At 39.3% G+C, this 55,563-nt stretch carries 59 protein-coding genes (1 of these 59 running past the window's edge); 18 read left to right on the top strand and 41 right to left on the bottom strand.

Translation table 11 applies throughout. From position 1 onward, the window contains the following. The 7 genes from AB1467_04760 to AB1467_04730 all read right to left on the bottom strand — a co-directional run. Positions 1 to 72, bottom strand: the 5' portion of a protein-coding gene (locus AB1467_04760) for a Fic family protein (protein MEW6295577.1). 768 nt of this gene lie to the left of the window's left edge; only the first 72 of its 840 coding nucleotides appear in the window; its start codon is at positions 70 to 72; its stop codon lies beyond the left edge, outside the window. 157 nt (positions 73 to 229) lie between these two features. Beyond that, positions 230 to 1,276, bottom strand: a complete 1,047-nt coding sequence (gene fni / locus AB1467_04755) for a type 2 isopentenyl-diphosphate Delta-isomerase (protein MEW6295576.1) — start codon at positions 1,274 to 1,276, stop codon at positions 230 to 232. Positions 1,277 to 1,287: 11 nt separating this feature from the next. Continuing rightward, a complete protein-coding gene (locus AB1467_04750; GenBank protein ID MEW6295575.1) occupies positions 1,288 to 2,082 on the bottom strand; it encodes an isopentenyl phosphate kinase in 795 nt (264 codons plus the stop codon). Beyond that, on the bottom strand, positions 2,079 to 2,471 hold the full coding sequence (locus AB1467_04745) for a DUF126 domain-containing protein (protein ID MEW6295574.1): 393 nt from the start codon (positions 2,469 to 2,471) through the stop codon (positions 2,079 to 2,081). Before AB1467_04745 ends, AB1467_04750 begins: the two co-directional genes overlap by 4 nt. 4 nt (positions 2,472 to 2,475) lie before the next feature. Next, positions 2,476 to 3,648: an aconitase X catalytic domain-containing protein gene (locus AB1467_04740; protein MEW6295573.1), complete on the bottom strand. Its 1,173-nt coding sequence runs from the start codon at positions 3,646 to 3,648 to the stop codon at positions 2,476 to 2,478. 4 nt (positions 3,649 to 3,652) lie between these two features. Continuing rightward, entirely contained in the window at positions 3,653 to 4,954 is a 1,302-nt protein-coding gene (locus AB1467_04735) for a UbiD family decarboxylase (GenBank protein ID MEW6295572.1), read from the bottom strand. Then, on the bottom strand, positions 4,954 to 5,505 hold the full coding sequence (locus tag AB1467_04730) for a UbiX family flavin prenyltransferase (protein MEW6295571.1): 552 nt from the start codon (positions 5,503 to 5,505) through the stop codon (positions 4,954 to 4,956). Before AB1467_04730 ends, AB1467_04735 begins: the two co-directional genes overlap by 1 nt. A 95-nt stretch (positions 5,506 to 5,600) precedes the next feature. Between AB1467_04730 and AB1467_04725 the strand changes: the two genes are divergently transcribed. Further along, positions 5,601 to 6,899, top strand: coding sequence for a hypothetical protein (locus AB1467_04725; GenBank protein MEW6295570.1), 1,299 nt, complete (start codon positions 5,601 to 5,603; stop codon positions 6,897 to 6,899). Position 6,900: 1 nt separating this feature from the next. On the opposite strand, the gene AB1467_04720 is transcribed toward AB1467_04725, so the two are convergent. From AB1467_04720 to AB1467_04675, 10 genes are all read right to left on the bottom strand, one after another. Then, positions 6,901 to 8,013 (bottom strand): hypothetical protein, encoded by a 1,113-nt coding sequence (locus tag AB1467_04720; GenBank protein ID MEW6295569.1) that lies wholly within the window; start codon positions 8,011 to 8,013, stop codon positions 6,901 to 6,903. Positions 8,014 to 8,038: 25 nt separating this feature from the next. Beyond that, entirely contained in the window at positions 8,039 to 8,443 is a 405-nt protein-coding gene (locus AB1467_04715; protein ID MEW6295568.1) for a Zn-ribbon domain-containing OB-fold protein, read from the bottom strand. Further along, positions 8,440 to 9,609 (bottom strand): thiolase domain-containing protein, encoded by a 1,170-nt coding sequence (locus AB1467_04710; protein MEW6295567.1) that lies wholly within the window; start codon positions 9,607 to 9,609, stop codon positions 8,440 to 8,442. Before AB1467_04710 ends, AB1467_04715 begins: the two co-directional genes overlap by 4 nt. Positions 9,610 to 9,619: 10 nt before the next feature. Further along, positions 9,620 to 10,681, bottom strand: a complete 1,062-nt coding sequence (locus AB1467_04705) for a hydroxymethylglutaryl-CoA synthase (protein ID MEW6295566.1) — start codon at positions 10,679 to 10,681, stop codon at positions 9,620 to 9,622. Positions 10,682 to 10,704: 23 nt separating this feature from the next. After that, complete coding sequence (locus AB1467_04700; GenBank protein ID MEW6295565.1) at positions 10,705 to 12,027, bottom strand: hydroxymethylglutaryl-CoA reductase, degradative; 1,323 nt, start codon at positions 12,025 to 12,027, stop codon at positions 10,705 to 10,707. Between the two features lie 70 nt (positions 12,028 to 12,097). After that, positions 12,098 to 12,670 carry a hypothetical protein gene (locus tag AB1467_04695; protein ID MEW6295564.1) on the bottom strand — a complete coding sequence of 191 codons (573 nt, stop codon included), beginning with the start codon at positions 12,668 to 12,670 and terminating at the stop codon, positions 12,098 to 12,100. Then, the gene (locus tag AB1467_04690; protein MEW6295563.1) at positions 12,625 to 12,903 is read right to left on the bottom strand and encodes a hypothetical protein; all 279 of its coding nucleotides are present in this window, start codon (positions 12,901 to 12,903) and stop codon (positions 12,625 to 12,627) included. The genes AB1467_04695 and AB1467_04690 overlap by 46 nt, the downstream gene beginning before the upstream one ends. Positions 12,904 to 12,915: 12 nt before the next feature. Further along, positions 12,916 to 13,284: a PIN domain-containing protein gene (locus AB1467_04685; protein MEW6295562.1), complete on the bottom strand. Its 369-nt coding sequence runs from the start codon at positions 13,282 to 13,284 to the stop codon at positions 12,916 to 12,918. Next, positions 13,284 to 13,523: a hypothetical protein gene (locus AB1467_04680; protein MEW6295561.1), complete on the bottom strand. Its 240-nt coding sequence runs from the start codon at positions 13,521 to 13,523 to the stop codon at positions 13,284 to 13,286. The genes AB1467_04685 and AB1467_04680 overlap by 1 nt, the downstream gene beginning before the upstream one ends. A gap of 26 nt (positions 13,524 to 13,549) precedes the next feature. Beyond that, complete coding sequence (locus tag AB1467_04675) at positions 13,550 to 13,948, bottom strand: hypothetical protein (protein ID MEW6295560.1); 399 nt, start codon at positions 13,946 to 13,948, stop codon at positions 13,550 to 13,552. Positions 13,949 to 14,040: 92 nt separating this feature from the next. Between AB1467_04675 and AB1467_04670 the strand changes: the two genes are divergently transcribed. Next, positions 14,041 to 14,601, top strand: a complete 561-nt coding sequence (locus AB1467_04670) for a hypothetical protein (protein MEW6295559.1) — start codon at positions 14,041 to 14,043, stop codon at positions 14,599 to 14,601. Here the strand turns inward: AB1467_04670 and AB1467_04665 are convergent. Together AB1467_04665 and AB1467_04660 are read right to left on the bottom strand one after the other, a co-directional pair. Next, positions 14,596 to 15,564, bottom strand: a complete 969-nt coding sequence (locus AB1467_04665) for a carbohydrate kinase family protein (protein ID MEW6295558.1) — start codon at positions 15,562 to 15,564, stop codon at positions 14,596 to 14,598. The genes AB1467_04670 and AB1467_04665 overlap by 6 nt on opposite strands. Before the next feature lie 129 nt (positions 15,565 to 15,693). After that, entirely contained in the window at positions 15,694 to 16,851 is a 1,158-nt protein-coding gene (locus AB1467_04660; GenBank protein ID MEW6295557.1) for a site-specific DNA-methyltransferase, read from the bottom strand. Between the two features lie 180 nt (positions 16,852 to 17,031). On the opposite strand from AB1467_04660, the gene AB1467_04655 reads away from it, so the two are divergent. Next, positions 17,032 to 18,243, top strand: a complete 1,212-nt coding sequence (locus AB1467_04655; GenBank protein ID MEW6295556.1) for a glycosyltransferase family 4 protein — start codon at positions 17,032 to 17,034, stop codon at positions 18,241 to 18,243. A gap of 21 nt (positions 18,244 to 18,264) precedes the next feature. After that, complete coding sequence (locus tag AB1467_04650) at positions 18,265 to 19,485, top strand: glycoside hydrolase family 57 protein (protein MEW6295555.1); 1,221 nt, start codon at positions 18,265 to 18,267, stop codon at positions 19,483 to 19,485. Positions 19,486 to 19,494: 9 nt separating this feature from the next. Here AB1467_04650 and AB1467_04645 read toward each other — a convergent pair whose 3' ends face one another. Further along, complete coding sequence (locus tag AB1467_04645) at positions 19,495 to 20,361, bottom strand: HAD hydrolase family protein (GenBank protein ID MEW6295554.1); 867 nt, start codon at positions 20,359 to 20,361, stop codon at positions 19,495 to 19,497. Between the two features lie 107 nt (positions 20,362 to 20,468). Between AB1467_04645 and AB1467_04640 the strand changes: the two genes are divergently transcribed. Then, a complete protein-coding gene (locus AB1467_04640) occupies positions 20,469 to 20,663 on the top strand; it encodes a winged helix-turn-helix domain-containing protein (GenBank protein MEW6295553.1) in 195 nt (64 codons plus the stop codon). Between the two features lie 47 nt (positions 20,664 to 20,710). Here the strand turns inward: AB1467_04640 and AB1467_04635 are convergent, their stop codons facing one another. Together AB1467_04635 and galT are read right to left on the bottom strand one after the other, a co-directional pair. Next, positions 20,711 to 22,519, bottom strand: coding sequence for a glycogen/starch synthase (locus AB1467_04635; GenBank protein MEW6295552.1), 1,809 nt, complete (start codon positions 22,517 to 22,519; stop codon positions 20,711 to 20,713). Positions 22,520 to 22,700: 181 nt separating this feature from the next. Beyond that, on the bottom strand, positions 22,701 to 23,717 hold the full coding sequence (galT, locus tag AB1467_04630) for a galactose-1-phosphate uridylyltransferase (GenBank protein MEW6295551.1): 1,017 nt from the start codon (positions 23,715 to 23,717) through the stop codon (positions 22,701 to 22,703). A 46-nt stretch (positions 23,718 to 23,763) separates the two neighbouring features. Here galT and AB1467_04625 point away from each other — a divergent pair, with 46 nt between their 5' ends. Then, the gene (locus tag AB1467_04625; protein MEW6295550.1) at positions 23,764 to 25,158 is read left to right on the top strand and encodes a phosphomannomutase/phosphoglucomutase; all 1,395 of its coding nucleotides are present in this window, start codon (positions 23,764 to 23,766) and stop codon (positions 25,156 to 25,158) included. Between the two features lie 2 nt (positions 25,159 to 25,160). Here AB1467_04625 and AB1467_04620 read toward each other — a convergent pair whose 3' ends face one another. Further along, complete coding sequence (locus AB1467_04620) at positions 25,161 to 27,086, bottom strand: amylo-alpha-1,6-glucosidase (protein ID MEW6295549.1); 1,926 nt, start codon at positions 27,084 to 27,086, stop codon at positions 25,161 to 25,163. 112 nt (positions 27,087 to 27,198) lie between these two features. Here AB1467_04620 and AB1467_04615 point away from each other — a divergent pair, with 112 nt between their 5' ends. The 3 genes from AB1467_04615 to AB1467_04605 are packed head-to-tail and all read left to right on the top strand — an operon-like array spanning position 27,199 to position 31,164. Beyond that, on the top strand, positions 27,199 to 29,184 hold the full coding sequence (locus AB1467_04615) for a hypothetical protein (GenBank protein MEW6295548.1): 1,986 nt from the start codon (positions 27,199 to 27,201) through the stop codon (positions 29,182 to 29,184). Between the two features lie 41 nt (positions 29,185 to 29,225). Then, positions 29,226 to 30,587, top strand: coding sequence for a hypothetical protein (locus AB1467_04610; GenBank protein MEW6295547.1), 1,362 nt, complete (start codon positions 29,226 to 29,228; stop codon positions 30,585 to 30,587). Next, positions 30,580 to 31,164 carry a hypothetical protein gene (locus AB1467_04605; GenBank protein ID MEW6295546.1) on the top strand — a complete coding sequence of 195 codons (585 nt, stop codon included), beginning with the start codon at positions 30,580 to 30,582 and terminating at the stop codon, positions 31,162 to 31,164. The genes AB1467_04610 and AB1467_04605 overlap by 8 nt, the downstream gene beginning before the upstream one ends. Here AB1467_04605 and AB1467_04600 read toward each other — a convergent pair. Next, positions 31,151 to 32,005 carry a hypothetical protein gene (locus AB1467_04600; protein ID MEW6295545.1) on the bottom strand — a complete coding sequence of 285 codons (855 nt, stop codon included), beginning with the start codon at positions 32,003 to 32,005 and terminating at the stop codon, positions 31,151 to 31,153. The genes AB1467_04605 and AB1467_04600 overlap by 14 nt on opposite strands. Positions 32,006 to 32,021: 16 nt before the next feature. Then, positions 32,022 to 32,723 carry an ATPase domain-containing protein gene (locus AB1467_04595; protein ID MEW6295544.1) on the bottom strand — a complete coding sequence of 234 codons (702 nt, stop codon included), beginning with the start codon at positions 32,721 to 32,723 and terminating at the stop codon, positions 32,022 to 32,024. Between the two features lie 212 nt (positions 32,724 to 32,935). Between AB1467_04595 and AB1467_04590 the strand changes: the two genes are divergently transcribed. Continuing rightward, positions 32,936 to 33,385 carry a hypothetical protein gene (locus AB1467_04590; GenBank protein MEW6295543.1) on the top strand — a complete coding sequence of 150 codons (450 nt, stop codon included), beginning with the start codon at positions 32,936 to 32,938 and terminating at the stop codon, positions 33,383 to 33,385. Between the two features lie 51 nt (positions 33,386 to 33,436). On the opposite strand, the gene AB1467_04585 is transcribed toward AB1467_04590, so the two are convergent. The 11 genes from AB1467_04585 to AB1467_04535 form a co-directional block, all read right to left on the bottom strand. Continuing rightward, on the bottom strand, positions 33,437 to 34,438 hold the full coding sequence (locus AB1467_04585; protein MEW6295542.1) for a type II secretion system F family protein: 1,002 nt from the start codon (positions 34,436 to 34,438) through the stop codon (positions 33,437 to 33,439). A 15-nt stretch (positions 34,439 to 34,453) separates the two neighbouring features. Beyond that, positions 34,454 to 35,350, bottom strand: coding sequence for a type II secretion system F family protein (locus AB1467_04580; GenBank protein MEW6295541.1), 897 nt, complete (start codon positions 35,348 to 35,350; stop codon positions 34,454 to 34,456). Then, the gene (locus tag AB1467_04575; protein MEW6295540.1) at positions 35,343 to 36,863 is read right to left on the bottom strand and encodes an ATPase, T2SS/T4P/T4SS family; all 1,521 of its coding nucleotides are present in this window, start codon (positions 36,861 to 36,863) and stop codon (positions 35,343 to 35,345) included. The genes AB1467_04580 and AB1467_04575 overlap by 8 nt, the downstream gene beginning before the upstream one ends. Before the next feature lie 13 nt (positions 36,864 to 36,876). Next, complete coding sequence (locus AB1467_04570) at positions 36,877 to 38,667, bottom strand: hypothetical protein (GenBank protein ID MEW6295539.1); 1,791 nt, start codon at positions 38,665 to 38,667, stop codon at positions 36,877 to 36,879. 164 nt (positions 38,668 to 38,831) lie between these two features. Continuing rightward, positions 38,832 to 40,025: a hypothetical protein gene (locus AB1467_04565; GenBank protein ID MEW6295538.1), complete on the bottom strand. Its 1,194-nt coding sequence runs from the start codon at positions 40,023 to 40,025 to the stop codon at positions 38,832 to 38,834. A gap of 10 nt (positions 40,026 to 40,035) precedes the next feature. Next, the gene (locus AB1467_04560; protein MEW6295537.1) at positions 40,036 to 41,067 is read right to left on the bottom strand and encodes a hypothetical protein; all 1,032 of its coding nucleotides are present in this window, start codon (positions 41,065 to 41,067) and stop codon (positions 40,036 to 40,038) included. Positions 41,068 to 41,096: 29 nt separating this feature from the next. Next, the gene (locus AB1467_04555; GenBank protein MEW6295536.1) at positions 41,097 to 43,916 is read right to left on the bottom strand and encodes a VWA domain-containing protein; all 2,820 of its coding nucleotides are present in this window, start codon (positions 43,914 to 43,916) and stop codon (positions 41,097 to 41,099) included. Then, positions 43,870 to 44,385 (bottom strand): hypothetical protein, encoded by a 516-nt coding sequence (locus tag AB1467_04550; protein MEW6295535.1) that lies wholly within the window; start codon positions 44,383 to 44,385, stop codon positions 43,870 to 43,872. The genes AB1467_04555 and AB1467_04550 overlap by 47 nt, the downstream gene beginning before the upstream one ends. Before the next feature lie 27 nt (positions 44,386 to 44,412). Next, on the bottom strand, positions 44,413 to 44,775 hold the full coding sequence (locus tag AB1467_04545; protein MEW6295534.1) for a hypothetical protein: 363 nt from the start codon (positions 44,773 to 44,775) through the stop codon (positions 44,413 to 44,415). Between the two features lie 27 nt (positions 44,776 to 44,802). Then, positions 44,803 to 45,207 (bottom strand): hypothetical protein, encoded by a 405-nt coding sequence (locus AB1467_04540; protein ID MEW6295533.1) that lies wholly within the window; start codon positions 45,205 to 45,207, stop codon positions 44,803 to 44,805. 59 nt (positions 45,208 to 45,266) lie between these two features. Then, positions 45,267 to 46,598 carry an MBL fold metallo-hydrolase gene (locus tag AB1467_04535; GenBank protein ID MEW6295532.1) on the bottom strand — a complete coding sequence of 444 codons (1,332 nt, stop codon included), beginning with the start codon at positions 46,596 to 46,598 and terminating at the stop codon, positions 45,267 to 45,269. Between the two features lie 59 nt (positions 46,599 to 46,657). Here AB1467_04535 and AB1467_04530 point away from each other — a divergent pair, with 59 nt between their 5' ends. The 6 genes from AB1467_04530 to AB1467_04505 all read left to right on the top strand — a co-directional run bounded on the left by AB1467_04530 (position 46,658) and on the right by AB1467_04505 (position 51,752). Next, a complete protein-coding gene (locus AB1467_04530; GenBank protein MEW6295531.1) occupies positions 46,658 to 47,599 on the top strand; it encodes a hypothetical protein in 942 nt (313 codons plus the stop codon). A 53-nt stretch (positions 47,600 to 47,652) separates the two neighbouring features. Continuing rightward, complete coding sequence (gene gap, locus AB1467_04525) at positions 47,653 to 48,666, top strand: type I glyceraldehyde-3-phosphate dehydrogenase (protein MEW6295530.1); 1,014 nt, start codon at positions 47,653 to 47,655, stop codon at positions 48,664 to 48,666. A gap of 20 nt (positions 48,667 to 48,686) precedes the next feature. Continuing rightward, positions 48,687 to 48,839 carry a hypothetical protein gene (locus AB1467_04520; GenBank protein ID MEW6295529.1) on the top strand — a complete coding sequence of 51 codons (153 nt, stop codon included), beginning with the start codon at positions 48,687 to 48,689 and terminating at the stop codon, positions 48,837 to 48,839. Positions 48,840 to 48,842: 3 nt separating this feature from the next. After that, a complete protein-coding gene (pgk, locus tag AB1467_04515) occupies positions 48,843 to 50,045 on the top strand; it encodes a phosphoglycerate kinase (protein MEW6295528.1) in 1,203 nt (400 codons plus the stop codon). Positions 50,046 to 50,106: 61 nt separating this feature from the next. Then, positions 50,107 to 51,030 (top strand): DMT family transporter, encoded by a 924-nt coding sequence (locus AB1467_04510; protein MEW6295527.1) that lies wholly within the window; start codon positions 50,107 to 50,109, stop codon positions 51,028 to 51,030. Beyond that, positions 51,018 to 51,752, top strand: a complete 735-nt coding sequence (locus AB1467_04505; protein ID MEW6295526.1) for a DUF6390 family protein — start codon at positions 51,018 to 51,020, stop codon at positions 51,750 to 51,752. Before AB1467_04510 ends, AB1467_04505 begins: the two co-directional genes overlap by 13 nt. 11 nt (positions 51,753 to 51,763) lie before the next feature. Here the strand turns inward: AB1467_04505 and AB1467_04500 are convergent, their stop codons facing one another. From AB1467_04500 to AB1467_04485, 4 genes are all read right to left on the bottom strand, one after another. Then, complete coding sequence (locus tag AB1467_04500) at positions 51,764 to 52,174, bottom strand: PIN domain-containing protein (GenBank protein MEW6295525.1); 411 nt, start codon at positions 52,172 to 52,174, stop codon at positions 51,764 to 51,766. Further along, the gene (locus AB1467_04495) at positions 52,158 to 52,376 is read right to left on the bottom strand and encodes a hypothetical protein (GenBank protein ID MEW6295524.1); all 219 of its coding nucleotides are present in this window, start codon (positions 52,374 to 52,376) and stop codon (positions 52,158 to 52,160) included. The genes AB1467_04500 and AB1467_04495 overlap by 17 nt, the downstream gene beginning before the upstream one ends. A 65-nt stretch (positions 52,377 to 52,441) precedes the next feature. Beyond that, a complete protein-coding gene (locus AB1467_04490; protein ID MEW6295523.1) occupies positions 52,442 to 52,672 on the bottom strand; it encodes a HypC/HybG/HupF family hydrogenase formation chaperone in 231 nt (76 codons plus the stop codon). Between the two features lie 6 nt (positions 52,673 to 52,678). Continuing rightward, a complete protein-coding gene (locus AB1467_04485) occupies positions 52,679 to 53,509 on the bottom strand; it encodes a hypothetical protein (GenBank protein MEW6295522.1) in 831 nt (276 codons plus the stop codon). 115 nt (positions 53,510 to 53,624) lie between these two features. Here AB1467_04485 and AB1467_04480 point away from each other — a divergent pair, with 115 nt between their 5' ends. Beyond that, the gene (locus AB1467_04480; GenBank protein ID MEW6295521.1) at positions 53,625 to 53,810 is read left to right on the top strand and encodes a 4Fe-4S binding protein; all 186 of its coding nucleotides are present in this window, start codon (positions 53,625 to 53,627) and stop codon (positions 53,808 to 53,810) included. A gap of 11 nt (positions 53,811 to 53,821) precedes the next feature. Further along, positions 53,822 to 55,033, top strand: a complete 1,212-nt coding sequence (locus AB1467_04475; protein ID MEW6295520.1) for an NAD(P)/FAD-dependent oxidoreductase — start codon at positions 53,822 to 53,824, stop codon at positions 55,031 to 55,033. 23 nt (positions 55,034 to 55,056) lie between these two features. On the opposite strand, the gene AB1467_04470 is transcribed toward AB1467_04475, so the two are convergent. Continuing rightward, a complete protein-coding gene (locus AB1467_04470) occupies positions 55,057 to 55,461 on the bottom strand; it encodes a hypothetical protein (protein MEW6295519.1) in 405 nt (134 codons plus the stop codon). Positions 55,462 to 55,563: the final 102 nt, after the last annotated feature.

Here is a 55,563-nt window from a genome sequence, read left to right as displayed (position 1 = left end):
CTTTTGCCTTAATTTTTTTTCTTTTTCTTCAAAATATTCCTTGAGTTTTGGGGTAACTGCTTTTGTTTTCACTCTTTTGCTAAGCTTTACTATATTGCCCCCCAACCTAACTGAATGCACTGCATAAAGGTATTTTGTGCCCTTTATCTTTTTAACAGAAAAATAAACCATAAGAATAGTTAACCCCACAAAAAATATAAATTGATCGTTCTGTGGGGTTAACTCTTAATTATAAATTTCTTTGTTCAATCCATTCCTTTGTTTTTCCAAGCAGAATGAATTTTTTTTCTTTCAATTCATCTAAGTCTTTTGCTCCAACAAGGAACATTCCTATTTTCATTTCTTCTATTATTCTTTCTATAAGCGCTTTTACTCCTTTGCTTCCTCTCTCGTTTTGTGCTTTCAGTGCAGGCAGGCCTATTCCCACCAAGTCTGCTCCTAGTATTATTGCTTTTACTGCGTCAAGGCCTGTTCTTATGCCGCCTGTTGCTATTACTTTTTTCTCTTTGCTTAAGGCTTTCCTTGTTTCTATTACTGATACTGCAGTTGGAATTCCCCAGTCCCAGTATGTTTTGCCTAATTCTTCATAGCCCCTTAGAGAGTCTATTGCAACCCAGCTTGTTCCTCCTGCTCCCCCCACATCCACTGCTTTTATTGCTGTCTGGTCGAGCAATTTCGCTGTCTCGTAGCTTATTCCATGCCCAACCTCTTTTGCGTATACAGGGAATTTTGTTTTTTCTGCAAATTCTTTTAGTGCTTTGAATGACCCTAAAAAGTTCTTGTTTCCTTCGTACTGCATTGCTTCCTGTGCTGGATTCAGGTGTATTGCTATTGCATCTGCTTTTATTTCTTTCAGTGCTTTTTCTGTTTCTTTTACTGAAAACTTCTTTAATTGTGTTACCCCTAAATTTCCCGCTAAGAATATGTCTGGTGCAACTTCTCTTACTTGGTAGGTGTAGGAAAGGCTTTTTTCTTCTATCATGGCCCTCATGCTTCCTAGGCCCATTCCTATTCCTGTCTCCTGGCATGCTATTGCTATGTCCAGATTAATTCTTTCTGCTTCTTTTATGCCTCCGGTCATTCCTGCAATCATTATTGGGGCCTTAAAATTTTTTCCCAGGAATTCTGTTTTGAGGTCTATTTCCTCTAAATTGGATTCTGGTAGCGCCCTGTAAATTAATTCTATGTCTTCAAATTCTGTTGTCTTCTTCTTGAACTGCACATTCTTTGTCAGGGCAATCTGTATGTGTTCTGCCTTCCTTTTTTCTGTCTCCATTTTTTTTTGCCTCAGAATTTTATTTCTGTCCCTATTCTTTCTCCGAGCAATGCTTTTTTTACGTTTCCTTTGATGTTTGCATTAAAAATTATTGCTCTTGTTCCTTTTAATTGTTCCCTTAATTTTGTAAGCTTTCCTTTCATTCCTTGTGTTACATCAACTGTTTTTGCTTCTTCAACCTTCTTCAGCACTTCACCAAAATTCTTTTCATCAATCCTTTCAATCAATTTTGCTTTAGGGTTTGTTTTTGGGTCTGCAGTAAAAATTCCATTAACATCTGTTCCGAGCAGCACTTTTTCTGGCTTGAATTCTTTTGATAGAAAACTTGTTATTGCATCCCCGCTTGCAACGCTGGCATTCAATTTTGTATCCGGAACCATTTGGCCGTAGAGCACTGGCACTTTTCCTTCTGAAAGGGCTTCCTCAATTTTGCTTAAATTGAATTTAATTATTTTCTTTTCTTCCTGCACTATAATCTTGTTTGGGTTTAAGCCAACTGCTCTAACCCCCTTTTCGTTTAATTTTTTCAAAAAAATGCTGCCCAAAAAATTGCAGTCCTTTATTGTTTTTTCAAGCCCTTCTTTCTGTTTTTTGCTGTACACGCCGTTATTTATGCCAAAATTTGCAACATTTGTGTGCCCGAAAGGCCCTGCCCCATGCACTAAAATCAGCTTGAATTTTCCTTTTTTCACTGCTTCTTTTATTTCCTTGGCAATCCTCTTAATTATCTCTTCTTTTGCCTCTAGCTTATTCTCTTCTTTGTAGGTGCAGACTGAACCCCCAATTTTCAGTATAATTAGCTTCATTCGCTCACTTCAATGATTCCATTGTCTGCGTCGACTTTTACTTTAATTCCGTCTCTTATTTTTTCTATTTCAATCTTGTCAATGCACGGGATTTCAGATATTATTGCCCCAACAGCAACAATTGTTTCGCATTCCTTGTTTATTATTGCTGCAGGGGCTTTCCCGTTTTTCTTCATCCTGTAAAGGGTATAGCTTCCAACAGTGCTTCCCTTTCCTTGCGGGAAAACCAATATCTTTCCTGCAATGCTTTTGCCTTCAAGCGAATGGCCTTTCTCTGTTGCAATCCCCGTGTCAGGGTCTACTCCGCCGTAAAAGGAAACCCCCTCCTTTGAAATCATTGCTATTCCTTCTGCTTTTCCGCCGCAAATCTTTCTTCCACTCAATTTCATAATCTCAGCTCGTTGCAATTTCAATCAATTTCTCCAGTGGAACAAAAACTGTCTTAAAGTTATTTTTTCCTCTTGCATAGAATACGCCTTTTGCGCTGTTTGTTGCCATGCACTTAAACCTTCCTTTTATTGGTGCTACAACAAAGCAGGTGTCTGCAGCAAATTTTGCTCCGGCTTCCTCAATTGTTTTGACATAGCCTTTCTTTTCTGCCTCTTTTTTTATTGGCCTTGCCGTTGCAATCCATGTTTCCTTCCTCACTTTCTTTCCTTTAAGCATTTTTGCAATTTTTTCTAATTCCCCTAAACTGCAGTGCGGGCACCCTATTGCAATAAAATCTACTTCACTTAAATCATTCATTTCATTTTTTGCCTTTTCAATTCCCTCTTGGCTAACTGAAATTTTTTCTTCTGGTTCTTTTACTTTTTCAGGGGTTATGCCTTGCATGTGGAACAATCCTGCCCCACCGTATGTTGCAATGCTTGCACTAAAACTTTTCAGTTGCTCTACATCTGCTTTTTTTACTCCTTTAATGTAAGCCACTTTGCTTCCAATCTTTTTTCCAATAACATATCCTAAAGCTCCAAAGTCAATAACGTCTTTTAATTCTGCTTCAACTTCAATGCTTATTTTTGGTTGCCTGTTTTCATCCAAGTGCAATCCGTACTCAGGTGTTTTTCCAGTCAATGCAGCTGCCAGAGCGCTTGGCCCGCCTTCCCTGTTTGTCCTTGCCCCGAGGACAGAGTTTGCATATGCTACTGCAGAGCTTTCACTCCATGCAATATGTTTTCCCAGCCCAGGCTTGTTTCCGACAAAGTATGGGGTGCAAGTGCATGTTGTAAGAACCCCCATTTTTGCAAATGCTTCAATTACTTTTTTCTGTTTTGCAGCAAATTCTTCGCTTATCCCTAAAGCCTTCCAGTTCTCCAAGTCCATCCCTGCAGGGTTTAGGGTGGTAAATACTTTTACTCTGCCATCTTTTGCCATTTCATCTAAGAATTCCAGTCCCGCGTCCCCTAAATTATCATAGCTTACCCCAGCAATTTGAACGCTTTTCACATCAATCAATTTTTTTGCGCCGTATATTTCCCCTAATGCAACCAATATTCCCATGCTTTTCTTTATTGCTGTGCCCTGCTTTCCTTCAAGCATTTCCTTTTCTTCTTTTGTTAACTCCATTCTCTCACTCTAAAAACTTCTTTAATTCTACCTTAGGGAATTCTGCTTTCCCAAAATTCTTTCCTTTTACCACTAAAGGCTTTGTTAAATCAAAACCGCATTTTGTTGTGAAGTGCGTTTCAGGGTCAGCGCTTGGGTCTAAGCTGCTTCCTTTTTCTCTTGGCTTCATTATGAAATCTGTGTCTGCCTGGAATCTTGTTGCCATTGCCCACTCTACCTCTAATGGATTATAAATGTCAATGTCTTTGTCTACAATGAATATGTGCTTGCAGCTCTTATGTCCTTTGAATGCTGCTTCAACTGCTTTTTTTCCGTCCTCTTCTTTCTGTTTGTCTATTTTTACTATTGCGTGCAGCCAGCTGCAGCCTCCCGGGTTCACGTTCACATCCAAGCATTTTATTTCTGCATCGTTTACTTCCTTGAATATTGTTGGCTCGCGGGGCATTCCCATCAAGATTTTGTGTTCCAGTTTTCCTGGAAGAAGCGCCTGCCAGATTGCATCCTTTCTGTGCGTTATTTTTTTTACTTCAAATACTGGCTCCTGCCTTACAATGTCATATGTTTCTGTCAGGTCTACAAAAGGGCCTTCGTTTGCTTTCTCTTCAAGCCTTACAATTCCCTCAAGCACAAACTCGCAGTCTGCTGGAATTGTTCCATTAAAAGTTTTTGCTTTCACTACTTTTAATGGCTCCAAAGTGTTTGCTATTTCCAGTTCATTCCTTCCTAATTCAACGCTTATTGCTGCAGCAATCAATACATTTGGGGCATTCCCTATGCATACGGCAACAGGCAGTTCTTTATTCTTTTTCAGCAATTGGTCGAAATGCCTATCCTTTACAACCCTAACAGAAAACTTGTTTTTTGCTATCTGCATGCACCTGTGGAAGTCAACGTTTTGGATTCCGTCTTTGTCTTTTGTTATTAGGACCCCACTGCTTATGTAGTTGCCTCCGTCTTTTTCGCAGTGGAATAGTATTGGCAATTTATCCAAGTCCACTTCAATTTCTTCTTCTTGGCATGGAGCTTTTTCCGCAACTTCTGGCAGGGAGGGGTTTTCAATTGCATTAATAATTTTTGGTATTAATTCATTGGGTTTAATTCCAAAATAGTCTGCTATTGCGTCTTTTGTTCCGAAAAGGTTTCCTGCAACCTTAAACTGTGATTCCTTTATTTTTTCAAATAGGACAGACTTTTCGTTCAATTCATTCAGTATTGCTGATGCTTCAAGTTTTTTTGAAACAGGCTTTGATATTATGGTTAGCTTTCCTTTCCCCTCAATTTTTTTTATGTATTCCCTGAATCCCATTATGCCCACCTTTTAAATTTCTTGTTTGGAATTCCTATTAAATCTAATGTTTTTCCTGTAATAAAATTCCTTATGCCCTTCAAGTTTTTTGGCTTGTGGTAGAAGGCAGGGCTCAAAGGGAAAATTATGCCTCCATACAGGGAAATCCTGTAAAGGTTTTTCAGTGTGGGAGCGCTCAATGGAGTTTCTCTCACGCACACAATCAGTTTTTTTCTTGTCCTGAGCATTGAGTCTGCTGCCCTTGAAATAAGGTTTCCGCAGTGCGCTGTTGCAATCTCTGATACAGTTTTAACGCTTGCAGGGATTACTATCATTCCGTCAACAAGAAAACTGCTGCTGCAAATGCTTGCGCTCATGTCCTTGTTTTCATAAACAAATCCTGCAAGCTTTTTTACTTCTTTGACATTATAATTTGTTTCTTCTTCAATCAGTTTTTCTGCCCACTCGCTTACCACTAAATGAATTTCAGCTTTTGCCTCTTTCAGTGCCTTCAATAAATCAACTGCATATTCTACCCCTGAAGCCCCGCTTATGGCAACAATTAATTTCAATTTTTTTCACCAAAGCTTAGCACTTTAAACAAGCTTTTGCTGTAAATAAAAGCTTCTAGAAAACCTTATAATAACTTTTCCATTAATTCTTCATTATGACTGCGCGAGGCAGAAAAAGAAAACAACTGCAGAGAAAAGTTTTTGGGGCAATGGGAATAATTGGGGGAAAGCCCCTCAAAGATTCAACCCTCCCAAAAATTCATGAAAAATTTCATTCTGGAGCAAGAGCACGACCACTGGTTTATAAGGCAACTTATGAGTATTCAAGGCTTCCAATCAAACACGTTGGAAAATTTGTTGATTTGGAAAGGGTTAAATCTGAACTTCTTTCAATAAAGAAAATAAATTCACTTATTTCAAAACACCCTTATTTAAGAGAAAATTTTGATAGATTGCTCTCAAATGCGATAAGGGAAAGGGGAATGAAAGCAACAGAGCTTGACTGGAGGGCAAGACCTCTCACCCACACAGCAGGCATTGCAAAAAGAGCAAAGGGCCTTCCGGAAAAAATGAACGATGAGGTTGGAAGAATTAGTAGCATTATTTTTGGGAACAAGATTGGTAGTAAAACAGTTGTTGATATTGGCACAGGCACTGGAGACACAATTTTTAGGGTTGTTCAAAGTTTGTTTCCTAAGCAAAGAAGATATCTTAGAGTTATATTAAATGATGTTATAAAAAGTTTGCCCCAAGTTAAAAGAAAACTTGCTGAAATGGGCGTTCCTGCCAATAATATTCAAATTTTGCCTGTAAGCTTTTATTTAGCGGCTACAGCTTTTAAGCAGGCTCCAAGACCTGAAGTTGCTAAAGGGCAAAAGCAGTATGCAAAAAATTTCAGGGAATTAATTGGCAAGGCTGATTTGGTTATTTCAGGTGCAACTTTCAATAATTTTTCTGATACTTTTCCAGTCGTAAAGGCAATTAGAAAAATTTTAAAGCAAGGAGGACATTTTATTGTCTGGGATTGGGCGGGGGTTGATGTTAAAGAACCTTCATTAGATATAGCAAGCCTTAGAAGAGTTTCATTTAAAGTTTCCAAAGGTATTGCCCCTTCAGAGCTAGATAATTTTAAATCTTTTCTGAGTTTTTGGCTTGATTCTTGGGGCGTTCCTACTGCAAGAGAAAAATTGCTGCAAGACATTGAAAAATCAAATAAATTTAATTTTGCTGAATGGGTTGAAAAAAACCTATCATGGCTTGAAAGAATTCAAGAAGAAAGATTAAGGAAAGACACTATGACAGGCTTAAAGAATAGGGGCTATAGAATGGCGCAAGACCTTACAAGTGAATTCAATCTTGTTAGAATGAATGTTGAAGAAATTTATTTTCCTTTTGCAGAAAGAGAAAAAATTACTGGGGGAAACTTAACTTATTTGATTGCAGGCAAAAAATGATTTATCTTATATGTCTAATTGTTGGCTTTTTTCTTACTATTAAATGAGTTCCCCTTTTAGTAGGATTTACTGGAAATATTGAAAAACCAGCTTTTTTAATCCTTGATTCCAACAAATTTCTTTTTTTTGTATGAGCTAAAACTATCACTGCCCCGCCAGGCCCTCCAGCTCCCGTCAATTTTGCACCATACGCGCCAGCTTTTCTTGAAATTTTTATGACTTTTTCTATATCTTTTGTTGTTACGCCACCTTTTCTTAATAAAGCTTGATTTTTGTTCAATGCAGCACCAAGTTTTTTTGCATTTCCTTTAGGGTGAAGTTCTTGGAGCACTTTATTAAAAACCCTTCTAAATGGCTCTAGGCGAACCCTATCCTGAGGGGTCATTTCTGTTAGTATTTTACTTATTTCTTTTTCTCCTTCTTTTTTTGTTAAACCATAAACTTTTGCTAACTTTAAGATCATTTCTCCTGTTTTTGATCTTTCTCCTCCCATATATGTATCTACAACAATAATGGTTGTATTTTTTGGGATGTTTAGCCCCCTCATTTTTTCAAAATTCCATTGTATTTTATTGTCTTTAACTAACCTAATTAATTTTGTTGAACCGTACAATACCGTCATTGCATCAATCCCACTTGGCCTGCCACCGTGAGCTATTTCTTCTGCAGACTGGACTGCCATCCACAAATCATCTCTTTCTGGATACGAACTTTTTCTTGGTTTTTTTTCCATTGCATGAAATAAACTGGAAGCAAGAGCCGCAGAAATTGAAGCTGAAACCCCAACTCCTTTTGGGGCTTTAGAAGAAACAATTTCAGCAATTAGATGTTTTCTCGGCAAAAAACCGTGCTTTTCAATAATATAGCGAGTCAAAGCAACAAAAGGGTCAAAATTTTTATTTATCTCTCCAATAACTTCGCCTTTTTTGTTTAAAACCACTTTACCTCTTTCACTTGTAAGTTCAAGTGAAGGTTTACCTTCAGCTTCATATAAATTAACTCTCATAAAAGGTTGTAATGCAAGGGTTACTCCAGGCGTCCCATGAACTACACCGTGCTCTCCAGAAACAATTACTTTTAGAGGTGCTTTTGCAACAGCAATCAATTTTTTCATAGTAAACACAATTTTAATATTATAATTATTTCACTACCTTAAATTTATACCCGTATGCTATTGCTCCTTCTTTGTCGGTGTCTGAGATTTTCCTGAAGACTTTTTTTACTTTTGCGCCTTCTCTGATGCTTTCTTTTTTTGAGTCAACTATCTGGCTTAATATTTTCGCTTTATTCTCCAATTCTATTAGTGCAAGAAAGTATGGGGTTTCGTGCTCGAAGCCCATTGGACCCACAAACACTTCAGTGAAGGAAATAATTCTTCCTGTCCTGGGCATTTCTTTTTCTTTGAGCAATGCTTTCCTCCTGCAGTTAGGGCACACTACCCTTGCAGGAAAGAATGCTGTCTTGCAGTTCTCGCAGTAATTGCCTTTAAGCAGGTATCTTTCAGGATATCTCCTCCAATGCAATGGCAGGCACGCGTGAGTCATTTTTTTCCCTCCAATTTTCTAAATATGTGCACTACTGCAGTCGCTCCGCTTCCACCCACATTGTGTGTCAACCCAGTTTTCGCGCCTTCAACCTGCCTTTTTTCAGCTCGTCCATTCAATTGTTCAAATGCTTCTGCTGCCTGCTTTATTCCAGTGGCTCCAACAGGGTGCCCCATTTTCAGGCCGCCCGAAGGATTAACCGAAATTTCAGCGTTTAATTGGGTTCTTCCTTTTTCTACTGCCTTTCCGCCTTCTCCTTTCCTGAAAAAACCCAAATCTTCTATTGCTAATATAAAGGCATTTGTGAAGCAGTCGTGCACTTCAGCAAAATCAACATCTTTTGGTTTAATCCCTGCTTGTTTGTAGGCTTCTTTTGCAGCAATTCTTGTTGCAGCTAACTCAGTTAAAGATTTCCTTTCAGTCAATCCAAGTGAATCCGAGGCCTGCGCTGAAGCAATTATTTCTATTGCTTTGTCTGAAATATTTTTTGCTTTTTTGCTTTCGCACAATATGAGTGCAGCTGCTCCATCAGTAATTGGAGAGCAATCTAATAATTTCAAAGGAGAAGAAATATAACCCGAATTCATTACGTCTTCAACTGCAATTTCTCTGTGAAATTGCGCATTAGGGTTGTTCATTCCGTTTTTGTGAGCTTGAACTGCACACAAAGCCATTTGCTCTTCTGTTGTGCCGAATTCCTGCATGTGGGCTCTTGCAAGCAAGGCGTATAATGCAGGGAATGTTGCGCCGTGGAATAATTCTGTTTCTTGGTCTCCTGCGCCCCCTAAAGCAAAAGATGCTTCTTCTGTTGAGACTTCAGTCATTTTTTCTATTCCCCCAACTGCAACCATATCGTATTCCCCTGATTTTATTGCAAGGAATGCTGTCCTTAATGCTACCCCTCCTGAAGCGCATGCTGCTTCAACCCTTGTGGAAGGAATTGGTGTCAGGCCTAATTGGTCTGCTATAAGTGCTCCAATGTGCTCTTGGCCTATAAGCCTTCCTGAGGCCATTGTGCCGCCGTAAATTGCCTGAATGTCTTTTCCTTCAATTCCTGAGTCCTCTATTGCCTTCATTCCTGCTTCAGCTATTAATTCCCTGAAGCTTTTGTCCCAGTGCTCCCCGAATTTTGTGCATCCGGCCCCAATTATTGAAACGCTTCTCATTTTCTTCTCCTCACAAACTCTTCAGTTTCTTCCTGTGCTTTACGTATTCAGCGTAAGTCAAATACTCTTTTTCTTTTATTGATTCCAGCACTTTTTCTTTTGCTCTCTTGTGCTGGATGTTTTTTGTTGCCCTCAGGATGAATGCGTCGCTTCCTGCTCCAGAGCCATAGCTTACAACAAGAATTTTTTCTTTTGGTTGAATCTTGTCCAGCACAGAGCATAATCCTATCATTGAGGCAGCAGAATAAGTGTTTCCAATGAATGGAACAATCATTCCTTGCTCTAATTGTTCTTGCTTGAATCCCAGAATCTTTCCTGCCTGTGAAGGGAATTTGGCGTTAGGCTGGTGGAATACTGCGTGCTTGAAGTCTTCTGCTTTCATTGAATTTTTTTCCATTATTTTTTGTGCTGCTGAAATAACATGCCGAAAGTATGCTGGCTCTCCAGTAAACCTTCCTGCGTGCCTTGGGAATTCTGCGTGCTGTCTCCTCCAGAAGTCTGGCGTATCAGTAGTGAAAGAATAGGTATCTTCTATTGCTGCAATTATTTCTTTTTCTTTTCTTCCAATTATTATTGCTGCTGCGCCTGAGCCTGCAGTGAATTCTAATGCATCATTAGGCCTGCCTTGTGCTGTGTCTGTTCCTATAGCCATCCCGTACTCAATCATTTCACTTTTAACTAACCCAATGCATGCCTGCATTCCTGCTGTCCCTGCCTTGCACGCAAATTCCAGGTCTGCTGCCATTAAGTCTGGGCCTGCATTTATTGCGTCGCAGACAGTTGAAGCTGTAGGGTTTACTGCATAGGGATGGCTTTCTGATCCAACGTATAATGCCCCGATTTTTTGAGGGTGAATTTTTCCTGTTCTTATTGCTGTCCGTGCTGCTTCTACTGCCATTGTGCAGGCGTCTTCATCAAAAGAGGCAACTGCTTTTTCTGTTACTCCTAATCCCGAGGCAATCTTTTTTCCGTCTTTCTTCCATGTCCTTGCAATTTCTTCCACTGTAATCCGGAGGCTGGGCACGTAAGCCCCGTATCCTATAATTCCTGTTTTTTCGTGCATAATAATCATTTATTTTCTTTTTTTAATAAACATTATTGATTCGAATTTTGTATTAATTGTTTTGCTCTTTCCATTGAAATGTTCTTCTCTTTTATCATTTGCTCTGCAATGCTTTCTATTTGCATTCCTGTTGCTCCGGCCATTACTGCAATGTTTTTTGCGTGCAGTTTCATGTGGCCTTTCTGGATGCCTTCTGTTGCTAAAGCTCTCAATGCAGCGAAATTGTTTGCTAAGCCCACAGACGCAATTACTCCTGCCAATTCCTTTGAGCTTTTCACTCCCAAGATTTTTACTGCAATCCTTGCAATTGGATTGCTTTTTGTTGCGCCTCCTATAAGGCCAAGTGCAAGGGGCAGTTCAATTTCTCCAACCAAGTCCCCTTTTCCGTCTTCATAAAATTTTGTTAGAGGCTTGTAGGATTTATTCTTCCAGCACGCAAAGGCGTGTGCTCCTGCTTCTATTGCCCTCCAATCATTTCCTGTTGCAATTGTTGCTGCGTCCACTCCGTTCATTATTCCCTTGTTGTGGGTGCATGCCCTGAAAGCGTCAATTTCTGCTAATTCGAATGCCTGAATTATTGATTTCACTATTTCTTTTCCGCTCACTTGGAATTCCTTGAAGCTTTCCTCCAAGGCTTTTTTCGTGAATACTGCTTTTGCTTTTGCTGTCCTGTAAACAGCCAGATTTGAAAGTATTTTAAGCCTTACTTTGCCTCCAGTTATTTCCTCTATTTTTGGGGCAATTTTTTCGCACATTGTATTGACTGCGTTTGCTCCCATTGCGTCCCTTACATCCACGAGCAAGTGCAGTACAAGGAACTTTTCTTTCTTTCCTTTCAGTTCCCTTATAATTAATTCCCTTGCCCCCCCGCCTGCCTTCACAAGGCCAATGTCTGCCTGGTTTGCCTTCTCGAGCAATTCCTTTTTTCTTGCGTTGATTTCTTTTCTTGCTTTCTTTAAGTCTTTTGCAGTTAATTGTATTTGGCCTATCATTATTGGCTGTGTTGCCTCTGCTTTAAATCCAAAGGCTTTCCTTGCAATCTTTGCTGCATTTGAGGCTGCAGCAATGACAGAGGGCTCTTCTATTGCCAGTGGTATGAGATAATCTTTTCCATTAATTTTGAAGTTTGTGGCAATGCCTAAAGGCAGTTGCATTGTTCCAATCACGTTTTCTGTCATCCTGTTTGCAGCATCAAAGTCTAATGCCCCAAATTCTTTCAATTGCCCTAATTCTTCCTCGCTTAATCCAGAGAACTCTTTCACCAGTTCAAGCCTTTCCTCCAGGCTTTTGCTGTAGAACCCGCTCATATCAGAGCTTTTCTCAATTTTCTCTTTCTTTTCTCTTTCTTCCTTCATATTTAGTCCTTTGATTTTAACACTTTTTCAATGCAACAAAATATAAATACTACGTTAATCGTCAATTCAATTACGGCAATAAGCGATGCAATTCTGTTAGGCTTACCTTGCCTGTAATAAAGCTGAATGCATCGTACAAGAATTTTGTTATAGTGATTTTTGCTGTTGAAATTATTCCAATAGGTTTATAGCTTATGCTTCCATCATCCAGTGCTTTCTTTAATTCTTTTGCCTTGTCTTCTGCCATAATTATTCTCTGGACTGTTTCTTCGTTTGTTTTTGCCTCTATTGTTGCGTTCTTCAGATAGCCTTTCTGGAGTGCCTTGATTTTTGCGTTCCTTAATTCTATTCCAATCCTTTCTTTTTCTCCGTTCTTCAATTCGATTTCTGCATTTATTCTTTCGCTCCCGAAAACAGCCTTAATGCTGTCAGGCACTTTCTCGCTGTATTCATTTGCTCTTTCAATTAATTCTAATGTTTCTGTTGTAGGCTTTCCTTTTTCATTGAATGCATTTTCAATTCTCTCCTGCAGGCTTTCCTCTGCTAAAACAAGTGGGTTGACTAATGCAATTAAAGCCAGAGCCACAACAAAAAATTTTATTTTACCCTGCACAGCTTTTCTTCTCCTTGGAGTTCGCTCCAATCCAGCCTCTCCTTTAATTCCGAAACTTTTTTTTTGATTCCCGCGCCCAGAGAATATCTTGTGGGAAATTCTGTTTTCTTCACCAGCTTTTTTTTGAGCAATTCCCTTACTGCATCCCTTGCTTCAGTGAATGAAAGCCTTGCCTGCGCTTGTATTTCTTCTATTGTGCTGTTTTTTTTCAATAATACAATTAGTGTTTCTTTTTCTTTTAAGCTTAATTCTTCTAATTCCATTTTATTCTCTTCTTATTTTATGAACTCGACATTCCTCATTTCCCTGAATTGTTCATCGCCCGTGAGAAATTTTATATTTCTTTCCAATGCAATTTGATAGCCAGCAGCATCCACATAAGATAGTTTTTTTGCTTTTTCTTTGAATCTTAATTTCATTGCCGCTTTTATTGTATTGTCTTCTATTTCAACGCATTTATCCAAGAAAGAATCATAGTATTTTTCCGCCATTTCTTCTGTTGATTCAAGCAGCGCACTGTAATATACTTCCATCAGGTTTAGTTTCGTTGTAATTAATTCGCTTTCTTCAAAGTATTTTTTTAATTTCTTGTTCCCTTTAAGGTAGTCTATTATTGCATAACTGTCTGCAAAAAATTTCTGCATTAGTTCCACCCTTCCCTGAGTTCGTCTTTAATTTTTTGAGTGTCTTTTTTTGTTTTAAGTGTTCCAAAAAGGGCTTTTATTGGAACTGCCTTTTTTACAACCAAAACAACTTTGTCGTTCGGATGAATTTTTTCTTTTTCAACTGCATTAGCTGGTAAAGTGAGCCCAATGCTGTTTCCCCACCTTCTTACTGTAACAACAATCTCAACCATAATTATATCACCAATATAATTATACAATAAGTTATATTTAAATTAATATGTTTTCAAAACCTTTGTTCTGCCCTTTTCTTTATGTATTCCACCCTGATGCTTACAGCTTTGGCCATTTCTTCTTGTGTGCTTAATTTCTGCATCTTGCCTGCAAGGGTTGTGTCTCCAATAATGTTTTTCACCCAGTCGCTGAAGTCGTTTTTTCCTTCTTTCACATGGAAAGCAAAGGTTTCTGCCGGAATCTCTTTCAGTATAAGCTCTAAATCGCACAGACTTTTTATTGGCACTCCGTCCTGCAGGTAAAAGTAATGGTCCGGGTGCTTTACGTCTGCCAAAAGCACTGCAGCGCATTCTGCTCCATTGTGCCTTTCAAGCTCGTACCTCATAGAATTAGGCGTGAAGAATTCAAGCTCTTTCTTGATTGCAGCCCAAATCTTCCCGAAGTCAACCATTCCTCTTCGCCCTAAAAACTCTTCTAAGAAAATTCTTTTAAGAGTATGCTGTTTGAAATAATAATTGCAGGCACTTGAATTGGTTGAATTTAATGAATGGGAAAAGTGGAAGAAGGAAATTAATTGTATTGCACGGCGGCTTAAAGCCCAGAAAAATTGAAGGCATTGAAAGAAAAAAATATTTAGGATCTGGTGTGGAAGGAAAGGTTTTTGAAGTTGAAGTGGCTGTTAAAAAAGCTAAAAAAATTAAGAAAAGAGTTTTTGCTGAAAAAGAATTTCGCGAAGGCATGCAATGGTACGGCCATTGGCTGCCCCCAAAAAAGCAATGGCTTTTAATGAAAGAATTATTAAAACTGAACAGAGATAAAAAGCTTGGCTTAAGGATTATTCCGACCATTAGGCCCCTCAAAAGAAAAGATAAAATTTCAAGCTTCTTTTTGACAAAACTTGATGTAATAGACTTCAAAGGAATAAACAGCAAAAAGTTAACAGAATTTGAGGAAGACATGCAAAGGCAAATAGAGATAGGCAGTAAAAAAGGTTACTTTATAAGCGACGATGCGTTCTTGCCCGTGTTCGATAAAAAAACAAAAAAAGTAATTGCAATAATTGGGGATTTCGGGCAAATTCGAAGAAAAGAAGATTTTTCATGAATTCTTCTTTATTATTTTTTGGCTTTCTTTTTGTGTTGGGAGGCCTTGGGTTGTTCCTATTTCGTTTATTACGCTCCACGCGCTCGCAAGACCGAATTCAATGCACTTTTTTACTGGGAGGCCTTTTATGTGGGCGCTCGTGAAGCCTGAGCCGAAGGCGTCCCCTGCACCTGTCGTGTCTTTTGCTTTTATCGGGAAAGGCTTTCTTGAATAGAATTTTTTTCCATCATATAATATTACTTCTTCTGGGCCTTGGGTTACTACAACAATTCTTGCCCCTAATTCATTCAATTTTTTTGCTGCTTCCTTTACTGTCCTTTCGCAGGCAAATGAAAGCGCTTCCCCTTCATTCAAAAAAAGTATTTCTGTTCCAGCAAGAATTTCCCTCATTTTTTCTGCTTTTTTCCTCTGCTCCGAGCCTGGATTGAAGGCAATTTTCACTCCATTCTTTCCTGCAAAGGCAAATAATTTCTCAAGCACTCTGTCTTCTGAGCCAAAACTGCTTATGTAGAAGAATCTGCTTTTTTTTAATTCGTTCCATTTTATTTTCCTTGCTTTGAAGTGGTTGTTTGCCCCCCTGTAAACTAAGATTGTCCTGTCTCCTCTTGCCCTCCTTATTATTATTGAGAATCCTGAAAGGTGTTTTTCGTCTTGCATTATTAATTGTGTTGGAGTGCCCTCTTTCTTTAATTTCTCCTTTATTTTTTCTGCTGCCAGGTCTTTCCCTAAATTCAGCAATGGCGCTGCCTTTAAGCCCTGCCTTTTAAAGCCTATAACAGTATTGAATGCCCCTCCTCCTAAACCGAATTGCAGTTCCTCCAAGTCTATTTTTCTTCCATAAGGAAGGCAGATATTTGTCTGTCCTTCTATTCTAACGCACGGGGCAATCTTGAATAATTCAGATTTAATGAATACATCCTCTGAAGCAGAGCCTATTGTTATCACATCGTATTTTTTGTTCATTCAATTCCTTCCTGAATTAAATTGGTTGAAGGATTATTTAATTGTTTTCGTTTTGCAATTAGAATTAGTGTAATTTTATTCAATCTTCCCTTCAAGCAATTCTTTTATTGTCCGCAAAACGATTTCTAGTCATTCTTGGTTTTTTGCTCGTGCTACTTCTTCGTAGGCTCCTTTCCCAAAAGAATATGCAACAACATATCCTTTGTTTTTCTTTATTCTTCTCATTGCTGTTTCAAAATTGTTTATTATATTCCTTCCAATATTTTCGCTTTGCTTGACTTGAATAGGATAACCCCCTGCAATTTGTGGGGTGAAACCGTCAATTCCCATATCGCTGCTTTTTCTGTCACTGACTTTTCCAAGAAACTTGCTTGTAACAACCCAGTTTTGAAACTCGAAGGGTTCGAGATTTTTTATATAGTTTAAATCCACTTTTCCGGTTATTAAATTAGCATTAACATAACATTCTTTTTGCATTCTTTTTTTCATTAATTTGCAGGCAGTGGGGCTTACATTAATTCCAATCCATTTTCTGCCAAGTTTTTGAGCAACAACTATTGTTGTCCCACAACCACAAAAGGGGTCCAAAATAATATCTTCATTGTTTGAACTTGCTTTAATAATTCTTTCCAAAAGAGCTTCTGGTTTTTGAGTCGGGTAACCTAAATATTCTGAGAAAGGAGCTGTTATTTGAGAAATTTCCCAAACATCAGCCATTGGAACACCAGGTGATTTTTTACCCAAAGTTTCACTAAATCTTGTTCCTTTATCACTTTTTCTGTCAACTCTTAATTTTCCTTTCCATTGCTTTTTGCTGGATTCCAATAAATCTTCATATTGTTGTTTCCACATTTGAAATTCTTTTTTATTATTTTTTCTATAAAATAAAATAGTGTCATGCATTCTTTGGAAAGCATTTTGCTTTGAAGGCCATCTTCTATATCTCCAGATTATTTCATTTACAAAATTGTTTTTCCCGAAAATTTTATCCATTAAAATTCGTAGGTGTGCATTTGCGTGCCAATCACAATGTAAATACATGCTTCCCCTGTCTTTCAAAACCCTCTGGCATTCTCTTATTCTTGGTTCCATCCAAGAAATATAATGTTCTATTCCGCCAAGCCATCTGTCTTTATATGCCCTTTTTTCAGCACCGTTATTCCAAATAACTTCATAATGTTTATTAGAAAAAAAAGGCGGGTCAGCATAAATTAAGTCTACACTTTTATCTGAAAACTTGCTCAAGATCTCCAGATTGTCTCCTTCATAAATTGCGTTAACTTCCATGCTTTTAATTAATGTTAAAAGCTTTTTTTAAATAGTTTCTAAAGAGTGCATCTCCCGTGAACTTTCAGGGTTAAATTTAAATTCTGGTAATGCTATTATAGAATTGAACCAATATTTTTTGAACTAGCAATTCTGGCCAGAATGAATTGCTCAGCACAGGTTTACCTAGGTGTGGGAACAATGAAGGTACTGATGTTTGGATGGGAGTTTCCTCCATTCAAGTCAGGCGGCTTAGGCACTTACTTATATGGCTTCACCAAGGCATTGTTCCATAAGAACGTGAAAGTAACCTTTGTAATGCCTCACACTGGAATGGAAATAAAGCCTGGCTTTGTTAATGTGGTTCAGGCTGACGGCAGTTACTCTCACGTTAAACTCTTTGACATAAAGGGTTTTGATTTAACACCTTACAATCCTTCAATTGAATTAAGCACTTCTCATTCAGCTGGTTCAAAAGTTGGTTCAAGCAAGCAGGCCTACGGCCTTGACTTTTTCTCTAAGGTCAGGGATTACACTGTTGCTTCAGTGCACAAGGTCAAGGGCGAGGCCTGCGATCTAATTCACTGCCATGACTGGATGACTTATCCCGCAGGCATCCTACTCAAAAAAATCAAGAGAAAGCCTTTGGTTGTAACAATTCATTCAACAGAATACGACAGGACAGGTTCATTAAACCCGAATCACAATATAAAAGAAATTGAGAGGAGAGGCCTTCATGAAGCAGACAAGGTCATTACTATCAGCAATTACATGAAGAACCAGTTGATTGAACGGTACAACATACCGGAAGAAAAAATCAGGGTTGTGTACAATGGCTTGGATAAAGAGCATTATGTTTTGAAAGACAAACCTAAGGTTGGAGTGAAAGAAAAGATTGTTTTGTTTTTGGGCAGGCTTACAATCCAGAAGGGTCCTGACTGGTTTTTGGAGGCTGCTTACAGGGTGCTGAAGATTGACCCTAATGTTAAATTCGTTGTTGTGGGGAATGGGGACATGCTGCCCCAATTAATCAATAAAGCAATTGCAATGCGCATAATTGATAAGATTGTTTTTGCAGGCTTCAGGGAGGATGTCCAAAAGTATTATTCTTCTGCTGATGTTTATGTAATGCCTTCTGTTGCAGAGCCTTTCGGCCTTACAGCTTTGGAGGCAATGGCTTCTCATACCCCAGTAATTATTTCAAAGCAGGCTGGGGTTGCTGAGGTCGTCCAGAACTGCATGAAGGCTGACTTCTGGGATTCAGATGAATTAGCAAACAAGATTTTGGGGGTACTGCACTACAATGCCTTGAAGAATTCAATGAGCCAGAACGGCTTCCATGAAGTGCAGAAATTCTCGTGGGATGAGGTAGCAGAAAACTGCATTAACGTGTACAAGGAAGTAATTAATTAATTATGATTTGGGGGTTAATGAATGCCGTCAATTTGCTTGTATTTTCATGTGCATCAGCCTTGCAGGCTGAGGAAGTACAGTTTCTTTGATATAGGAAAGAACCATGATTACTTTGATGTGAATGCAAACAATTTCTATTTGGGGAGGATAATAAGGAAATGCTATGAGCCCACAAACAGGAAATTGCTTGAATTGATTGAAAGGCATAATGGAAGGTTCAAGTTCTGCTTCAGCATTACAGGCATTCTTTTGGACCAGTTAGCTGAATTCAATCCCAAAATAATTGATTCCTTTAAGGCTTTAGTGGACACTGGCAATGTGGAATTGTTTGATGAAACATACTATCATTCTCTTGCTTATTTAATCTCAGAAAAAGAATTCAAGGCGCAAATAGAATTGCATTCAAAGAAGTTCAAAGAGCTTTTCGGTGTAAAACCTAAGGTATTCAGGAACACTGAGGCAATGTACTCCAATGACATTGCAAGGATTGCAGGAGAATTAGGCTATAATGCAATTATTTCTGAGGGCTTGTCTAATGTGCTTGCCTGGAGGTCTCCTAATCATCTTTACACTGCAAAGGGCTCAAAGATTAAAACCTTATTAAGGAATTACAAGCTTTCAGACGACATTGCTTTCCGGTTTTCTACTAGGGACTGGAGCGAGTGGCCTTTGACTGCAGACAAGTATGCTTCCTGGCTTTCTGCCTGTGACGGGACAAACATTAACTTGTTCATGGATTACGAGACTTTTGGAGAGCACCAGTGGCCTGAGACAGGCATATTTGATTTTCTTGACCACCTGCCAGCAGAGGCATTGAAGTACAAGAACTTGGAGTTCTGCACTGCTTCAGAGATTCTTGAGAAGTATAAGCCTGTTGGTGAATTCGATGTTCCTTACACTGCTTCTTGGGCTGACGTGCACAGAGACCTTTCTGCCTGGCTTGAGAATGAAATGCAGAGGCAGGCTTTCGCTGAATTGAAATCCATTGAATTAAATGCAGTTAATTCAAGGAATTCTTCCTTGATTGATTCCTGGAGGAAGCTGGGCATAAGCGACCACTTTTATTACATGTGCACTAAATGGTTTGCTGACGGTGACGTCCATAAATACTTTAATCCTTATTCTTCTCCTTATGATGCCTTCCTGAATTACATGAACTGTTTGTCTGACCTTAAACAGCAGTTGACCCACGAGAAAGTGAAGCCCCAGGGCTTTTGGGCTAAATTGCTTGGAAGGAATTGATTTGAAGTATTAATGAGGAATTCTTTTAATCCCTAAGAATTGTTTGGCTTTTTTCCTGATTTTTTGGGGGAAAGTTCTCTTAATTCTTGCCCAAGAGCCTTTTATTTTTCTTGCTTGAATTTTCAGTTCAATGAATTTCAATTCTTTGATGAATTGCTCTGGGTCTTCAATTCTAATGAATTTTATTTTTGTGCCTAAAGCCATCTTGTAGTCTCTTATCCTGTCGCCGTACGCCCTTCCAGTAAAATTTCTTTTAAGGCCCCAGTATTTTAATGCCTGCCTTGCTGCATTTGCTTTTGAGAGAATTTGAGGGAAAACATTAACGCCATTCCTGGTGACTTCAATATAGCTTATTTTCTGGTCAAGCACTCCATCTTTTTTGAGCCTTTGGACTGTTCCATTAATTGAGTTCACCAAGTCCTCTTTTTTTTCTCCGTTTGCAAACTCAAACCTGTTCTGAATAAATTTTCCTTGGGATTCACAGGTTGCATCTTTTGTTCTTACCTTGTTTTTCTTGAGGTCTTTTTCTATTTCTTTTGAAAGTATTTCTCTTGCCCTAAAAAAGCTGTTCAGGTGAGGTTGGGCTGTGGGGTCGTATAATGGCTTTTTTTTGTGCCATAAGTAAAAGCCGTCCTCGCAGAAAACAAGAACTTTTTTTTCAATGCCAAATTTTTTGAGTGCCGGCATTAATGCTTCTTCTCTTCCCCCTATGTCTCCTTCAATCCATGGACCGCTCCTTCCCGTAATGAATGCGACCCTGTAGCCTTTATTTGCAAGCCTTGCCACTGCCTGAACTGCTCTTTCATTGATTTTAGGGTCTTTCCCTTTTGTTAGGACCCCATCAACATCAATAAAAAAAAGCTTTTCAATTGGCATTTTGCATCAAATTAATTAATTTTACATAAAGCTTATAAAACTGTTATCCCTATTAATTATGAATTTTTTTTTTTTGTTGTAATGAAAGAAAAGAGGTGAAAAGCAAAATGAATTCAAATGAATTTTTCGGCTCTAAGGCAGGAATTGTGTGGGGCGCCCTGAAAGACAAGAAGTCAATGACAGTGCACGACATAGGAAAGGCAACAAAGCTGAGGGCAGAGCACGTTTACGGCGCTTTAGGCTGGCTTGCAAGAGAAGGCAAGATAGGCATCAACGGCAACAGGTTCTTCCTGACAGAATAATTTTTTCCTTTTTCTTTCTTTTATATTTTATTCTTAATTCTGGTTATTTATTTGCTTAAAGCTAATTCGTATGCGTGCAGGTAATTGTGTATGAGTTTGCTCCAGTCTGCAAGCGAGGCAAGCTCTTTTGCTGCAATCTTTCTGTCCATTCTCTCCTGCTTGCTCATCTTGAAGATGGAGTGCATTAAGTGCACTAATTCCATTGTTTCTTCTTTTCTTGTCTTTCCTCTCCTGTGAAGCACTTCAATTGCCCCCTTGATTTTCTTTTTCTGTGTTTCTTCAATGAATTGACCGAACCCCGCTAAGTCTGTTGTGACTGAAGGCACAGCGAGGGCAGCTGTTTCTAAAGGGGTGTAACCCCATGGCTCGTAGTATGAGGGGAATACGCCCAAGTGCGAGCCTATTATTGCGGGATAATAATTCAGTCCTATCAGGCCGTCTGCTGGGCTCAAGTAGGTTGGATAGAATATTACTTTCACCCTGTCTTCCTCTCTGTTAAGGAGCTCATTTCTTTTTATTGACTGAATGATATCATCCCTTTCGTCTACATTGAATGCGCATATTGGGGGCATTTGTCCTCTGTGGCTCCTGAACCTTAAAACAATTTTCTTTATGTTGTCCAAAAATTCTTCTTCAAATAAAGCACTCTTGTTCAAGTCTTTTCCTTGCACTATTGCCTCAAATATCTGCCTTTGCACTTTTGGTGTTTCTTGTTCTAATGCGTCTTCTATCATTTGATATAATGCCAGGTTTTCCATTACTGTCTGGTTTCTTGAATTAATGTCTGCTGCAATCCATACGAATGCAACAATTGTTTTCTCTGTCTTCTCTTCTTTTAATTTCTTGTTCAATTCCCCTAATGCGTCAATAAACAAGTCAATGCCTTTGTTGTGGAATTCATATCTGCCTGCAATGAAGTAGAATAAGCTGTTTTCGACTTCAATATTATAGTAAGGGCTGAAGTATGCTTCCACAAAGGCCCTGATCCTGTTCCTGTACTGCCTGTGTAGTATGGAGAGGTCTTCCATTATCGGGAACTGCTCCATGTCCAGTCCGTTTGGAAGAATTGCATCAGGCTTTTTTCCCAGAATGAATTCTGCTTCTTTTGACACTGCCTCGCTCACTGCACTGAAGACGTTCGCATTTAAGGCGCAGGCTTTTTCTGTTAAATGCTTTGCTTGCACTCCGTAATTGTACGCCAGCTCGTTTCCTGCAGGCTTTTTTTCCTTGAAGCCTTCTTCTATTAATTCGTATAAGTCTTCTCTTTTGGTTTCTGCTATTGTCCTTCCTAAGACTGTTGCGTGGGTTGTGAATACTGTTTTTGCTTTGACTTTTTTTTCTTTGAGGTAAAGGAGTGCTGCTCCGCTCAGCCATTCATGCAAGTGCACTATTACTTTTGTTTCATTAGAGTAGTCGTGCTTGATGATTTTTTCTATGAGTATTCCTGTTGCCCTGCCCCACACAATGGGTTCATTGAACCAGTCGTCCGAAACATAGGAGTCTATTTTGAATGAGTCCCATAATTCTTTTTTTATTTGGTTTGCTTGTCCTTTCAAAGAGCTGAAATCTACAAGAATGCATTCCGTGTGGCCTGCTGCAATCCATTGCCCGTAATAGCATTTCACTCCTGACTCTCTTTCTGTTTCAGTGAATATCTTCTGCAGTTTTGCGTCAGGCTTTTTTTCTTCGAATTCCACTTGCGCTTTTTTTTCGTAGTATGGCCCAATTGCAAGGTATTCTTTCAGGTTTTCCCTCATCTTCTGGGCCTTGCTGCTGAGCACTGTGTGTATTCCTCCAATCTTGTTTCCTATCTCATAGCTTACCTCTATTACAGCCAATTCTTCTTTGGAGTTCATTTTTTGCCCTATATATTATACTCAATGCTTTCTTAAACTTTTGTAAAATTTGTTTTAAAGAAGTCCTTTTTGTTGGAGGTATCTAATACGTTCTTTCGCTTTTCTGTCTTCTCCTCTGATTTCCCACTTATGAAAGTTTTTCATTTCTTTTTCTTTGGTCATTATTTAATTACCTACTAAATTAAATATTGTCTTTTGTTCTGCCGCTCAGGTAGCCTGCTGCCATTTCAGGTGGCACTTCGTTCAATACAATGCTTGCGCCTTTTTCCACTCCTCCCCAAACCTTGTGCACGTTAGGGTATACTTCAATGTGAAAGTGGTAGTGCGGAATCTTGCTTAAATTCTGATGGAGAACGAAATTGAATGGAGGCCTTTTAATTATTTCAGAGTATTTGCTGAACAACTCCTTCACTGTGCCACCCAACTCCCTTAATTCCTCTTCATTCAATTCCTGCAGCGAGGAATAATGTTTTTTGGTGAGTATAAGGCTCTCATAAGGCCATTTTGAGGCGTAAGGTGCAATTACTGCAAAGTGCTTTTTGTCAAAAATTCTTCTTTCTGTCTGAATTTCTTTTTTTATTATCTCGCAGTAAATGCATTTCTTCTTTTTCTTATAATATTCTTTTGCTGAGTCCAGTTCGTGCTGTATTCTGTGAGGGATTATTGGAAAGGTTATTATTTGCGCGTGGGTGTGGCTTAATGATGCTCCGCATTCCCTCCCGTAATTCTTTATGCATAAAACGTATTTCACCCCGTTTTTTTTCTTCATTGCTTCTGTCCTTTTCTGGAATGACTTGAAGAGCTCTGTTATCTGTTCTGGGCTTTCATCGTAGAATTCCTGTCCGTGGTCTGGTGTTTCCACTACAAGTTCATGGTATCCGAAGGCAGTAATGTTTTCGTAGAAGTCTTTTTTTTCTTTTACTGCTTTTGTTTCTGGGCTTACTGCTGCAAACTTGTTGCCGAAAACCCTCAGGCCCCATTTTTCTCCTCCTGCCCTGTATGTTTCTGGCGGGGTCATTGCTTCGTTGCCTGGGCAGAAAGGGCATTGAGGATCATAATTCTTTTTGTCTTCTTCTTTCCTTTGCTCTATTTCTTTCAGGTCTGATGGCCTTTTAGCTCTGTTGGCTGCAATTATAACCCATTCGTCCAATAAGTAGTCTTTGCGGAATTCATTTTTGCTTTGATTTCCTGCCTGCATAATTCTTTAATTACTTTGCATTTAATAAGATTAATGGTTTTGTGTTATGAAACTTAATCCTTCTATTTTCAGGGAGTATGACGTAAGGGGTTTGGTTGACAGGGACCTTTCCCCCGAAATTGCTGAATTGATTGCTAAAGGCTTTGCTGCCTTTTATTTCAAGCACAAAGGCTTTTCCTTTGGAAAGCCCAAGTTCATTGTTGCAAGGGACAACAGGCCGAGCTCTGAGTCTTATGCTAAAGCAGTAATTTCAGGCCTCCTTTCTTCCGGAATTGAGGTAATTGATGTTTCAGTTGTTCCTGTTCCACTCTTTTATTTTGCTATTGTACACTTCAAGGCTGATGGAGGAATAATAGTCACTGGCTCTCATAACCCGCCTGAATTCAACGGCTTTAAGATGTGTATTGACAGATGGCCCATATTTGGAAAGCAGATTCAGGAAGTGAAGAAGTTAATTGAAGCAAAGAAGTTCCGTAAAGTGAAAGAAAATTCTTCTATTATGCAGAAGGACATTATTGAGCCTTACTTGAATGAATTAAGGAACAAGTTTTATTATGAAAGGAAATTGAAGGTTGTTGTTGATGCAGGCAATGGAACAGCAGGAATTGTTGCCCCAAGGCTTCTTCGTTCATTAGGATTTGAGGTTGTAGAGCTTTACTGTGAGCCTGACGGCACTTTTCCTAATCACCTGCCTGACCCTGTAGTGAAAGAATATGTTGAGGAATTGAAGTCCACTGTAATAAGCGAGAATGCTGATGTAGGCATTGCTTTTGATGGTGATGCTGACAGGATTGGGGTCATAAATGAAAAAGGCGAGAGGATTGAGGCAGACATTGTGCTTTTGTTGCTTGCAAGGCAGCTCTTGGCAAAGAAGCCTAATTCAAAGATTTTGTTTGAAGTAAAATGCTCTATGGCCTTGATTGAAGACATTAAGGCCCACAAGGGGATTCCTGTAATGTACAGGACAGGTCATTCTTACATAAAGCAGAAGATGCAGGAGGAAAAGATTCCTTTGGGGGGTGAAATGTCTGGTCACACCTTTTTTGCTTATGATTATTACGGCTTTGACGATGCAATTTATGCTGCCTGCAAATTGCTTGAACTGCTTTCCTTTTCTGACAAGAGTTTAAGTGAAATGCTTGCTGATGTCCCCAAATATTTTTCTACTCCTGAGATAAGGGTGAATTGCGCTGACGAAAAAAAGTTTGAGGCAGTGGAAAAATTGAGGAAGTCTTTCAGGAAAGAGAAGGGAGTAGAATTAATTGAGATTGATGGAATCAGGGTTCAGTATTCTGACGGCTGGGGTTTAATGAGGGCTTCAAACACTCAGCCGGCCCTGATTTTAAGGTTTGAGGCAAAGACTCCTGAAAGGCTTGAGGAAATAAAGGACTTGTTCAGGCAGAAGCTGAAGGAATTAAAGGGATTTGAATTTGATTTTTAATTTCAGCCTTCAATTAATTTTGCCTTTATTTTTTTGTTGCTTCCTTTAACCAAATAGTCTTCTTTTCTTGTCTTCTTTATTTCTATTTCAGTCCATTCTCTTCCTATCCTCTTCCATCTTTTTATGTAATTCATTCCTTCAGGGAATTGCGGTTTAATTAAAACCATCTTTTTGGCTGCATCCACTTTGATTCCCAAAAGGAATTCATCTATTATTTGAGTTAATAATGAGTGAGCCCATAACTGCATTCCGCAGCCTTCAAGTTTAAAGCTCTCGGAATTCCAGCTTTCTCCGATTCCCCCAATGCAGTCTTCCTCCAAGTCTTCAATCAGTATTTTTGCGTAATTCCAGCCTTTCCCTGCATTGCCTTGAGTGAATTCCGCCATGCTCATCCAGGCTGTTGTCAGGCTCCAGGCCTGGCCTTTATGGTAAGCATTGGGCGCATAATCCATTTCCCCTCTTGCCCTTGTCCTTATGCCTTTCTTGCAGGAGAAACTCTCTGACTCAAATTCTTTTATTATTTCCCTGTGCTTTAATTGCCCTAACATTAAGGGCACAAGTACATTTGATGTTTTCACTGAATCCCTTTGCCCTGCAATTATCCTGTCAGCATAAAACCTTCTTTCAGGAACAAAAAACTTTTCTTCCAACAATTTCCTTAATTCCTTTGTTTCTTTCTCTAATTCTTTGTGGAGTGCATGAGATCCTGTGAAGTGCAGCAGTTTTGCTGATGCCTCTAATGCTTTAATGTAAAGGCTTTGAATTTCTATTCCCTTGTCTTTCCTGTTGTATGAATCCATCCATGTCTCGTTCTCCTTGAAATCATGTTCTATAAACAAATCCTTGTCGAAGTCCTGTTTTCTCACAAAATTTAAGGCCCTCAAAAACGTAGCAGAGTTTTCTGCAATAAAGTTTTTGTCTCCAGAAAACTGAACATATTTTTCTAATGAAATCAAGTAAAGCAGGGAGGCATCAATTGAATTAAAGCTTTCTTCTCCTGCAGCCAAGAAATTAGGGATTCTTCCTTCTGCTGCTTTCCCTGCAAGAGTTCTTAGTATTGTTTTGGCTTTCTCGAAGTATCCTAATTCAAGGAATGCAGGAATGCTCCATAAAAGGTCTCTACCCCAGTACTGCAGGAACCACGGGTAGCCGGCATAATACAAGTCATTGTTTTCAAGCAGTTTCAGGCCTAAAACGCCCCAATTGAATCCTTTAACCAAAGCCTCATTGTCTGATTCAATCAATCCATTAACTGTTTTCTCGTACAATGCTTCCTTTATTTTCAGTTCCTCTTCAAAGGATTCTATTGCTTGATTTTCTCTGCCACAAAACATAGTTATGTAGAATTTGCTTCCGTTTATTTTTATTTTTCCCGGAATAAAGCATGATTCTTTTTCTCCGCCAGGATTGTGAGTCTTATAGGATTCCTGCGGCAGAAAGTCCATTGAGCAGTTTGCTGTTTCAATTCTGGCTTTCCCTAACTCGTTTCCTACTTCCACAGTATTTCCAATCTTTTTTACCTCGTATTTCCTTTCAGTGAAGTTCTCCTCTCTTTTTCTTATATTTACAGCCACCTCAAATTCGTACTCTCTTTCTCTCTCGCTTTCCATTTCAATCTGGAGAGCGCTTGAGTGCTCTGGCATAAGAAGGCTTTGCTTTATTTTTTCTCCATTCTCTAATTCAAAGTAATGCACTGCTTTTGCTCCGTTGTATTCAATTTTCTTGCAGTTCTTTTCTCCAAGCCATTCCTCTCTTTCTTCTTCAATTGCCTTGAATGCAAAGTATTCTATTATTTTCAGGTCGTTTTCCCACAGCCCCGTCCACTTGCTCTTGAATCCTGAATCGCAATACCTTTGCAAGAATCCTTTTCCTCCTGAAAGAATGTAGTAATGCTTTCCCAGTTCTTTTTCTTTTATTATTGCTTTCATTTTTCTCACTTAGGATTAGGTTGAATGTTAATTTTAATTTAATTGTAATTTCCCTTAATTTCCCTTTTCTTCAGCAAAAATTTTATACTCCAATGCCCTTTTATTTAAAGCTATGATTAAATGCATTAAATTGTTCTTGGTTTTGTTCTTTTCAATTTTTTTGATTAGTAATGTTTTTTCTGTCAGCCCACAATTTTACGGCAATGAATTCTTGATGACTGCCTCAGTTTCATGCAGTTTAAATAACTCTAATTTCACTAAATGGGCTGGAATTTTCACTGCAAAAAACAGCAAGCAGGTGAACAGGATAAGCGTAAATATTGGGGTAGAAAGCGGAATTTCCCCTTCCTATAATTATGGCATTCAATCACTTGACGCTTCAGGCAATCCTTCCGGGGCGTGGGTTACAAGAAATACTTTTCAAGCAACACTCGCAGGATGGACTTCAATTGATGTTCCTTCCGCTTACAATGGTTCTGATGCAAATCTTGTTGCTGGAACAAAGTATGCTGTGGTAGTGGACTATAATTCAGGCCTGCCTTGGGACCCCTCAAATTTTATTAGCATTAGGCATGCTAACGATAACATTGATATAGTTCCTTTTGATAACACCCTTGATTTAAATTATGACACTCAATGCCAGAACACAGCTTCGTCTTGGGTCAGCCAAGCAAGAGACCCCATCTTTCTGGTGTGTTATACTGACGGAAACTGTGAAGGGCAGCCATACAGTCTTGGGCCATTAGATGAATTCATAAGCAATAATGATACTAATGCCTACGGAGAAAAATTTATAGCGAAAGAAACATTAGATTACAACAGCGTGGGAATATATGTTAGATGCAGTTTAGCTAGCCCTAAACCAAATGGCGACCTAAATATAGTTTTATCCAATTTGACTGATAATACAACAGATTTTAATGCTGTAATCTATAACAAAAATGATTGCATTACAGCGTATTCCTGGAAGACCGCAATTTTTTCTCCTTCAAAAACTTTGACTGCAGGCAAAACCTATGTTTTGTGGGTAAAATCACCAGACTCCAACAGTACCAGCAGATACGTAATGCAGAACTTACGTAATAATAATGATGCTAATTCTAACAAAGCAAACTGGCAGGGAACAGACAGCAATCAAGTATGGACAACAGGCAATGCTGACAATCCTTTATGGCAAGATGGAGGGACAAACATAGATGTGAGAGGCTTCAGGTTTGAGAGATATGCTGTTTTCATCCCGCCGTCTACTTTGACCGCGCAAGTTGTTTTCCCTAATGGCGGAGAAAGCCTTTCAGGTGAAAGCACCCTTCAGTGGAATGCCTTCTCTCAAGCAAGCACTCAGCCTTTAACTGCCTCTCTATACTATGACGCAGACAATAACCCTGGGAATGGGATGACCTTGATTGTGAAGGACTTGAATTTGTTTGCTCCTCCTTCAGGCTCTTGGGGAGGATGCAGCAGCACTGATTTCACTTTAAATCCAACCTGCTATTTTGCATTGGACACGCACAATATTTTCAATGGCAGCTATTATCTTTACGTTGAATTGAATGACGGCTCAAATATTGCTTTTGACTATTCTGATGCCCCTTTCAGCATTCTTAATTTGACGCCCGGAAAGCCTGACAACCCAGATGTAATCAAGTTCACTGATTTCTTTATTCAGCCTGTTTCAGGCCATTTAGACCAGAACTTTTATTTTAGTGCAATTGTAGAGAACGTAAATGAAAAGTGTGCCCTTCAGGAGCCAAAAATTGATTTTGGATTCTTTCTTTACGATGAGAATGGTTCTTTCATTCAGGGCGGTTATGATTTCAATAATATTCCAATTGCTTTTGGGGAACAGAAGGTTTTTGGCCAAAATCTTTCCCCTAATACAATTCCTTTGATTGAAGGAAAGAATTATTATGTTACGGCTAAAGCTAGGGTTTCTTCTATTGGCAGCTGCCCTGAGGAAAAGCTTGTTTCAAACAATGAGTACTCGCGCTTTTTTTCACTCCTTCTCCCTGAAAGAAGCGTTGCAGTGCTCCCTGAATTGGACCTTAAAATTTTGCCTTTGCTTTTGCTGTTGTTTTTGTTTTTTCTCTTGAAAAAATAAGCTTATATTTTGTTTGCCTTTCAATTTTTTGCGTGGTTCGGATGGGTTTATTGGAGGGCATAATTTCTTTCTTTAAAAGAATTTTTTCGCCAAAGCCTAAAGCAAAAGAAGCTGGGAAAGAAGAAATTGAATTCTCTAGTCCTTCAGAGCTCCTCTCTTTTATTGAGGCAAGGGTTTCAAAAGAAAAAGAGGAATTGGAGAAGAATTCATTAATTAAGTTCTCTGAGGTGAAGCATTACGTAAAGGAGCTCAGGCTTTCCTTGGATGAATTAAAGGCAACTGATATTAAGATAGAGGAGGGAGACCCCAAGCTCAGGAGGATTGTGGCCACAAGCAAGGAGACCCTTTTGCAGCACCTTAATTCACTCATAAAAAAATTAGAGCCTCCTTCTTCAAGGGAGTATGATGCCCTAAAAAATTACTGCTTGAATTCTTCTTCCCTGCTTGAATCTGAAATAAATTCTTTGGGTAAAAGCATTGCTTACACAAGCTTTATCTTGAAAGAGCCAATGAAAAAGCTGGGTTTAAAAATAAAGGAATTGAATTCAATTTTTGTTGATTTAAGGAAGCTTTTCGAGGAAAAAAAGGGCTTGTCTTTCTTGCCCCAGCTCAAATCCCGGTTGGCTGAAATACAGAAAAAATTGTTTGAGCTCAAGGAATTACAGAAGGCTGTTAAAATAGAGGAAAAGAATCTGGCTTCACTTGAAAAAAAACTGAAGGAGTCAACTGGTGGGCTTATTTCTCTCAAGAATTCGCCTGAGGCCTTAGAGTGCAACAGGGTCCTCGAGGAAATTGATGAGTTGGAGAGAAAAAAGAATGATCTAAAAGAAAAGCTCCTCGAGCTCTTTGCGCCAATCGACAAGCCCTTAAAGCGTTTGAGCCAGTTAATTGAATCAGGGCAGTTTCCGGCAGGGCCTGAAGAAACCCAAGTGTTGACTGCGCTTTCATCTGACCCTTTCACTGCATTGAAGCGCGACCCCAAGGCACTTCATATTAAAAAAATTCTCTCCTACTTGAAGGAATTAATTGAAAAAGAAACCATTTCCTTGAAGGAAAAGGAGAAGGACAAAAAGCTTGAGTCAATTGAAGGGCTTCTCTCCCTAAATTTTTTTGACAAGTTCTTCTGGGAATTCAATTCAATTGAAGTGAAATTCTCTGAATTGGAGAAAGGCCTAAGAAAGCATTTCATTACCTCGAAAATACTTGAAATAGAAAAAACCATTGAAGGGATTGAAAGGAGCCTGCACGAAAAAAAGGAGGAGCTCTCAGAGCTCGCCCAGGGGATAGAGCGCAATACTGACGAGGTTCAATTGCTTGAAAATTCCATTTCTTCAAGTGCATCAAGCATTTCAGGTCAAAAGATTATTTTTTCCCTGCAAAAGAAAGGCGCAGAAAATGAGTGAAAGCAAATTATTCAGCAAATTCCTTCTTTTGGATTCCCTGAAAGGCAAAAGCATTCTCTTTGATTCCGAGTCCAACAATGCAAGAAACCATTTCGCTCTCTCTTTTCTGAATGAAATCCTTTCAGCGGGAATTCCGGCAATTTATTTTTCTTTTGGTCAATCCCAAGAAATGCTTAAAAGCCCTGGGCTTAATTTAGGAAAACTGAAATTCATTGACTGTTATTCTAAAGCCCGGTCTTATGACAGCCTTTCCTCTGAATTGAACGATTTTATTGACTCCTTCAAAGGCCCTTATCTTCTGGCATTCAATTCGCTTTCCTCTTTCCTTGCCTTCAATTCCCCTAATACCTTGTATCATTTCCTTTTCTTTGAGCACAGCAGGATAAAGAAAAGGAATGCAATTGCATTGCACTGCATTGACTCATGCCTTCATGACAGCAAGGTTTTTGGGTTCATACAGAAGCTTTCTGACGTCCACCTTAAAGGAATTGAAGAAGAAGGCACTGTAAAGATAAGCATTCTTCCTTCTTCAAAGAATTTTTTTGGATTCAAGACAAAAGAGTTTATTGTGTTTTAGGCACGCTGTGGTTCAATTCCAGGGTTTTGTCGCAGAACTGGCTTATGGTGTTTATTACGTCAGCTTTTTCAGGCGACTTCACCATCAAAAATAAGCCCATTAATTTTGATTCCTGGAGCTTGCTTACTATTGAATGAATGAATCTTTCCACTGCCTCCATGTTGTTGTATATCAGAAGGGTTGAAATTGAGTCAAATATAAGGAATGCCGGCATGCCGTGCATCTTGTCTATTGCGTTTTCTATTGCCTGGCTTAATTCAACCAGATTGTTAGGGCTTTCAATGTACTGGCAGTTCTTTGCCTCTAATTCTATTCTTCCAGTAATCCTTGTAATGCCGTCAATGAAGTGCATTGCGCTTATGTCTATTTTCTCTGCTTTCAGCACTTCATTCAGGAACTGGAATGACCTGTTCAATGTAACATAAATTCCTTTCTTGTCTGTTTCAGCTGAAAACAATCTTATTAATTCAATGTTTATGCGCGAGAAGGTTGTGGGCTCAACCAAAAGAAGGGTGGTAAAATGCTTTTTTGGGAGGTCTTCAAGCATTTGAAGTATTTTTAGGTCCAAGCCCCTGCGCGGGCTCAATAATTCTGCGAGTTCTTCTTCTTCCGTGAGCTCCTTCTTTACGTCCGTGAATTCTATTTTTTTGCTGAGCCTGCCTTTTTTGAGTTCTTCTTCTGCTTCCTCTATTTTTTTCTCTCTGACCCTTCTAATCAGTGACCTTATTTCTTTTATGGCTTTCCTTCTCTTCTTCTTGACAGGCTTCCTGATTTTGTGCCTGATTTTCTTTTTTATTTTCCTTTTCTTTGCTTTAACTTTTGCTTTTTTCTTTTTGCCCATTTTTAATTCCTTTTAATCAGAATTCTTCGAATAATTCCTGTTTTGATAATACTTTTATTCCTTCACTATTTATAATTATTGGGTGTAGCTTTTCCGAAATTCTTGTCCCACGCATTTTCAATATGCCTATACTTCTCACAAACCTGTTCTCTATCTTGCTGTGGTATAAAAGGATCACCCCGTCTGCAACGTATTCCTCTAATCCGAATAAACTCCTGGTCTTGTCCAAATTAATTTCGTTTGTTATTATTGTGGTGCAGTCAATCATTTTCAGCATTTTCCCTAAACTCATTATTCTTTTCCTTGCATCCAGCTCTCTGTCAAAGTAGAGCCTGAAGATTACCCCAGGGTCTATGACAAGCCTTTTAGCTTGAATTACTTGGATTGAATCTTCAATCAAGTTCTTTAATTTATCAAAATCATACAATTCCACTGTTTCCACTATGAGTTTCCTTTCTTGTATTAGTTTCTTTATGTCCCACCCGAACTGCACTCCGTCCCTTGCTATTTCTTCCACTGATTCCTCCAAGCTTATGTAAATGCCTGGCTCATTATAGTCTAATGCCCCATGGTATAAATAGGAAAGGCAGAAGCACGTTTTGCCCGACCCAGGGTCGCCAGCCAGCACAACAAGGTTTCCTCTCGGGATGCCTCCATCCATTAATTCGTCCAAGCCCGGAATGCCAGTGCGCGTTCTAATCATGGATCTTTCAGCCATCGTGTTCCTTCCTTTAAATTCTTTTGCAACTAATAAAATAAACATAAACTAATTAAAATTGATTTCGTCTTTTTTTGCCAAAAACTCTTTTTTTAGGCGTTTTTGTTTTCTTAAACCGCAAAACATTTATATATGATGCGTCTTTAATCATTAACATTACTTCAATTAAAATAATTATTGTAAAAAAAAATGAAATGGAGGGAAGATAAAGAATGTTTAACAAAAAAGGACAATCAGCCTTAGAATACCTGATGACCTACGGTTGGGCTCTAGTGGTAATTGTGGTTGTAATAGCAGTGCTCTACATTTTGGTCGGAACGCCCACAGCAAACTCTTGCGGAAACTTTGGAACAGATATTCCTGTAATCAACCACAAGGTAGGCACAACAGACATGAACATAGTATTTTCTAATGGAACTGCTGGAACAATGAACAGTTATTCTCTTACTTTAGACTCTGGAACTGTCGGAAGCAATAGTTACACCAGTGTTGCTGGAACTTGTTCTCCTGCAACAAACCTGCCGGCAGCATCGCAAGCAAGATGTTCTGTTGTTCTTACTGGAACAGCAAACGATTCTTACCGGCTAAACTTCAGCGTAGCTTACACTGACAAAGATGGTTTCTCAAGAAGCAAGACAACAACATGCACAGGAAAAGTGTAATTTTTCTCCTTTTCCTTTTTTCTTTTTCTTTTATTTTTGTTATTTGTTTAATTAGACTAATTGCCCGAAGACGCTTGCAAGCATGATTCTTACAGCAAAGAATATCGCAAAAGAGATAAGGATGAATGGAAGTATGTACTTGAAGCCGCCTTTCTCTTTACCTGTATTGATTACGCCTATTGTCATTGAAGCAAAAACTGATCCTACAACCAGTATTATTGAAACAATCATTACTGCAAAATCTGGCTTTATTGGATTCCTATTCCCAACAAGGAAGGAACTTATTATTGGGGTTGCAGCAGAGCCTCCTCCCTGCTGGAGCAGTTCAGGGCTGACTGAGGGAACAGTTGAAATCTGCTTGTAGAGCACTTGGACAATAAAGCTTGATACGCCAAAGAGCAATGGCGCTCCAACAGCCGAAGCAAACAATATCAAAATTATGTATATGGAGACATTTGCTTTTGTTTCCTCCTGCAGGCTGTTCTCCTCCCTTAAGTCATCTGACAGCTTCAGGAGCAAATCAGCAATCTGTCCTCCTGCCCCTATCCCTTTAGAGATAAGCCACACTGTCCTCTCTAGTATCTTTGACCTTATCTTTTTTGGCAGCTGCATTAATGCTACCTCAATTCTTTCGCCTGCTGCAATCCTTTTGCTTACCTCCTTTAATTCTGTTTCTAATGGCCCAAACTCAGGTCTTGCTGAAACAAGCAGTGCCCTTTCTGTTGTAAGGCCTGACTTTATGTTTGAGGCAATCATTTGAAGGGCATCAGGAAGAATTTTTTCAACGTACCTTCCCTTGCTTTCGCTCATTATGCTGAGCCAGGCGTAAACCCCCCCAAAGAAGAGCAGTGCAAAAAACACAAATGATATTATAAATGGAATCTGGAAGAATAAGTAAAGGTTTACTGCTATGCCCAAGCTTAATGCAAGGCTGAAGACCACAAGGAAGCCAACAAATTTTCTTTCATTGATGTCAATGCCTAAATACTCCAACTCCTGCTTGAATTTTTCTGTAATGCTTTTCGGCAGGATTGCTGCTATTCTCTGGTACATTTTTTTTTCACCTTATCATTCAACCAAGTTTGGCCTCTTTGATTTTATTATGCCTAAAAACATGAACTGCCCTAATGCAACAAATCCTAGCAGGCCCCAGAATAATATTTCTCCGAATTGTATTTGCGGGAAGGATGATAGCACTATTAACAGGGTAAGGCCTAGTGCAGGCACTATTACTCCAATCATCATGTACATTAACGAGAGCATTTTTAAGTCATTCCCGTACTTCCTTATCTGGATTGTTTCTTCTTTAATCATTGTTGAAACTAATTCGTTCATTAAATTGCTTACGTCTGCGCCTGCCTTCATTCCGTTCACTATCTGCCAGATGCTCCTCCTGAAGAAAGGGCTTGGATTGTTTTCTGCAATTTTTTCCAGGGCATCTTCTTCCAATGACCCTGTGTTTATTTCGTCTACTGCTTTCTTGAATTCCTTTGATAGTTGCCCGTAATTTCCTTCTGCTATCATGTTCATTGAGTCAAATAATGTTACGCCTGATTTTATTTGCACTAGCATTGTGCGCAATGAGAAAACAAGGTTTCTTTCAATTTCCCTTACTTTTTTTTTTACTGCCATTTTCGGGTACATTATTACTTGCATTAATACCATGAATCCTACAATGCCTCCTGCGGTAATGCTTAATACAAGCGCGTTCTCTGGAGAGAATTTTTGTGCTACAAAAAAAACAATTATGCTTATAACCAAAAAATAAACTACTGATAGAATTAATGCTATTGCGCCGTACTCTTCGTCTCCGAAATCCATTTCAGCTTGCTTCAAGTCTGTTTTCAGGTAAGGGAAGGATTTTGATATGAACAGGCCTTGCCTGAAGAAATGCCTTGCAATGCCCCTGAGCGTTTTTGGGGGAAGGAAGCTGAATGGAATCATTTCCCTTTTCTTTTCATTCAATTATTTCACCAAACTCGGGCTTTTTGTTTTTTTCCATTAAGCTGATTATTTTGTCCTTGTCCATGTAGTATTCTGCCATTAGTTTTCCTATGCTTTCAATTCCCCTTATCTTCTGTTTTATTATCCATTCAATTATCTTCTGTTTTACTGAAAGCTCCTGGTTTATTTCCTCTATTGTTAGGCCCGTGTGCAGGCTTAATTCATCGAAAAGCCTTATGCTTTCAGAGTGTCTTCCAATGGTGTCTCCTGTTGCCCTCCACCTGTAAAGCACGTTTGCTTTCACTGTCTCCTGTTCTGCGCCCCTCTGCTCTGCAATGAATTCAGCTATCTGGAGGATTCTTCTGACCCCAGTTCTTCTATTCCTGAACATTACTACATTCAAGTGCACTGCATCCATCATTGTGGTTGGGATATTGATTGGGGGGTTGATCAGTCTTCTTATTGTTTCGTCTGCTGTATTGGCATGGACTGTAGTGTAAACGCTGTGACCAGTATGCATTGCTTCAAACATTACTTCCGCCTCTCTCTCCCTTCTTATTTCCCCTACAATTATCCTGTCAGGCCTCATTCTCAAGGAATTGACTAGGAGGTCCAGCATTTGCACTGCGCCTTTTCCCTCCACATTTGGCTCTCTTGTAGTTAATGGAACCCAGTGCATGTGCTTTGCGAGCGTGAGTTCTCTTGTGTCTTCAATGCTTATTATCCTGTTGTTGGGCTGGATGAACGGCATGCAGACATTTATTGCAGTTGTTTTTCCTGAACCAGTGCCTCCACTGAATATGATATTCAATTCGTACTCAATGGCCATCCAGAGCAAGGCAAGTGTTTCAGGCGTTGCAGTCTTTGTTTCAATGAAGTCCACAATAGTCCAAGGGTCTCTCTTGAATCTTCTTATTGTTATAGTGTTTCCCTTGCTTGAAATGGGGAATAAGGTTGCATTAGCCCTGTCCCCTGTTATCAAGTGCGCGTCCAGTAACGGGCTTAAAATTGTTATCTGTTTTCCTATCCTCCTTGCTATAATGCTTGCATAGTTCTGTATTTCTTCTTCTGACTGAAGTATAACATTTGTTTTGAGCCAGCCCCATTTCTTGTGGTATACCCAGACTGGTTCACTAGAGCAGTTGATTACTATTTCCTCCAGATTCGCGTCATTGAGCAGGAATTCAATTTTCCCTAGCCCAAGCATTTCCTGCAGTAAAAGGCAGATTAGTATTGCCTTTGTGTTTGAGTCCATGTCCGGAACCTCTTTTCCCAGGACTGCTTCAGCCCTGCTGTTAAATTTTTCCTTGAGTGCTTTAATGAATTTTGGGTCCATCATCCTTTCTGCCTTGATTGAGGCATCAGCAATAATGCTCATCTTCAGGTTCTGCATTAATGCCTTAGTTCCTGCACCCACATCAGGGAAATTCAAGTAATAGAGCCTTACATAAGCGTCTTCTCTTTCTATTACGTTCACTTCAACCAGCACATTGTCTGTTTCAGTCTGGTATGATTCAAGAGTTTTTTCCTTCATTTTTTCCCCTTTTTCACTTCTTTCCTTTGATTAATTCCCTTAATTCCCTTTTCCTTTCCAAGTCTCCTTTCTTGGTTTCTGCTTCTTCTGAGCCCCCGATTATTATCTTTTCTTTTTCTCTGCCTTGTGTTTCTTCTTCGGTTTTCTCTTTTTTCTTTTCTTCGAATGAGACTGACACTATTTTTGCGTCGCCTAATGGGGGATACTCTATTCTGATGAGCCCGCTTTCTTCTAAGGTTTCACAGCACTGCTTTACTGCAGAGTCCTTTATTCCTAATTCCTTTCCTAATTCCCCTTTCTTCACAATTCCTTTCTCGTTCACGTAATTCAGTATCTTGTCGTAGTCTGTCACAATCCTGTACTTCTTTATTTCTTTGAGTGTGCCTTTCACTTCCTCTTTTTTTACTTCGCCCACAAAGGCCTTGTCCAACTCCAGCGGGGCCTCCTTTACGGTGTGGGCTTTGTGTTCTAATTCAAGCAGGCTTATGAGCTTGTCAAAGTTTGTGAGGAGTTTTGTAGTGTCCAATTTTTGAACATTCCTTTCTATCTCCTCTTTTGATATATTGTATTTTTCAGCCAAAACTTTTACTTTTTCTTCTATTGATTTAAGTTTTTCTTCATCCACCTTTCCCCTCACTTTTTCTTCAATCACTGAGTCTATTGCCCTTCCCCTTTCTGCTCTTTCAAAGAGGGTTTCGCTTTCCCTCCTTCTTGCCGCTTCCTCTGCAGTGAACTCCTTGTGGAATTGCTCTAATGCCTTGAGCCTTTTTGCTTCTCCTTCGCTTAAAGGCTTTCCTGGTACATATCTCCCCACAAAAGGTTTTTCCTCTTTTTTTGCTTGGACAGCATATGCTTTCTCCTCTTTCTCTTCCTTTCTTTTTGCTTCTTCTGCTTTTCTTTTCTTTAATTCAATTATTTTTATTTCTTCGTTGTATTCAAACAGCTTCATCCTGTACTCTTCTTCTGTTATCTGCCTTGTCAGGTATGCTTTTTCAAGGTTCTTTATTTTTTCTTTTGCTACTTCCAGCTGTGTCTCAAAGTCTTCTCCAACTGTTTCAGCTGAAGGCTGCGCCTGCTGGAATGAAGGCTGCTCAGAATAAAAGAATTTTTGTGGTTCTTCCGTTATTTCTTCCTTTTCTTTTTTTGCTGCTTTTATTTTTCTCTTTTTTCTTTTCTTTGGTTTCTTTCTTTTCTTGGTTTCAGCAATTTTTCTTTTTCTCCTTTTTTTGTGTTTTTTTCTTTTTTTCTTCTTTATGATTTTTCTTTTCTTTTTCTTTCTTTTTGCAACTTCCTTCTTTTTTTCAGGTTCTTCTTTCGTTATTTCCCCTTTTTCTTCTATTGCAGGCTTTTCTTCTTCTGGAGCTTTTTCTTCTTTTTTTTCAAGTTCTTTCATGAGTTCTGCAAACTCTTTTTCTGCTGAAATTTCTTCCTTTGGCTCAAATTTTATTTCCGCTGACTTTTTCGTTTCCATTTCTTCCAATGTTTTGATTATTTGCTTGAGTTTTCCTATGCTTTCTTCCACCTTTTTGTTCTTCCCGTGCTTTTTTTCGTACTCTTCTATTTCCTGCATTTTCTTCATTATTTCTTTTTTGATTTCTTCTTCTTGGAGCCCCTTTACCTTTTCCGGGTATTTCTGCCTTTCCTGTGCTTCTTTGTCTGCCTTTTTTCCCTTAAACAGGCTTGCTATTCCCGAAAAAATATTCCCTATTCCTTTCTTTTTGCGTGTCTGGATTTTCTGCAGCTCAGCAAGCTGTAAGAGGAGTTCAATTTCTTTTTCCTTGTTGTTTGAATTATTTTTGTTCATTTAAATTTTCCCCTGAAATTTAAATATGTTTCAAGCTTTGCTTGAAAATTTTCAAAGCTTTGCTTTGAAACTCTTTCAAATTTTCTTCTGAAATTTGAAATCATTTGATGGCCTCTTTTGGAGCCTATTTATTTAAGGGCTTTCTTTTTTTTAATGTTTGTTATTTATGAAGTTTTTGCTATGTTGCTGTAGCCTGACTCGTTGCCGAAGTAATCTAATGCTGTTATAACGAAATATATTTCTTGGTTTGAATCTTCACTCATTTCTGTTGTTGTGTTTTCTTTTCCGACGCTTTTTTTGTAGGAGTATGCAATGTATCCTGCCTGAATGCTTGTGCTTTCATATACCTTGTATTCTTTCAGGTCTTCTTCCGTGTTTGAATTCCACTGTAAGGTGATTATGTTTCCATTTCTTGCTGCTTTGAGCCCTGTTGGGGCTGAGGGAGGGCTTGAGTCATTCCTTATTGTTATTTGTCCTTGGCTTAATTCGCTTAATTTTGTTTTGTTGTTGTCTTCCAGCAAGTATAGTATTGCGCTTGTGGTGTAGGTTCCTTCTCTTGTGATTGTGAAGTTTTTGCCTGAATTGTCTTTTTCTTTTACTTCAATTCCTGCCTTTTCTTCTGGTTGGAGGTCTTTGTTTAGGCCGAATGAATATGTGTTTGTAATGCTTTCATTCCCCTTAAAGTTTATTTCCAGCAGGTATTTTCCTCCTGCAGTGGTTTTCTTACCTGAGTCATTGATTAGGTCTATTTCTATTGTGATTGCATTTCCCGGCTGTGCGTAAGGGCTTGAGTTAATTGAGTTTATTGAAAGAAGATAATTTTCTTCTCCTGCTTCAATGCATTTGCCTGTGCTTGGATTGCATTTTCCGCCAGTACAGCCGCATTTAATGCAGTTTTCAATTAATATTCCGTTTTCGCAGTAGAATGGCTTTTGCGCGCTGCATTCCTGGTTTTTTGTTTCATTGCAGCCTCTTGCCTTTGAAATTGAAATGATTGTTTTCTGTGTTTTTTGTTCCCCTGAATTGTTTGTCAGGACTGCCTTTAATTCAAATATTCCTTCCTGGCTTATCTTTTCTTTTATTTCTATGCCGCATTCTTTTTGCCCGCAAAGAATTTCTTTTTTTGTTGCTGTTGATTCATAGTTTATTTTTTTTATTCCTTTTTCTTCTCTTGCTTCAATTTTTACCGTAAATTCTTCTCCCGCCAGTGCATTTTTTTGGGCTGTCAGCCTGAAGTAGTCTTCTACTGTTGCTGTATTAATTGCTGTTTCAGGGCCTTTCTGTTTTATGCTAAATACAATTGCTCCCGCAATTATTATTCCAACTAAAACTATTGCAATGAAAATTTTTGCGCTCATTTTTTTTCTTTCACTTCTTGTTTGTTTGTATTATAGAGAAAGTGCTTGTTGTTGCAGTGAAATTGAAGTCTTTGAATTCAAAGGAATTTATTGCCTGCTTTAAGGTTGCTTTCATTTCAATTCTCACCTGCTTGTTTCCCCTGTGCTCTGCAGTTATTCCCTTATCATAGGCATTAATGCTGAACCAGTTGATTGTTACTGGCTCAATTGAATTGCATTGGCTTGCCCCTGCAAGGCATTTCATTTCAACATTAAAGTCTTGGCTTGGGTCAAAGTGGTGGCTTATGCTTACTATTGCCTGGTTTAGGTCTCCTGAGCATTTTTGTATGCAGGCGCTTGAATTAAAGTCTATTTTTATGTAAGGATTCGGGTTCAGTGAGTCAAAGGCTTCCTGCGGGCATCCTGTTCCTCCATTGAAGTCTGGGAAGTGGCATTCAATTCTGTTGTAGTCTTCTATTGGCTCTTTTATTATTATATTCAAGTCTATTCTTTGGAGGCTGTTCACATTGAATTGGGTGCTGCATGAATTGTTTATTGGAGAACCTTCAAATCCTGCTTGGTTCAAGTCTATTACCTTGAATGAAAGGCACGCAGGCCCCAACATGAAAGCCAGTTCGTTTGTGTCTTGGCTTCCCCATGCTGCATTCCTTACAGTTTCTGCTTGAATTTTTATGCCATCATAATTCCTGCTGTAGTTCTGGTCTTCTGCGAATACCTTGAATGTGTTTATTACGTCAAAGAATCCGTCTCTTGTGCCTTTTCTTGCAGGAAGGTCTATTACAGCCTTAAAGCTGTTTTCATCCAACTCATAACTGAATGGGATTAAGGACTGCCTGAATGCTTTTGCGCTTCCTGTCCTGTAATAATCTATTATGTCAGAGTAAAGGTTTTCAAATTTGTTGTTCACTGCCTTTACTCCAGAGATTTCTGCTGCTATTCCTTCAGATGAATTCTTCTGCTGGTTTGCAAAGTTGATCAAGTCAATTAAAGCTAATGCTATAATGAAAATCATTACAGTGAACAATACTCCTTTCTCTTTCATTTAAATTTTCTCCTTTCTTAAATTTGAAATCATTTCTGCCACACCCAGTAGTCTAACACATAATAATAAATTTTCGGCCTGAGATAACAATTAATTGAGTCAATGTTGTGCAGAGGGCATTCCCTTATTGCCTTGTCCTCGTTTATTTTGGCGCATATTATTCCTTCAGAGGCAACGTTCACTGAAGGCCAGTAAACATAGAATTGATTGCAGTCCAAATTTTTTGCCCCGCACAATGGAATTACATTCAATGGAGAGGGCGGCGCAAGAAGGCTTCCTGTACTGCAATTGCTGTCCTGCCCTACATAAAAATTAACTATTGTTGCCCCCGTATTCAAATCTCCAATATTTGCTGCATTTACATCCAAGTACAATTCGTTCTCTCCTGCGATTTCTCCTCTTATAATGTCGATTGAGAGGTCCCTGCTCTTTAATGGCAGGGTTTTGGTTGAATTCAGGTCCCAGGGAACATTCTGTGTGTTCCCGTTCTCGTCAATATAAGAGAAGTATGATCCCGGCCCAGGGAAGGTTATTGCTGTGTCCTCGCAAGCGAAATTGGTGTTACAGTCAAACCTTACAGTATAATGGCCTGCCCACGGGCTGTTCGGTCCAATGTTTCCTGCAGTGAAAATTAAGTTTCCATCAACAATTTGGGCGTTCTGGTCTACTGAAATGATTGAGCCTTCGTTTTCAACAAATACTGTTGCAGCGCTAGCCTGCTCCTGTATCTTTAATGCAATCATATTATAGATGTCCCTGAGGGCGTTTGCGTCTGAGGCAAAATAATAGTTTCCGTCAGTCAAATTCGCTATATTCCTCAATTCCGACTCGCTTGCGTCTGCTCCGTATCCTATTGTGTAAATTGTTATTCCTGCAGTGTTTGCATCCCTTGCAGCATCAGCTGAGTCTCCTTCAGTTGATTGGCCATCCGAAAGGAGAACCTGAAATTTTCTGGCCGAAGGGTTTGCCCTAATTGAAGTGAGCTCTGTTGTTGCATTCCTTATGCCTGACTCAATGTCTGTGCCTCCGCCTGCCACAAGGCCATTAATTACTCCATGCAATGTATTCTTGTTTGCGTCATCCAAGTGCCTTAGCTGGCTGTTTAATGTTGCTGAAGTATTAAAGGAGGAAATGCCTAATTGGTCTCTTGGCTTCCATTCATTGAAGTCAATGAATGAATTGGCTGAAGTCTTTGTTGAATCCATTTTTGTCCCGTTAATTAAATCCAAGGTAATCAATCCCATATTTGTAGCTAAATAAGCGAAATTCCCGCTCACTCTCACATCATAGAAAGCATAAGGCGTAGGAATATTCCTGAGCAGTGAAGGAGCAGCAGGATTGCTTACATCAATTATTTGCAGTCCACCCGTATTGTCTGCAACATAAGCATTTGTGTCCACTATGTCAATCCCATAAGCAGTGCCTGGCGTATTATAAGTCCCTGAAATTGTAGGGGAGGAAGGATTGCTTACATTTATTACCCTCAAGCCAGCACTTCCGTCTGCCACATAAGCGTAATTCCCTTGCAATACAATGTCCTGTGCATTGCTTGTTCCAACACTTCCCTGTGAGGTTGGATTGCTTTTATTCGTAATATTCACTATTCTCAGCCCGCTTGTTCCGTCTGCCACGTACGCGTAATTTCCGCTCACTGCAACCTGATATGATGTTCCTGGAGTATTATAGTTGCCTGTCTGTGAAGGATTTGCAGGGTTACTTACATTCACTACTTGCAGTCCGCTGCCACCATCCGCAAGATAAGCATAACTATTATCGTATGCAACCCCATAAGCTGTCCCTGGACTGTTATAGCTTCCGGTGCTGCTCGGCGAAGCAGGATTGCTTACATTCACTATTCTTAATCCCCACCACCCGTCTGCCATATAAGCATAAATTCCATTCTTGTCCACATTGTATGCTGTTCCAGGCGTATTATATGTTCCAACAAGGTTTGGTAGCAATGGGTTAAGCACATTAATGTCTCTTAATCCTGCCCACCCGTCTGCAAAGTAAACATAGCTTCCATCTATATCCAATCCTTGCGCATTAGTTGTGCTTACTCTTCCATTCCAGCTCATTGAACCGCTCCTGTCTATTACAAGCATCATGTCTACTGCTTTCCTTACATTTGAAGGCACGCTTATACTCAAGTTAACATCAATGTTTTGGTCGCATTCAATGAAGTTGCTCGGGTTCACATTCACATCAAATGTTAGATTTAGGTCTTGCGGGGACTGGAAGTATAAAATCAATGGTTTGTTTAGGTTGCTGAAGTATTTTTGTAAATAGGAATTCCATTTCTTTGTTGCAGGAATTGCCGGAATTACTGCAGGGCTTAATTGGACGCTTGTATTGCAGTCTGCTGGAGGCTGTTTTTTTACGTAAATCTTTCTTCCGTGAATCAATTCCTTGTTTGCTGGTATTGCAGTCCCTGAACTTACTGTGAGGGTGTTTGCGTCAGGAAAGCAGTCAGAAAAATTTTTTGTGCTCCTGCAAGTGCTGCTTGTGATTGCAGTGTACTGTTTTATGCTTACATTCATGTCAAGGTTTGATGGAAGAAGGCTTTGGGCTTTTGCGTGAATCTGGTTTGCTGAGTCAAGGTAGTTTGCGTCAATCTGTGTTAGAATGAATCCTGTGCTGTCCATTGCCTGGAAGCTTTCATGGCTCAACTGCATTAACTGGGTTTTTGAAAGGTTTGTGCTTGGATTGCTGAAGGCAACACTTTTTGCTGTAATTATCAGCCCTAAGAAAAGGATTAATGCTAATACTACATCTAATGTGAATGCAAAGCCCTTGCTTCCATTACCTGATCTTGTACACTTTGAATGTAACAATTGCTTCACTTCCATTGTAGTTAACCACCCTTCTTGCAGCCACAATGTCTGCATCAACAGAAGGATTGCATCCTGCGTTCAGGTCATTTGTTACGTTATGCAGGTTGAAAAAATAATCAAAGAGCCCTAAATTCATTATTTCCTTTGATTTACTGTAATTAGAATTAATTTCTGTATTGCAGTCAATCAACCCCATAAAATAATTCACTTTGCTTTCGCTCAACTGCCCCTGCCTTGCAAGCAACCCGAACTGTTCTACACTATTCAAGCTGATTTCATTCCAGTTTTCTGGAAGGCCCTTTGTTTTTACTAAGGCTTCTGTTGCTGTAAATGCTTTCTGTTGCAGTTCATCCATTGTCTGGCCTTTTGTTATTCCCATAAGGTCCCTGTCATATGAATCCAAAAGGAATGTTGAGATTATGGTGAATACTGTTATCGCGAAAATCAAGTCAAGCATTATGCTCTGGCCTTTTCTGTTCAGCATTTTTTTCACTCAAATTTTTTCATTCACTTACACATTGCTCAAGCTTATATTTCCATCAATTGCAACAGCCTGAATTTCTCCTTTAGTGTAAGAGCCTGGGCTTTCTGCAGTGCCCACAAAATAGCAGTATGTTCCATTCACGTCCACAATGTTTCCTGTTACACTGAAATCCTTGTAGGCAGTAAAATTCACTGTTGTCTTCTTTGAGTTTGTTGCAATTGCTGAAAGGGTTAAGGAAATTCTTTTGCATTCGTTTTCTTTTCCTGCCTGCTCTTTGTACAAGTCTCTTATTGCATTTCTTTCGCTTACGCTCACCACCATTAGCACGAAAATGAATGCCACAATAAATAATGCAACCAGTAATTCAACTGAAATCTGTCCTCTCCTCATTTTCTCTTCCTTTCCCCTTGGCTGTAATTATGCAGTGCTTATGACAATGTTTGCGTCAACCATTTCAACCTTTAATGCCTGCAGGCCTTGTGTTGTCGGAAGGCTCACTGGCGTAATGTCTGCTTTTGTGAAGGTGTATATGTCGCTTACTCCTCCCAGCATTTGCACTTTCACTGTAATGCTCTTGTTTGTTGCTATTACAGACTGCACCCCACCAGGCAGTTCTGCTTCAACGTATAATTTTGTTCCTGGGCCCCAGGCGCTAGCCTGGTCTGCTGCATTTGCTAATTGCTGGACGTAATTCTGTGCCTTGCTTGAATTCAGGGAGTCATTGTAGATTACAAGAGAGTAAACGAAAAGTATTCCTACAATTATGAGCAGCAGCACTGTAAGGAACAAGTACTCCAGTGCAACCTGTCCTTTTGCCTTCATTTCTCCTGCACCTTAAATTAGAATAAGCCTTCCTCATAAAAATTTATTGTTTTTGAATTCTAAAATTGGATTTCTTGCTTTAATTCAGGAATAATTATTTTGGTTTCTTTGAGGCTCTTGTGCACTGCATCTTTTATTTCGGGTATCTTCTCTTTCTCTCCGTGCACCAGCACAAGGAATTCAGGCCCGATTTTTTGGATATAATCCCTCAATCCATTATGGTCTGCGTGGCCTGAGAACTTCACTGCCTTTACCTCGCAGTTGATTTTGGTCTTCCTTCCATTCAATTTTATCTGCTTTGCTCCGTCGCTTAATTTCCTTCCATTTGTTCCCTGCGCTTGGTATCCTACAATTATGAGCTTGTTTTTCGGGTTCCTTGAAATCTTCCTCAAATAAGAAATTGAAGGCCCTCCTGAAAGCATTCCTGATGTTGCAATTATCACGCAGTTCCTTGCCTTCATTACGTCTCCCTTATTTTTTTTCTTTGGAGTCTTGAAGTATTTGCTTTTGAAAGGATCATCGTCTGCCCTCAGAATCCTGTTCGGTATTTCTGGCCTCATGTAAATGACATTATGCCTGTAAATCCTTGTCGCCTTCTTTATCATTCCGTCCACGAATACATTCAATGCAGGCAGGTAATTGCTTCTGATGTAGTTTTCCAAAGAGAACAAGATTTCCTGGCCTCTTCCAACTGCAAAGACTGGTATGAGTACCTTCCCTTTCTTTTTCATTGTCTCCTTTATTTCGTCTGCCAGCAACTTGCTTGAATTCTTTAGTGAAGGAAGAAGGTCGTTCTTTCCTGCGTAAGTGCTTTCTGTTATTAGAACATCAATTTTTTCTTCCGGCATTTCTGCTTCTTTCAGGAGCCTGCTTTCTCTTGTATTGATGTCTCCAGTGAAGAGAACATTCTTTCCTTCAATTTTGATTAGTGCTTGGGCGCTCCCGAGAATGTGGCCGGCCTCATAGAACTTCAACTTTACTTCTGGCAGTATTTCTTTTTCCTCTTTGTATTCCATTAATTCAATCAATTTCATTGTATTGTTTACATCTTTTTCTGAGTAAATGTCTTTCTTGTTTAATTTAGCCAGCTTCACTGAATCACTTAAGAGCAAATGCATGATGTCCCTTGAAGGCTTTGTAATGTAAATTTTCCCTTCAAAACCATTCTTCACTATAAAAGGGATGAATGCAGTATGATCAATGTGCGCGTGCGTTACAATTATTCCTTCAATTTGTTTCATTAATTCTATTGGAAGCAACGGCAACCTTTCCTCTTCTTTTTCTGGGCCTAATTTTATTCCTGCGTCAACCAGGATTTTTCTCCCCTTTGATTCAATTAGGGAGCAACTCCTTCCTACCTCGCTTGCCCCGCCAAAGAAGGTTATCTTCATGATTATTCAGTTAATAAAATGAAGGCAAAGTAATTAAAAGCGAAAACAAAAAACTCGTTATGTTTAAATCTTTGATTGAGCCTAATTTTTGTATGGCGCTTGAAGTGGATAAAAAGCCCAAGTCTATTGCAGAGCAGCAGATCTGGTCCAAGATAGGGGAATTAGAAGAAAAAAAAGAGAATTCCCCAGAAAATGAGGCAGGAGAAATTGAAAGGCAGATTTCCTCCTTAAAAGAAAAATTGCTTGAGCTTTCAACGCCCTTGTTTTCTGCAAGGGAATGCATTGACTTCAAGGCAGAACTAGAGGAAAAGCATAAGCAATTGGGCTCCTTGCAGGAAAAATATGACAGGCTTAGAATTGCTTTTGGATCCTTAGGAAAAGACGCAGAGAAAACACAGGAAGAAAAGGAATTAAAGTTCAAGCTCTACATGCATTTACTGCAGCGTTACTCTGAGCTCATTAACGGCTTTGAGCGCAAGACTATTGGTGAAATAAAGGCCTTGGTTAATGCTGACGATCTTACAATACAGTCCATTGCATTGGACTTAAAGCCTGAAGACTATGAGTTTGAAAAGCATTACCTTAAGGCCGCAGAGGAAGCCTATAATTTCGTCTGCAAGGAAATAAATTTTGTTGAATCAGGTTTGGATGTGAATTACTGGCTTTTGCCAAAAGAGATCCTTTCCCTCAAGATTGCTGATGCAGAAGACCTTGCAGTATTTTTGTGCTCTCTCCTGCTTGCCTTGGGCGACGACAAGGCTTCAGTCATTGTAGTAGAATTAGAGGATAACAGCACTCACGCTTTTGTTTTCACTGAATTCAAGAAGAAAGCCATTTTATTGGACCCAAGCCAGAAAAAGCTTTTCACTGAGTTCTACGGCGAGAGAGCTGAATTAATCCAAAGATATTCCTTCAACGGCGTAAAGATTGCAAGATTCCTCTACAAATTCAATTCCTCTTCCTACGAGCAATTCATTGAACAAGAAGAAATGCAGGTTTGAAAACGCAAAATTATTTAATCTGTTGCTGTCTTTTAGTCTATGGCGTAATTTTTATGGCTTTACTGGGAAACTCAAAAATAAGGGTTGCAGTCAATGGCTTTGGGAGAATTGGAAGAATGGCTTTGAGGGCAGGCCTATTGAACAGGAGAATAGAATTCGTTGCAATTAATGACTTAACAGACACAAAGACTTTGGCTCATTTGCTGAAGTATGATTCAGTTCATGGCATCTGGCCTTATGAAGTGAAGGCAACCTCGAATTCAATTATTACTGCAGGAAAGGAAATTAAATGCTTTTCAGAGAAAAGCCCTTCAGCTCTTCCGTGGAAAGACCTTCAAGTAGACCTTGTAATAGAAAGCACTGGGCAGTTCTCAAAAAAAGCTGATGCCTCGCAGCACTTGAGCGCAGGAGCAAAAAAAGTATTAATTACTGCCCCATGCGATGACTCCGACATCACAATTGTTTTGGGCGTGAACGACAAAGAATTAAAGAGAGATCATAAAATAATTTCAATGGCTTCTTGTACCACCAACTGCCTTGCGCCCATTGCAATGGTGTTAGACCAAAACTTCTCAGTAAAGGCAGCAATGATGAATACTATTCATTCTTACACCAACGACCAGAGAATTTTAGACCTGCCCCACAAGGACTTGAGGAGGGCAAGGGCAGCAGCACTGAATATTATTCCTACCACTACAGGCGCAACAAGGGCTGCAGCAGCAGTGTGGCCTTCACTTAAAGGAAAAATGGACGGAGTGTCAATCAGGGTTCCAACACCCAATGTTTCCCTCACAGACTTTGTTTGCCTTACAGAAAAAAGCACTTCAAGAGAGGAAGTCAATTCAGCAATAAAAAAGGCCTCTGAATCCAGCCTTAAAGGCATTGTGCAGTATTCTGAAGAGCCTTTGGTTTCAAGCGACATCATTGGAAACCCTTTTTCCGCGGTTTTTGATTCTTTGAGCACTCAGGTAGTGCAAGGCAATTTGATTAGAACCCTTTCCTGGTATGATAATGAATGGGGCTACAGCTCAAGGCTCATTGACCTAATGCAAAAAATAGAATTTTAATTTTGAAAGGAGAATTTTTTATGGGAAAAAAACCAAAGCATTCCAAAAGCAATAAAGCAAATTTAGTGAATCCTATTGGGGGTAAGCCTGTAAGAGAAATTTTCAGGAAAAAATTATCCAGAAAAGAAAGAATTGCCTTAATTAAAAAAAATTTTGGAAGAAAATTTTATTGAAAAATGAATTTTATGGCACTTAAATCAATTTCTAAAGTTAATGTAAAAAACAAGACCTTATTGCTTAGGGTTGACTTGAACTCCAATGTGGTGAAGGGAAAAATCCAGCTTGCTGAAAGGATCAGGGCTCACGCCAAAACAATTAAGTTTCTTTCAAAAAAAGGGGCAAAGATTGTTGTTCTCTCGCACCAGGGGAGAAAAGGAGAAAGCGATTTTGTTTCCTTGCAGCAGCACGCAAAAGCCCTCTCAAGGCTTGTTGGAAAGAAAATTTCATTTTTGGATTGGAATTCAGATTACTTGAACGCAATTTCCTCCTTAAAAAAAGGTCAAATATTGCTCTTGGGGAATACTCGCTTCCTTGAATTTGAGACAGAGGAAAAAAGCCCTGAAGAGCACTCCAAAAACCCGATAATAAAGCAATTGGCTTCAAAGGCAGACTATTATGTTTTGGACTCTTTAAGTGTTGCCCACAGAAGCCATGCTACAGTAGTAGGCTTCATTCCATTGCTTTCCTCTTTTGTGGGGCCAGTGCTCGAAGAAGAACTCCTTAACTTAAATAAGGCTTTATCTCTTGAAGTTCACCCAAAGCTTTTAGTGTTGGGTGGAGTGAAATTGTCTGACTCAATTGGAATAATTTCTTTTTTCTTGTCCAAAGGAAAAGCAGACAAAGTATTAGCAGGTGGCGCTTTAGGTGAATTGTTCCTGAAGGCTTCAAGCTATGATTTGGGGGGAAAAGAAAAGTTTTTCAGGGACAATAATTTGAATGCATTGATTCCAAAAGCAAAAGAAATTCTCTCTTCTTTCAGGCCAAAAATTCTGATGCCTTCAGATATTGCATTGGATGTATTGGGCTCAAGGAAAGAGCTTTCAGTGCACGACCTTCCCTCAAAGTATTGGTGCAAGGACATAGGCCAAAAAACAATTATTGAATTCAGCAAGGAAATAAAGGAGGCAAAACTGATTGTGTTTAATGGCCCAATGGGGGTCTTTGAGGAAAAGAATTTCTTTCAGGGCACTAAAGCTGTCCTTCAGTCAATTGCTTCCTCCAAGGCTTTCTCTTTCCTCGGCGGCGGAGACACCATTACAGCAATAGAGAAACTCAAATTAAACAAGAAAAAATATTCTTACATTTCCCTCAGCGGAAAGGCTTCCCTGGATTTCCTGAGCGGAAAAGAGCTGCCTGCACTGAAGGTACTGCAATCCTAAAACAAAAAATTTTTAATGATTTCCTTTGATTTTAGAATTAGGCTTAAGGGGTTGAATTGAGATGGACAATTTCAGGAAAGGAATATTTTTTGCCTTAATTACTGCCCTGGTTAGCGGGATTTCAATCTTCATTAATTCTTTTGCCGTCCAGTCTTTCAACGAGTCTCTTTTCACGACCTTAAAGAATTTGGTTGTGGTTGTATTCCTTTTTTCCTTAATTTTAATTTTAGGAGAATTCAGGCATCTAAAATTCCTGAAAGCAAGGAACTGGCTGCAGTTGGCTTTCATTGGATTGATTGGGGGAAGCATTCCCTTTCTCTTGTTTTTTAATGCCTTGAGCCATACGCCTGCAGTTAATGCAGGCTTTATCCACAAGCTCATGTTCCTCTTTGTTGCAGTTCTGGCAGTCATATTTCTGAAAGAGAAATTGAACAGGAAAGTTTTTGCTGGTTCAGTGCTTTTAGTTTTTGCAGTAACCCTCCTGTTCGGAATTAATGTCCAGGCATTTAATTCCTTTGACTTAATGATACTTACAGCTACAGCGCTCTGGGCTGCAGAGAATGTTTACTCAAAGCATTTGCTCAAGGAAATCCAGCCTAAAATCCTTGCCTTCGGCAGAATGTTCTTCGGTTCAGTCTTCCTGCTCTTATTCCTTGCATTCACAGGCAAACTGGCTTTAATTAATTCTCTTACCTCAATTCATTTCCTCTGGCTCTTAATTACCTCTCTCTTCCTGTTCGCTTATGTCCTCTTCTGGTATTCTTCATTACAAAAAATTCCTGTCTCGCTTGCCACAAGCATTCTATTGCTCGGCCTGCCTGTTACAGCCCTCTTAAATTCTCTTTTCACTGGAAAAGCAATCTTTCCAGTGCCCTTCATTGCTTATGCTGTTCTCGCAATAGGGCTTTATTTGCTCATAAATTGCGGGGAAAAAGAGTTTTTCCTTAAGCCAAAAACTGTTGGAGTGAAAAAATGGCTAAAATGAGTGGCTTGGAGCTTTTTGCGCGCTTTGCTTTAATGCCTAACAAGCTGAATTTATGCGGCCCAAAAGACTTCCACCAGAAATTTTATGATTTTATTGCAGGAAGGCACAAGGATGAATCTGAGATAAGGTATGGAATAAGGCAGTTTGAGGTTGCCTTCCCTTACCTTAAGCTTATAGCACAAAAGAATTATGTTGAAGACCTCATTGATTTTTCTGTTGTTGAAGCCTATTTTATAGGCAATTCTCTCTTGAATAAATGCAATGGCTCTGACATAAGGAAGCTTATTCAAGAAAATTTTGCTGGGTGGTACAAGCTCAGCCCTGAGATTGCGCAGAAGATTGCTTTAGGTGTTCCTAACAGCGCGGTACCGCATCATTCCTTTCATGTGCTGAATATTGCGGCAATGACTGAATTAAGTAAAGCCACAGTTGATTTCATGGACAAGGACAGGGTGTGCTGGGGCACATTAAAAGAGTTCTCTGATGAAAGCGCTTTAATTGAATTCAGGCCTATTGTTTCTTTGAATAAGAAATTGTTTTTAGGCCCTTTAATTGAAAAAGAAATTGAATTCCACAAGGAATTCTTTCCTAAAACAAAGATTGGAGCAACAATTGCCTTCCACTGGGATTTTGCTGTATTAGAGCTCTCAAGGGACCAGCAGAAAAGCCTTTCATTTTACACGCAGCAGGCATTAGATTTCGCGAACAAAGAGAGGAAATAGATAGTAATTGTTTAAAGCACGCCAAATTCTTTTTTCATTTCCTCTGTTGTTAATATCTTTACTCTTGTTTGTGTTTTAAAGCCTTTGTCATTGCTCCAAATAATTGTGTCCTCTTCTAAAGCACAGGCAAGGTAAAGCCAGTCTTTGGCGTCCTTGGAAAGGAATGCAGCTGCCGGCAGGAAAGGTTTCAGTTGATGGTCTGGAATAAAACGAACTTGCGAGACCAGTTTCTCTAAAAGCACTATGAATTCTTCTTTTGGCCCATTAAATTTTTTTTGCAGGAACGCCCAGTACTTCTGGAGTTCTATTAAGAGAAATTTGGGGGCATACAATTCTATTTCAGGCACAAACCATATTTTTCTTGTTATGCCTTTTCTCAGCAGGGCAGAGAAAAGAATATTGGCATCAACTGTTACTTTCATTCAGGAGCCTCTTTGCGTGCCTTGCAAAATTTTTGGCTGTTTTTCCTGAAAGCATTTCAACGTCTTTCTCTGTCAGGCTGCTTTTTTTGGCCAGACCTTCAGCTACAGCAAAATCCTGCAGTTTTCTCTCAATAATTGCCCTGATTACATTGGACCACCGCACCTCTGGGTGTTCCTTCATCTTGCGCCTTGTTTCTTCCATAATAGATATAGTGACATTAGCCATAAATTAACACATACAAATTATGTGTGCATAAATATTTAAAATTAATGCCTTTTCTTCTTTTTTCCCACAATTACATTTAACGCTTTCTGTGTTTCTTTTTCTTCTTCCTTGCTAAGCACTTCAATTATGTTCTGCTCTTTCACAAGGACAAAATCGCCTTTTTTTGCTTTGGCTATATTGAAGGCTTTTGCTTTTATGCCATTGAACTCGATTACTGCCTTTCCTTCATTCTCTTCTGTTTCTATTACTTTGCAGGGCAGGCTCAGGCACATTTTTCTTTACCTTGCTTTTGTTCTTTCAGTTATCTGCTGGTATAATCCAACGAAAACAAACAGGAATATTACGGCCAAAAAAGTGTTTATTATTATGTTTATTAGGTTCAAGGCAAGGTTTCCTTTCAGGACAAAGTTTGCTGCAACAAAGATGAATGCAATAATGGCAATTATTATCCCGTAAATCAGAATTACCCCGAAAATAGAGAACACATGTGGCCTTGTGATTTCATAAGACTCATTTATTGATTCAATGATTGAGTCCTTTTTATGCAGGAATACCTGCGGTGCCATGCTGTACCTGATTGAATTGTACACTACAATAATCAGGTAGGGTATGAATAATATCATGGCGCAGAACAGCAAAAGCAAGCCGAAAATATTGATTACAGGCACAACTGAGAGTATTGCGCCTAAAATGAACAAGCCTAAAATTATGGCAAAAAACCAGAGGAAGTATTTGTTCTTCAATGAAAATAATGCGTAAAAGAATGCAATTATTTCAAGCGCAATCAATTTAATATATTTCATTACAGAGAAGGGCTTTGGCTCCATTCCCTTCAATTCTAATGCCCTTACATTCAAGAGCGCAGAAAAGAATCCTTCAATCAGCCCTATTACTATTACCGCAGCAATAATTGCGAGTGCAGCCGCTGCCAATTCCCTTATCCTTTCGTATGCATTGGCCTGCCCCGCGCTCATGCCTAAATCTTTTGTTAAATAGGTAATTGAAAGAGACATTGCAACTGAAAGGACAAGAATTACTGCAATGTAGAGGATGCTTTTCCTGTCTTTAGCCCAGTCAAATCCGCCTGAAAGGATTCTTTCGTAATCCATTTTTTCTGCCCCACAAATCTTACATTGAAACCCCTTAATAAATTTTCGCTGGAAGTAATTGATTTATAAAATTTTTCAGGCTAAATTATTCAGTCGGCTTATTGGATTGGGATTTATGGAAGACAAGGCTTTCCCTTCATTCAATGAAAAACTGTGCTGTTACTGCAGTGCCTGCGTTGGCGTCTGCCCTTCAATGGCAATCGAATTAAAGGAAACAAAGATCCTGATGGACCAAAAAAAATGTATTAAATGCTATTCCTGCGTCCGAATTTGTCCAGTAGGGGCATGGAGAGAAAAATAATTGGTGGAATAATGCGCGGAGTAAAAAATTCTTATGATGTAATTGTTGTCGGCGGTGGCCCAGGAGGCCTTGCTACAGCAGCAAAATGCGCTGAATTAGGTTTAAGTACAATACTCTTTGAAAAAGATCAAGAAATAGGAGAGCCTGTAAGATGTGGTGAAGGATTAGGCGCAGGATGGTTTCAGAGGCTTGACCTTCAGCCGGACCCTTGCTGGGCTGTCCAGCCAATTACAGGGGCAGCACTATATTCTCCTTCGGGAAAGAGACTGGTATTGGATTTCAAGAAGACTTCAGGTTATGTTCTTGAAAGAAAAATATTCGAGAAATTCTTGGCCAGAGAGGCAGCAAGGAAGGGAGCAAAGATTTACTGCAAGAGCACTGTAACAGACTTAATTAAGGAAAAAGAATTTGTGAAAGGAGTTAAAGTTCAGCACTTTCAAGAAGAAATTGAAGTTAGAGCAAACATTGTTGTTGCAGCTGACGGTTTTGAATCCAAGATTGCGAGAATGGCTGGAATGCAGACAACCCAAACCTTATATCATGTTGACTCAGGCTTTGAGTATGAAATGGCTGGAATTGATTTCGGCGAAGAAAATTTGATTCACTTGTTCTTCGGAAATAAAATCGCGAGTCGCGGTTATCTTTGGATCTTCCCGAAAGGAAAGGATTACGCTAATGTAGGAATTGGAATTGGGGCAAATACTCAAGAAACTGCAAAATATTACTTGGACGCATGGATTGATTCAATGCCCGGGCTAAAAAAGGGTTCAATAATTCAGGTCATGGCCGGAGGCATTCCTGTTGGAGGATTTTTGGAACATCACGCAGTAAACGGTTTGATTGTTGTAGGGGATGCAGCCCATCAGGTTAACCCAATTCATGGAGGCGGAATGGGCCTTGCAATAGAGGCTGGAAGGCTTGCAGCAGAAGTAATAAAGAAGGCTCATGAAGCAAAAGACTTTAGTCAGAACTTCTTGTTTCAGTTTGACCCCTTATGGTATGAAAAGAGAGGCAATCAATTGAAGTCAATTTTAAAGAGAAGGAAAATGTTTGAGGCTTTAAGTGATAACGATTTTGAGACTCTTGCTTCTTCCATGAGCGGGGAGGATGTACTCAAATTGGCTGAAGGCGACCTAATGCAGAGCATTGCCATTGCCACAAAAAAGCTTATAATGCACCCGGGCCTGCTGAAAATAATCCTCAAGTATTTAAAAGAAAAATAAAAAAAGCAAATTAATATTCAATCTCATTCAATGATTACTTGTGCTTTTGCTGTTGTTGTTCCGTCTGAGTTGTCCGTTACTGTAAGTGTTGCATTAAATGTTCCTGTTGTACTGCATGCAATGAAGGAGTAATTTACTGCGTCGGGCATTCCCTTGCCTTGCACTACAATGCTTGGCTCATCAACAAAACAGTCTTGGCTGTCTGCACTCCATTCAATGCTTTTTATTACGCCGTTAGGGTTGTCGCTTCCCTTTCCTGTTAATTGAATCCACTTGTTTACCCCTCCAGTGTAAGGGCCTCCAGCTTCTGCTGTTGGAAGGACATTTAATTCTTCTGCTGGCGTTACTGCCTGACCGCTCGGCTGAGTGCAGCCAAAAAGTGCGATTAATATGATTAAAAGCAGTCCCACTAAAATTGCTTTGTTCATTTGTTTTTTTTCCCCTTTTAAATTATAACAAAAACAATTAATTGATATTTAATTATTGTGTACGCACGATATATTTAATTATTATGTTTTTCACTCCAAGTA

Source organism: Candidatus Diapherotrites archaeon (genome assembly GCA_040755695.1).
In the GTDB taxonomy this organism is placed as follows: Archaea; Iainarchaeota; Iainarchaeia; order Iainarchaeales; family 1-14-0-10-31-34; genus JBFMAK01.
Note: the sequence above shows the minus strand (reverse complement) of the source record. Positions and strands in the feature narration are given on the sequence as shown.

What these genes read in the sequence shown, in the direction of transcription:
- fni (MEW6295576.1), bottom strand. Translation starts at nt 1,276, where the DNA reads ATGGAGACAGAAAAAAGGAAGGCAGAACACATACAGATTGCCCTGACA.
- AB1467_04750 (MEW6295575.1), bottom strand. Translation starts at nt 2,082, where the DNA reads ATGAAGCTAATTATACTGAAAATTGGGGGTTCAGTCTGCACCTACAAA.
- AB1467_04745 (MEW6295574.1), bottom strand. Translation starts at nt 2,471, where the DNA reads ATGAAATTGAGTGGAAGAAAGATTTGCGGCGGAAAAGCAGAAGGAATA.
- AB1467_04740 (MEW6295573.1), bottom strand. Translation starts at nt 3,648, where the DNA reads ATGGAGTTAACAAAAGAAGAAAAGGAAATGCTTGAAGGAAAGCAGGGC.
- AB1467_04735 (MEW6295572.1), bottom strand. Translation starts at nt 4,954, where the DNA reads ATGGGATTCAGGGAATACATAAAAAAAATTGAGGGGAAAGGAAAGCTA.
- AB1467_04725 (MEW6295570.1), top strand. Translation starts at nt 5,601, where the DNA reads ATGACTGCGCGAGGCAGAAAAAGAAAACAACTGCAGAGAAAAGTTTTT.
- AB1467_04720 (MEW6295569.1), bottom strand. Translation starts at nt 8,013, where the DNA reads ATGAAAAAATTGATTGCTGTTGCAAAAGCACCTCTAAAAGTAATTGTT.
- AB1467_04715 (MEW6295568.1), bottom strand. Translation starts at nt 8,443, where the DNA reads ATGACTCACGCGTGCCTGCCATTGCATTGGAGGAGATATCCTGAAAGA.
- AB1467_04710 (MEW6295567.1), bottom strand. Translation starts at nt 9,609, where the DNA reads ATGAGAAGCGTTTCAATAATTGGGGCCGGATGCACAAAATTCGGGGAG.
- AB1467_04705 (MEW6295566.1), bottom strand. Translation starts at nt 10,681, where the DNA reads ATGATTATTATGCACGAAAAAACAGGAATTATAGGATACGGGGCTTAC.
- AB1467_04700 (MEW6295565.1), bottom strand. Translation starts at nt 12,027, where the DNA reads ATGAAGGAAGAAAGAGAAAAGAAAGAGAAAATTGAGAAAAGCTCTGAT.
- AB1467_04690 (MEW6295563.1), bottom strand. Translation starts at nt 12,903, where the DNA reads ATGGAATTAGAAGAATTAAGCTTAAAAGAAAAAGAAACACTAATTGTA.
- AB1467_04685 (MEW6295562.1), bottom strand. Translation starts at nt 13,284, where the DNA reads ATGCAGAAATTTTTTGCAGACAGTTATGCAATAATAGACTACCTTAAA.
- AB1467_04675 (MEW6295560.1), bottom strand. Translation starts at nt 13,948, where the DNA reads ATGGTTGACTTCGGGAAGATTTGGGCTGCAATCAAGAAAGAGCTTGAA.
- AB1467_04670 (MEW6295559.1), top strand. Translation starts at nt 14,041, where the DNA reads ATGAATGGGAAAAGTGGAAGAAGGAAATTAATTGTATTGCACGGCGGC.
- AB1467_04665 (MEW6295558.1), bottom strand. Translation starts at nt 15,564, where the DNA reads ATGAACAAAAAATACGATGTGATAACAATAGGCTCTGCTTCAGAGGAT.
- AB1467_04660 (MEW6295557.1), bottom strand. Translation starts at nt 16,851, where the DNA reads ATGGAAGTTAACGCAATTTATGAAGGAGACAATCTGGAGATCTTGAGC.
- AB1467_04655 (MEW6295556.1), top strand. Translation starts at nt 17,032, where the DNA reads ATGAAGGTACTGATGTTTGGATGGGAGTTTCCTCCATTCAAGTCAGGC.
- AB1467_04650 (MEW6295555.1), top strand. Translation starts at nt 18,265, where the DNA reads ATGCCGTCAATTTGCTTGTATTTTCATGTGCATCAGCCTTGCAGGCTG.
- AB1467_04645 (MEW6295554.1), bottom strand. Translation starts at nt 20,361, where the DNA reads ATGCCAATTGAAAAGCTTTTTTTTATTGATGTTGATGGGGTCCTAACA.
- AB1467_04640 (MEW6295553.1), top strand. Translation starts at nt 20,469, where the DNA reads ATGAATTCAAATGAATTTTTCGGCTCTAAGGCAGGAATTGTGTGGGGC.
- AB1467_04635 (MEW6295552.1), bottom strand. Translation starts at nt 22,519, where the DNA reads ATGAACTCCAAAGAAGAATTGGCTGTAATAGAGGTAAGCTATGAGATA.
- galT (MEW6295551.1), bottom strand. Translation starts at nt 23,717, where the DNA reads ATGCAGGCAGGAAATCAAAGCAAAAATGAATTCCGCAAAGACTACTTA.
- AB1467_04625 (MEW6295550.1), top strand. Translation starts at nt 23,764, where the DNA reads ATGAAACTTAATCCTTCTATTTTCAGGGAGTATGACGTAAGGGGTTTG.
- AB1467_04620 (MEW6295549.1), bottom strand. Translation starts at nt 27,086, where the DNA reads ATGAAAGCAATAATAAAAGAAAAAGAACTGGGAAAGCATTACTACATT.
- AB1467_04615 (MEW6295548.1), top strand. Translation starts at nt 27,199, where the DNA reads ATGATTAAATGCATTAAATTGTTCTTGGTTTTGTTCTTTTCAATTTTT.
- AB1467_04610 (MEW6295547.1), top strand. Translation starts at nt 29,226, where the DNA reads ATGGGTTTATTGGAGGGCATAATTTCTTTCTTTAAAAGAATTTTTTCG.
- AB1467_04605 (MEW6295546.1), top strand. Translation starts at nt 30,580, where the DNA reads ATGAGTGAAAGCAAATTATTCAGCAAATTCCTTCTTTTGGATTCCCTG.
- AB1467_04600 (MEW6295545.1), bottom strand. Translation starts at nt 32,005, where the DNA reads ATGGGCAAAAAGAAAAAAGCAAAAGTTAAAGCAAAGAAAAGGAAAATA.
- AB1467_04595 (MEW6295544.1), bottom strand. Translation starts at nt 32,723, where the DNA reads ATGGCTGAAAGATCCATGATTAGAACGCGCACTGGCATTCCGGGCTTG.
- AB1467_04590 (MEW6295543.1), top strand. Translation starts at nt 32,936, where the DNA reads ATGTTTAACAAAAAAGGACAATCAGCCTTAGAATACCTGATGACCTAC.
- AB1467_04585 (MEW6295542.1), bottom strand. Translation starts at nt 34,438, where the DNA reads ATGTACCAGAGAATAGCAGCAATCCTGCCGAAAAGCATTACAGAAAAA.
- AB1467_04575 (MEW6295540.1), bottom strand. Translation starts at nt 36,863, where the DNA reads ATGAAGGAAAAAACTCTTGAATCATACCAGACTGAAACAGACAATGTG.
- AB1467_04570 (MEW6295539.1), bottom strand. Translation starts at nt 38,667, where the DNA reads ATGAACAAAAATAATTCAAACAACAAGGAAAAAGAAATTGAACTCCTC.
- AB1467_04565 (MEW6295538.1), bottom strand. Translation starts at nt 40,025, where the DNA reads ATGAGCGCAAAAATTTTCATTGCAATAGTTTTAGTTGGAATAATAATT.
- AB1467_04560 (MEW6295537.1), bottom strand. Translation starts at nt 41,067, where the DNA reads ATGAAAGAGAAAGGAGTATTGTTCACTGTAATGATTTTCATTATAGCA.
- AB1467_04555 (MEW6295536.1), bottom strand. Translation starts at nt 43,916, where the DNA reads ATGGAAGTGAAGCAATTGTTACATTCAAAGTGTACAAGATCAGGTAAT.
- AB1467_04550 (MEW6295535.1), bottom strand. Translation starts at nt 44,385, where the DNA reads ATGCTGAACAGAAAAGGCCAGAGCATAATGCTTGACTTGATTTTCGCG.
- AB1467_04545 (MEW6295534.1), bottom strand. Translation starts at nt 44,775, where the DNA reads ATGAGGAGAGGACAGATTTCAGTTGAATTACTGGTTGCATTATTTATT.
- AB1467_04540 (MEW6295533.1), bottom strand. Translation starts at nt 45,207, where the DNA reads ATGAAGGCAAAAGGACAGGTTGCACTGGAGTACTTGTTCCTTACAGTG.
- AB1467_04535 (MEW6295532.1), bottom strand. Translation starts at nt 46,598, where the DNA reads ATGAAGATAACCTTCTTTGGCGGGGCAAGCGAGGTAGGAAGGAGTTGC.
- AB1467_04530 (MEW6295531.1), top strand. Translation starts at nt 46,658, where the DNA reads ATGTTTAAATCTTTGATTGAGCCTAATTTTTGTATGGCGCTTGAAGTG.
- gap (MEW6295530.1), top strand. Translation starts at nt 47,653, where the DNA reads ATGGCTTTACTGGGAAACTCAAAAATAAGGGTTGCAGTCAATGGCTTT.
- AB1467_04520 (MEW6295529.1), top strand. Translation starts at nt 48,687, where the DNA reads ATGGGAAAAAAACCAAAGCATTCCAAAAGCAATAAAGCAAATTTAGTG.
- pgk (MEW6295528.1), top strand. Translation starts at nt 48,843, where the DNA reads ATGAATTTTATGGCACTTAAATCAATTTCTAAAGTTAATGTAAAAAAC.
- AB1467_04510 (MEW6295527.1), top strand. Translation starts at nt 50,107, where the DNA reads ATGGACAATTTCAGGAAAGGAATATTTTTTGCCTTAATTACTGCCCTG.
- AB1467_04505 (MEW6295526.1), top strand. Translation starts at nt 51,018, where the DNA reads ATGGCTAAAATGAGTGGCTTGGAGCTTTTTGCGCGCTTTGCTTTAATG.
- AB1467_04500 (MEW6295525.1), bottom strand. Translation starts at nt 52,174, where the DNA reads ATGAAAGTAACAGTTGATGCCAATATTCTTTTCTCTGCCCTGCTGAGA.
- AB1467_04495 (MEW6295524.1), bottom strand. Translation starts at nt 52,376, where the DNA reads ATGGAAGAAACAAGGCGCAAGATGAAGGAACACCCAGAGGTGCGGTGG.
- AB1467_04490 (MEW6295523.1), bottom strand. Translation starts at nt 52,672, where the DNA reads ATGTGCCTGAGCCTGCCCTGCAAAGTAATAGAAACAGAAGAGAATGAA.
- AB1467_04485 (MEW6295522.1), bottom strand. Translation starts at nt 53,509, where the DNA reads ATGGATTACGAAAGAATCCTTTCAGGCGGATTTGACTGGGCTAAAGAC.
- AB1467_04480 (MEW6295521.1), top strand. Translation starts at nt 53,625, where the DNA reads ATGGAAGACAAGGCTTTCCCTTCATTCAATGAAAAACTGTGCTGTTAC.
- AB1467_04475 (MEW6295520.1), top strand. Translation starts at nt 53,822, where the DNA reads ATGCGCGGAGTAAAAAATTCTTATGATGTAATTGTTGTCGGCGGTGGC.
- AB1467_04470 (MEW6295519.1), bottom strand. Translation starts at nt 55,461, where the DNA reads ATGAACAAAGCAATTTTAGTGGGACTGCTTTTAATCATATTAATCGCA.